This is a genomic window from Aquidulcibacter paucihalophilus, assembly GCF_002105465.1.
Taxonomy (GTDB): Bacteria; Pseudomonadota; Alphaproteobacteria; order Caulobacterales; family Aquidulcibacteraceae; genus Aquidulcibacter; species Aquidulcibacter paucihalophilus.
Map to the genome: position 1 here is coordinate 1 of NZ_NCSQ01000033.1, position 42,492 is coordinate 42,492.

Below are 42,492 nucleotides of genomic sequence, written 5' to 3' on the forward strand. Positions count from 1 at the left end.
TGACCATGCGTTGTCACGCCATGTGACTTACGGACGACTTGTGACTTGCCACCAACAACTTCCATAAAACATAGCACATACAGGCCCTTGAGCAAGTGAAAACTTGCTCTTTATCTTGCTGTATTCAAATATTCGTGCTTTACTGGATCATCAATACTAATGGATACAAGCTATGACAAAGCACTATACTACAATACAATCTGTGTGTAGAAGTTTCTGGCTGCAATTTCTACATGGCGACAACTCAGACTGGGATAAAAAACCTGTCTGGTTGCTCAAATCCGGCGCTGTGATGCTCGTCTGGCTTGAGTTCCTCACACTTTTTGCAGCTTGGCCGGGAAGAGTTCCGCATGAGGAATTAGGGCCTGTGTGGCTGAACCTTCTGGGCATAGAGTTTCGGGCACCTTGGGCGGGCATCGCCTATGTCTTTACACCGGATGGGCGTACCGGGGGTTGGCTCTGGTTGATGCGCCTATGTGGCGTGATCCTGACACTGGCGGGCATAGGGCTTGCCCTTCTCTACGCGGGGCTTCCGCCCAAGCGGCCTGCCAAGGGTGACCGCTTTGCATATGGCGGACATTTGCTCGATCAGGCTGGGTCCTCGGGGGTCATTGTGGGCCATGCTAAGGGCTTGCCTTGGCAGAAGGTGCCAGACCTTGTCAGGCTTCGTCCGTCTACGGATATACTAATCGTTGGCGCCGGCCCTGAGGCCACTGGCGCGTTCCAAGCAGCACTTAAAAGCTTTGATGGGGCAATTCTGCGCTTTGGTAAGGACCGTCTCTTTGGCGAGTTGATTGATGACCGGGAGATTTTGCGTGTGGCTGAAGGGGCTATCGCCAACTTCCCACTTGATCCCTTGCGGCAAGTCCGCACAGGGGTCCTTGCGTGGGGAGATGTGTGGGCGATGCTCTCGCCTTGTGGCTTCAATGAGCGTCAACGTGTCTTGGCCACAGCCCTTCTGGTTCACGGCCTTGAGACGCTTCGCCCTGCTGATCGAACCTTTGCCGGGGTGATGGAAAAGCTTCCCAGTCCTGATCAGCTTTATGCGCGTTTGCACGGTTGGCTTGAAGCGACGGAAATCTTGAAGCCAGAGGCCTATGATCAGGTGTCTGGCCTTCTCGACTATTGGGCACAAGCGCAGGAGCAAGTGGCTGAGGACTTGGCCATGATACCAGAGCGCTTGTGGGCGACCCAGAAAGGCTGGAGCTATTATCTGGGCTGGGCACCTCTGCCGACCTTGGCCAACATCTGTGAGTATGGCCCTCGCGTTCTCTCCATCGAGATGAGAGCTAAGAACGCGCGTGATGACTTTGATCCGGTGAGCCTGCCGCTCATGCATGCGATCACGCAGCTCCGCATCTTGTTCCGCGAGGCCCTCACTTCTGGCAATCGTCCCGTACTCGTCGCCCTTGAGCCTGACATGCCAGAAGAGCTCTCTCGGATGATCACGGCGGTACATGCCGACCTCAAGCGCAGCGGGGTCTCCTTTCTCGTGCATTCAAGATCAACCAGAGACATAAGAGCTGCCTTCAAGCTTGGTCTCCAAGAGCCCATGTGCTCGGTCTTCGACACAGTCATCATGACTGAGCCCGACTACATGAGTTTCATTGAAGTGGTCGATAATCGCGCAATCTCAAGCGAAGGGGTAAGGCATGTTCGTAGTGGAGAGATCCTCATTGCTGAGACTGGGCGTCTGCCGGTTCGCTTGCATCCGGCGGATCCCTCGATGGTTCGCATGGCAGCTTATATGCCGACCGACAAGATTCAGCGGCCAGAGCCTTGGAGTGAAGCTGCGGTCTCCTATCCAATAGGAGCAAGTCTGCCCAAGCAAGTGGTGGTGAAGATACCCAAGCAGAAGGTGACAAAGCGACAGGAGATAGTGCCTGTCGCTGTTAGCCGGGACGCGCCAACCAAAGCATCAAAGTCCAAGCCGCTGGTGACCAAGGATGATCTGGCCTCTGGGACGGCGCGTCTAAAGCGTGCGCTGGCCAAACGGACCGGCGGCACGTCACCCTCCCAACATCGTCTGATCTGAGGGCATACTTATGACCACGCGCAAGCAACTTACCCTCCATCTTGATGACACCACTGCCCGCGCACTTGATCACGAGGCCAAGCTGCGCGGTCTCACCCTCTCACGCGCCGCCAACGATGCGTTAAAACGCGTCCTCATCCAAGACCGTGCTGACGCAATCGCCGATACCATCAAGGCCCGCCTCGATCGGCTGGATCAGCGCGATCTGGCGAGGGGGCGGGACATGGCCATCCTACGCGAAACCCTCCTCGCGTTCGTACGCATCTGGTTCACCTACACAGGACCTCTTGAGCGTGAGGATGACGACGATCAGGCTGAGGCGCTGTTTGATGCGTTTCTTGATGAGGTGGCGCGTGGGGTGCGGGGGTGAGGCGGCAATTATCGGTGGCTGTTGGGTCTTCTTCACGCCAAGGGTTGCCGTTTAGGGTGGGTTGGCGGTTGCTTGAAAGCGGACATTCATGAACGGGAAAGCCTGCAGCAATTTGATCAGATCAAGCTTGCAAAGTAGTTCTGGCTTGATTTGTAAGGGCTGGATGACTGTTGACCTAGCAAAGGGTCAGATAACTGGAAAACTCTGGTTTACCTTGGACCGAAACCGAGGGGCACGCCACGGTCAAGATCCCACTCAAGAGTCTCGTTGAATAAATTCTAAGCCAAAATCAGTTTTGGTTGATAAATATTCATTATAGTGTCACGCGGTTGGCCTATCGTTCCCTGTAGGCTAGGGGGCGGGAAATGAAGTGGCTCTATCTGACGATCAGTTTGTTGGCCTTGGCTGCGTGTTCGCAGCAATCTGATGAACAAGCCGCGAAGGATGCCTCCACCCAAGCGTTACAAGTCATCCTCATTCCGGCGGATGGTGGCACAGAAGATGGCACTAAAGCGGACTTTAAGCCCGTCTTTGACGCGCTTAGCCAAACAAGTAAGCTCAAATTTGAATTGCGTGTGGGCCAGTCTTATAATGCTGTGGTTGAAGCCTTGTGCAGCGGATCTGCAGACATCGCTTTCGTGGGTCCTGCAGCCTATATTCAAGCTCACCAGCGCGGTTGCGCGGACTTGCTTGCGGTTGGGGTCGAAAATGGCAAGTCAGAATATTATGCCGGTTTGTTTGGACGAAGTAGCCAAGGTCTAAAATCCCTTGCTGATGTGAAGGGGAAGAATGTCGCGTTTGGCGACATTAATTCGGCATCTTCCTTTATCGTCCCAGTAGCCATGCTAATTCAGGCAAAGATTGATCCCGTCCAAGACCTTGCTGCCATTAAGCTCGTTGGAAGTCATGCGAATGCAATCGCAGCGCTTAACCAAGGCCAAGTTGATGTTGCGGCATTGTCACTCGTCTCATTCGATAAGGCAGTTAATCAAGGCGTTGTCGATCCGACAAAGGTCCATCTCATCGCCCGCAGCATGGCTTTGCCCAATCCACCGATCGTGATGCGGTCGTCGCTGGCCCCCGCGCTCAAGGCCAAGCTGAAGGCCGCTGTCGATGGCCTTGCTACCGCGCCGGGCGTGACGCCTGACATGCTGGTTGGATATGGCGGGAAGCGAGTTGACCGCTATGACACGGCGTTCAGCGCAGATCACTTCAAACCTCTGTCTGACATGATGGAACAAGTTACGCCAGAACTCAAAACCGCGGTCATGCACAAGGCGTCAAAGCCGTGAGGTCAGACGGGGGTGCTCGGGTAATTTTTGACAATCTGTCAAAAGCGTTCCCAGACGGCACACAGGCATTAAGTTCGGTCAGCTTGCACATAGAAGCTGGGACGTTTTGCGTGTTGTTGGGGCCTTCTGGTTCAGGCAAGTCCACCCTATTACGCTGTATCAACGGCCTCGAAACACCCAGTGATGGCCACATCTATATCAATGATGTGGAAGTTCTTCCAACTACCCTCAAGGACTTACGACGCGGAATTGGCACGGTCCATCAGCACTTTGGCCTAGTAAATCGCGATACTGTTGCCAACAATGTTCTAGCTGGTGCCCTGCCAGAAACATCTACTTGGCGCGCTATTCTGGGTTGGTTTCCACGGAAGCTCCAAGAGCGGGTCGCGTCCTTATTGCAAAGTGCTGGCTTGGAACCCAGCCAGTTGAATCGGCGTGTGTCTGAACTATCCGGCGGCCAACAACAGCGTGTCGGGATCGCGCGGGCGTTCATGTTATCGCCGCCTTTGATACTGGCCGATGAACCCATTGCCAGTTTGGACCCTAAGTTAAGCCACGAGATATTGTCATTGATCGCCCGGCAAGCTGCGACAGTAGGGGCCACGGTGTTGTGCAGTCTTCATCAAGTGGACCTCGCCAAGGCTTTCGCGGATCGCATCATCGCCCTCGATCAAGGCCGGGTTGTGTTTGATGGTGCGCCTCAGGATCTGACTGAGGAAAAAGTGGCGCAAATCTACGGCTCTAAGGCACTCGAACATGACAAGGCCATCCCATCATGATGCAGACTAATCCGGCCAAAGCCAGTTCTTGGGTGTTTCGGCCATTGTTGACTGGAAAGCTTCTAGTTTGGGCCTTGCTCGCCATATTGGTGCTTGCTTGGTCTGGCAAAGCAACACAGATGGATCGCGCATTGGCTTTAACCGGGCAAGCAATCGGGGTCGGCGTTACCGGCAAGGGCGACTCGCAAGTGGCCAATGGATTTGGGCAGATAGCCCGATCTCTATGGCCCCTACAGCTTGAGACGCGCACCCCAATTGCCCAGATCGAGCATTTTCGAGCCGATCGCTTGCCGCCTTTTAGTCGGGTTGAGCATCGAAAGAGTACTACCCAGTCGCATGATCCTTCCACCGGTAAGTATGTTAAGACCACCCAATCCGCTTCCGAGCTTGTAGTGCCTTATGGCTATGTTGTTACGGTTCTGGGAAAGTTGATCGAAACGCTTCAAATCGCCTTGTGGGGAACAATTCTGTCCTTGCTGATTTCTATCCCGCTCGGCTTCTTCGGCGCACGGAACCTCATGGGTGATGGGATCGTTGTCGCGGCTGCGCGTACTTTTGTCAGCTTCTTTCGCGCTGTACCCGAGTTGGTCAGCGCTTTGTTCCTGGTCGTTGCCTATGGTTTTGGGCCGATTGCGGGGGTGATCGCGTTAGGTCTCCATGGTGCTGGCTTTCTCGGCAAGTTTTTTGCCGACGATAGCGAGAATGCAGACCCAAAGCCGCAAGAGGCCTTGCGAGCACTGGGTGCCAATCGATTGAAGCTCGCGCGTTATGCTGTGCTGCCCCAAGTCATGCCTCAATTCACGGCCTATACGCTGTATATCTTAGATCGAAACATCCGCATGGCCACGGTTATTGGCCTCGTAGGGGCAGGTGGCATAGGTCAGGAACTAAAGGGAAGGTTTGATCTTTATGCTTATGGGCATGTGGCAACCATTTTAATTGCCATCTTTCTTATGGTGCTCCTTATCGACCAACTGTCAGTCAAATTACGCCGAAAACTATTGTGAGATTTATTCAATCATGGCACGACATGAGCTGACATTTGATAAATCGCGTCATTGTTTGAGGTGAATCATGACTGAAACGACCGAGACTGTCATGAAAGGGCGCGGGCGTAACCAAGATCAGGCTCTGGTCGAGAACATCATCGCGCGCATTCGCTTGAGCTATAAGACAATGGGCCCGATGTCCAAGACGATTGCCGACTTCATTTTGGCCCAACCCCAAAGGGTTATGGGAATGTCCGTTACGGAACTGTCCGAAACCACTGGCGCAAGCCAAGGAAGTGTTGTCAACTTTTGCCAGAACTTGGGCCTGTCGGGCTTCCAACAGCTTAAGTTATCGTTGGCCCAAGCGGTGGTGCAGCCCGTTCAATATATTCACGAAGACCTTGAACGCAGCGATGATATCGAGACCGTTTGCCGAAAGGTTTTCCATGGCGGCATCCAAGCCTTGCGCGATTCCATGTCTGCCTTGGAGCCAAAGTCGATCGCAGCTGCTGTCCAACTGATGCGCTCGGCCAAGCGAATTGAGATTTACGGGATTGGTTCTTCGGCACCCATCGCAGAGGACGCACATTATCGCATGCTCCGAATTGGTCTGGATGCGAAGGCGGTCACAGATAGCCATGTGCAAGCGATAAGTGCCTCGCGCACGACGCCCGACGTAGCTGTCTTGACCATCTCTCATACCGGCTCGACGCGCGAAACGGTGGTGGCAACTCAACTCGCCAAGGAGGCCGGAGCAAAAACTGTGGTTCTGACGAATTTCGGAAGGTCTCCGATACAGGCGTTCGCCGATGTGACGCTCTTTACAATGGCCCGCGAGACGCTCTTCCGGACTGAGGCCATGACAAGCCGGATCGCCCAACTCTGTGTGATCGACACATTGATCGCGGCGCTAGCGCTGGCGGATTATGAGCGCTCGACCCAAACCTTGCGCGAAACATTTGACGTCTTGTCACTAAAGCGATTCTAACACAAATCAGCCAATCTCAGACTGGAGCCTGGTCTAACCAGGATCGATGCCATATCGAGCTGCTTTGCGCCAATAATGTCAGTTTGCGGGTTGTCACCAATCATAACGGCTTGGCTTGTATCAATGCCTAAGGCCAAGCATGCCTGCTCGAACAGCTTAGCACTTGGCTTGCCAATTACTTCCATCTTGAAGGCCTGTGCAGGGACACAAGCTTGAAAAGCGGCTAGGAGCGCACCGGTTTCGGGTATAACTGAACCAGCATGGCCAGGATGGGTCAGATCCGGATTTGAAACAATCAAATGGGCGCCATTAAGCAAAGCATTTACGCCCAGATGAAGGCTCTCATAATTAAATCGTGTGTCGCGCAACAGAACAATTATTTCTGGGTCACACTTCACCTGGACCACACCCAGATCTCGTGCCAAGGCTTTCATGGGCAGACTTCCAAAGACAATAGTAGGTCGCTTTATTTCTGCGGCACGAACCAAGGCCTGATGACCGGCTAAGATGATACGGTCGATCGGAAAGGTGACGCCTGCTTGTGCGAGGATGCGATGGATATCGCGCGGTCTGATCGTCGAGCTATTGGACACAATGGCTATTCGCTCTTGAAACCGAGAGAGAAACTTTAGGCCGTCGGCGTGGGGAACATCGCCAATTGAAACACACCCGTCCCAGTCCAGCAAAATTCCGCTGCCACCCTCAAGGATTGTGCGTGCTTGATTGCGGTCGGCTATCCCGGCCGCTGTTACTATCAATTGGCTCAAACTCGCTCTCCATCACCATCAACGCTTTGTGGACTTATGTTCAAGCATGTTCTGTTTTGAAATGAAATATATTCATTAACCTTTCACAAACAATTCGTGCAAGCGTCACGCTTTCTGCATAGGTTATAGCTCTAAAGACTGAAAACGCTTGTCTTGGGGCTAAGATCGTTACGATCTCGGCCAACGCGAACTTGTGCATGAACTGAGAACATCTCAGTTATTAGAGGGGATCAAATGATGCATCAATCAGTTTTCAAGGCTCACGGACGCTTGTTGGCAGTTCTGCTGGCGTCGACTGCACTGCCGAGCATGGCTCTCGCGCAGGTGAATACAGCCTCTGATACGCCGAAGCCCGCAACCGAAACGGTTGTCGTCACCGCTGAACGCAACCGCGCCCCAGCAACCAATGTCGCCCAAGAGCTCGCGATTTATGGCACCGACGTGCAAGTTATCTCCGGCGCGACTATTGAGCAAAGTGGCGCAATCAATTTCGCCGAAGCCGTGCAATTTTTGGTGAAGGGCGTCAACGTAGGCTACTCACCCGATGAAGGCGAATACACCATTCGTCTCGACGGCGGCGGCGACCGCGATACTTTGGTCACGCTGGATGGTGTACCTCTATATGATCGCGGACCTGTTCTCGAAAACATTTGGGGCGCGACCACAATCGACAATCACATCGTTGAGAACATCGAAGTTTTCCGCGGCGGCAACAGTCTTTATTTCGGTTCCAATGGTGGGATTGGTGTCGTTAACGTCGTGACCAAAAAGCCTGATGGCACCGTTAAAGGTGACTTTGGTGTCTCCTATGGCGCTTTCAACACGCGTGAGCTCTGGGGCAATTATAGCTTCCCAATCGATGCTGAAGGCAATCATTCCTTGATGGTATATGGCTCCTTATTGGCGACAGATGGTCCGCGCATTTATGATCCGAACCTGTTCACGGATAACGTTGCTTTGTCTGGCGGTATTCAAGAATATCCGCTGAACAAGAACAACATCGGGGTCAAGTATCTTTGGAAAATCAATGAGAGCACGGAATTCCGCGCAAATGCGATCTATACCGAGAGCTGGTTTCAAGATGCGTTTCCATCTGGCGAGTCTTATTCGCCAAATACGCTGCGCTACCCAATCATCGACGCATCGCTGACCCATAAAGCAGGCGACAAGCTGTTGATTGAAGCTTCAGCCTATTACTCAAACCCCTTGCTTTGGAACGCAGAGCTTTACCCAGTTGTGTGCCGTATTGCCGCTGGCTGTCCGATCGCAAACCAAGCTACCGCAGCAGGGGTCGGAACACGTACTGTTCCCCGTGGTGCTTGGACTGGTGCTGTTGAGCCTGCGTTCGCGCATGGCTTTGGGACAACAAACCAATTCAAGAGCGGCTTTGTTGAGATTGGTGGAACGGTCCGCGCGACCTATAAGTTTAACGAGTACCTCGAGGTTGTCGGCGGCGTTCAATATGTCAGTTATAAAGATGACTCCGATGCCCGCTTTGCGGTCCCCAACAATGATACCGCCACAACCGGTGTCTTTGTTGACGTCCATCCTACGCTGCCATTTAGCCCAAAGACCGGCATTTCGTTGGCCGTCCGGACGGACTTCTCAGATGCGTTTGACAGCAAGACCATCTGGAAATTCGGGATCAAACATCCGTTCATGGACAATTTCTATGTTCGCGCAAATGGCGGGACGTCTTACAGCCTGCCGCAGACCAACGAATTGTTCATCAACAATCCGCGGCCACCGACGGCGGTCAATGACACTGGCTTTACCACAATTGGTAATCCCGATTTGTTGCCCGAAGAAACCGAGACTTTCAATACAGCCATTGGCTACACCCACGAATTTGGCCAGTCGGTCTTGTTTATGGAACTTGGTGGTTTCAAGACTGAAGTCACAAATCGAATTTCCACAACGTCTGGCCGCCCAATAATTGTGACGAACCCAATCACTGGGCTTCAAACCCCCGTTGATACCTTCTTCAACAACAACTTCGTGAATGAAATTCAAGGCTGGACCGCTGAAGTTGATCTAAAGATTGGCGAGCAATGGGCGTTTAATGTTGGCTATACAAACCAAGATTCAGCTCTTAGCTCTGGTTCGCGTCGCGGCCTACAGCTCAATGAGACCCCGGAGTGGTTTGCGACCGCATCCCTCAACTGGACTTCCGAGGACAAGCGCCTGAAGGTTCAGCTGTTGCCTCGTATTCAGGGCGATGAGTGGTCGACCGGCGGTCCAGCGATTGCTGGGACGACCAAGGCCGCTGGTCCGGACGGCAAGGGGGCGGATACGGGTGTACCACGTTACCGGACGAACTTTGGTAATTACACCGTGGTGAATGCATCGATCACCTATTTGGCCGGTGAAAACATGCAACATCGCTTCATGTTCCGTGTTGTGAACCTCTTGGACGAAGACTACGCAGAGCGCTGGGGTTTTGGAAACAACTTCTACGGTGCTGCTTTCAACCGTGGCGAATACACCAACACCGACGATCGCTACTTTTATGGCTATCCGTTCGAAGGCAAACCGCGCAGCTTCTACGTGACCTACGCGACCAAATTCTAAAGATCCAACATTGGCCAGAGGCAGAAGTGCTGCCTCTGGCCACTCGCTTGCCTATTCCAGCTTTGTCGAAATTCTGTTGGAGTGATTGATGCTTACTCGTCGAAACACGCTCGTGGCACTAGGTGCACTGCCATTGCTAAGTGCACAAAAGGTACTTGCTGCCACAACCGTCAACCCCTTCACTCTGGGAGTCGCTTCCGGCAATCCGAAACCAGATAGTGTTATCCTGTGGACACGTCTTGCTCCTGATCCACTCAAAGGTGGGGGCATGCCGGTCGGCCGCGCGCTAGTACGTTACAAGGTTTGCCTAGACGTGGAGATGACAAAAACCTTCCGCGAAGGGCAATTTGAAACCTCTGACTTGGATGCACACAGTGTTCACGTCTTGTTAGACGGCCTACAGCCAGGGCGCGAGTTTTTCTATCAATTCATGTTCGGGGATGCAACCAGCGCGATTGGGCGGACGCGCACAACCAGCCCGATGGACGCCAGTGCAAAGCTCGCCTTAGCAAGTTGTAACGCCTATGAGAGCGGTTACTTTGCAGCTTTTGCAGACATGGCCGCTTGGACGCCAGACTGTGTCATCCATGTTGGCGACTATATTTATGAGGGCGGTATTGGTCGGCTAGGCATGAATACGCGTTTGGTTGACGGCAAGGAATTGTCGTTCGAAACCGTCCGGCTTCACAATAGCCCAGAAACTAAATCTCTTTGGGATTACCGAAATCGCTACGCGCTTTATAAGACCGATCCCGACCTACAGGCAGCTCATGCTGCAGCGCCGTGGATTGTCGCCATGGACGATCACGAGATCGACAATAACTGGGCCGGAGACATACCGGAAGATCCAGACCAACAGACTTCACTAGAATTCAAAGTCCGAAAAATCGCGGCATTGAAGGCCTATTATGAACATATGCCGATCGAGAAGCCGCCCATGATCCAAGGGCTTGAGGCCAGCCTGCAAATGTTTGGCCTATACCGGTTTGGGCCGGCACAAGTCCATCTGCTCGACACGCGTCAGTTTCGGTCCGACCAACCATGTGGGCAGGGCTTCCCAGGTGACGCAGCCTGTGATGCGATGAATGACCCGAGCTTGACGATGACAGGCCAAGCCCAAGAAGCTTGGCTGTTTGATGCCCTGAAGCGGTCCAATGCGCCATTCAATGTGTTGGCCTCGCAAACTTGGTTTGCACCCTATCGCTATAACGCACCCCCGGAAGCTCCACGCGTGAATATGGACCAATGGGATGGTTACGGCGTGCAGCGTCAGCGGATCATTGATGCCCTTGCCAATGGCATCGCTAATCCCGTGGTCTTGAGTGGCGACTGGCATAGCGCGAGCGCAATGCGCATCCATGAGAGGCCCTATGATCCGCGCTCAAAGCGGATCGGGCATAATTTCTGCGGGACCTCGATTTCGTCCCATTGTCCTTGGGCCGGGGCTTTGGATGCCGCTAAGTCTTACAATCCCCACGTCGATTACGTCGACGGGTCCAAGCGCGGCTACATTCGATCCACAATTGACCGCAACAATTGGACGGCGACCTATCGAACAGTCGATCAGCCAAGCAATCCAAAATCAAAGTCTAGCACTGCAATTGAGATGCGAACACGCGATCTCTGATCGCCCATTGGAGGACACAGTCATGGCGAATAAACGAAAACTAGCTCGAGTTACGAGCCTTCTGGTAGCCACGTCTCTCGTGTCCTCTAATTTTCTGGCCTTGTCTCAAGCGCAGTCGCAATCGATCGACCGGCCAGTTCGTGCCGTTGAAGATCCCGGCGTCATAACCACTCGCCAGGGGATCACACCTGCGGGCGCGCAGACGGTATTCAAAGGCCGCGTCCAAGGTGCTGCGTTTGGAAAAGATGGGACCCTTTGGGCCTTGTCGCGCAGCCATTTGTATCAGCTCAACTGGCTTGAGAATAAGACCATTTCTCAACATGCCCTCAAAGGAGTAGGCGGCATTCGTGGTATTGCACTGGACAAGGATGGCGTTCCAATTGTCAGCTATATTGAAGCCAAGCAAGGTCAACCCGGATCTGTTGTGATTGCGCGGCCTAATGCGGGAGCAAGCCCCGGGGGCCTTGCCAAGATTGGCAGCCAGCTTGGCACTGAAAATGTTGGCTCCCCGATTGTGCATGACGGCAAGGCTTTGACGCCTTTGACCTTCAATAATGGACTGGCAATTACGGATCTAGCATCTGGGCAGAGCAAGACCGTCACCGTGGGTGTTGCACCTGTGGCCGTAGCTGCTGGCGGAAATCTTGCATATGTCGCCAATTGGGGTGGGCTAGCCGCAACTGCCGGGTTGCCCAGTGCACCAACAGGCCTAAAGCCAGGTGCCGATCTTGTTCGGATCGATGCACAGGGCATAGCGCTTCAAGGATCAATCAGCGTCGTCAACCTAACTTCGGGAACCGTCTCTGACAATATCCCCGTCGGACGACACCCGACCGGCCTTGCCTTGGATGGGGCCAAAGGCTTGCTCTATGTGGCCAATACCAATGATGATTCCATTTCCGTCGTTGATGTTCGAACGCGGGCGGTCACGCAAACCATTAAGTTGCAACCCTTTGCGCAAGCCGTGAAGGGTATTGCGCCTTCAGGAATGACGCTCGACCGAGCAGGCAAGTTATTGTTCATCGCCTGCGGGGGCATTAATGCCGTTCTGATTTATGACCTCGAAGCAAACCGCATTAGCGGCTTGGTGCCAACGGGATGGTATCCGGTTTCAGTCGCCCTCAATGGCGATGAGACCAAGATGGTGGTGGCAACACTTTTGGGCATTGGCTCGGGCCAAAATGAAGGGCCGACAAAGCGCTTCGTGCACGCCAACCGCGGCAGTGTTCATGTAATTCCCATGCCGGACGCGGCTCAGCTAGCCAGTTATTCGGCAGCCGTTTCAGAAAACAATCGCATGGCCTATCGGGACGCGGTGGTGCCCCAGCCCAACCCACACGCGCCGCCCCGCGCGATTCCAGTTCGCTCTGGCGAGCCTTCTTTGATTGAGCACGTGGTGTACATCATCAAGGAAAATCGCACTTATGATCAGATCTTTGGTGACCTAGAGCGTGGCAATGGCGAACCAAATTTTGTGATGTTCGGGGAGGATGTGACCCCCAACCAACGCCGCCTGGCGCGCGACTTTGTCGTATTGGATAATTTTTATACAACCGGCGGCAATAGCGCCAGCGGCCACCAATGGGTCACGCAAGGCAATGAAGTCAGCTACACCTTATGGCCGGGTTATTCAGGACGTTCCTACCCATTTGATGGTAGCGATCCTTTGGCCTACTCTGCAGGCGGCTTTATTTGGGACTCTGTGCTTGCAAAAGGGAAGTCCGTCGCAGTCTTTGGCGAGTATGCCCCAAGCGTTTTGGAAGATAAACTTGTCGCGCGTCAGGGCTTGTTCGCGCGCTGGCAAGCTGGCGACAACTTTGCAAATCTATGGAACACGCGGTCACCAATTCCGCCACTGGACAGGGCGTTGGTCCGCAATTTTCCGCCCTATGATTTGGACGTACCAGATGTGGTTCGTGCGCGGATTTTCCTAAACAAGCTCAAAGATTACGAAGCTACCAATGCAATGCCGCATCTGACCGTCATTTTGCTGCCAAGTGACCACACCAGTGGCACAAAGCCTGGGGCGAATACACCCAAAGCGATGGTTGCCGATAATGATCTTGCCTTAGGACAAGTTGTCGAGGGTCTCAGCAAATCCAAGTTCTGGCCCAAGATGGCGATCTTCGTTGTTGAAGACGATTCGCAAAATGGGGTGGATCATGTTGATGGCCACCGAACAGTTGCACTAGCAATCAGTCCGTATACGCGGCGCAACCACGTGGATTCGACGATGTATTCGCATCAAAGCATGCTGAAATCGATCGAGCTGATCCTTGGTTTGCCAAGCATGTCCTTGTTCAATTTGATCGCCAACGACATGCGAGCTAGCTTTACCGATACACCTGACCTACGAGCTCACACGGCAATTGTCCCTAATCAAGATTTGCTTGAACTCAATCCACCGGCCATGGCTCTGACAGGTCCGCGAAAGGCCGGGGCATTAGCATCCGCAAAGATGAATTTCTCCGTCCCCGACGCTGTGCCGACGGCAGAACTCAACCGGATCGTCTGGCATGAGATTAAAGGCTGGTCGACACCCTATCCAAAATCAAAGAACGCCACCTTTAGCCCATTCCAGCTTGAAGATGAAGATGACTGAAGCGAACAAAGTTTGCTTTAACCGGACCGCCTGCGCTCTAGTCTTTCCGCTTCTTCTTGTGTCGCCAGCGGCGGCGCAAGAAGTTGAGACCATCATTGTTTCTGGCAGCATTCTAAAAGACAAAGCAAATCTGCCAGGGTCGGTTTTTGAAGTATCGGCGGACGATTTGGCTCGGCTAAAGCCCATATCTGTCTCTGATTTGCTGCAGGGGGTTCCTGGAATTCAGGTTGTTAGCGAAGATCTATTTGGTCTCAAATTGAATATTTCCGTGCGTGGACTGACACCGCGCCGATCGGCCCGCACCCTGCTTATGGAAGATGGCATGCCGATACAGCCTGCGCCCTATTCAGAGCCTTCCGCACATTATGTCCCACCGTTCGAACGGATTGAGCGTATCGAAGTACTCAAGGGATCGGGCGAGATTATGTATGGCCCGCAAAGCTTGGGCGGTATGATCAATTTCATCACCAAACCTGTCGCCGACGGCTTTGAAGGTCAGATTGATGTTGCAGCCGGCACACGGAATTTCGGGTCTGGCCACCTCATGCTTGGCGCGGGGAATGAACAGGGTGGCGCCACGCTCAACATTTTACAGAAGCAAAGCGACGGCACCAGAGATGGTCATTCAACACAGCTTAAAGATGTCGCGCTTAAGGCGGTTGTTAAACTCGGCGATCGCCGCACCTTAACGGCGCGCTTTACCAATTTTGTTGAAGATACAGCACTAACCGAGGCGGGGCTCAACGCTGCGCGCTATGCACAAAACCCTTATGCGAACCCGTTTGCAGACGATCATTTCGATCTGACCCGCCGGGCAATGCAGCTCGTCTATGATGCCGGTTGGGGTGCTCATGTTAATTCGCACACACAGATCTATGCAGCCGAAACATTCCGCGCTTCGTATCGCCAGACGGACACGTCGACGGACACAATGACGGCCAACCCAACAACAGGCTGTGAGGGGAGTGCGCGAACCGACTATGAGAATTTTGCAGCACGATGCGGCAATAAAATGCGCCCTCGAAAGTTTTCCTTTTCAGGTCTTGAGACCACTTGGACGATGCAGTCTTCCCTCTGGGGTCAAGAGATCACCTCAATCGTCGGCGCGCGTTGGCATCACGAAGATGCGGATCGTCGTCGATATAATGGTCTAACCCCGACAGCACGTGAAACCTCACAAGGCACGTTGTTACGTGATTTGAATTTGATCCAAACAGATGCGACGGCGCTTTTTGCTCAGACAACTTGGAACCATAAAAGTCTCAGCGTTAGCGCAGGGATCCGTAACGAAGATATCCAGACGACCAATACGTCGGTTTATGCCAACTTCCTCGAGAGAAATCTTCGCGCCTCGTCGCATCAGAATATCACACTTCCGGGCTTTGGGTTAACTTGGGAACCACATGATTCCTTTGTTGTATTTGCCGGTGTTCATAAGGGCTTCGCGCCACCACGCCCGGACCGGGACGTTGATCCACTGGCTCCAGCAAATCAGGTCCGTCCCGAGCAAAGTACAAATTACGAGCTTGGTATGCGTCGCCGTAGTGGCGATGCAACACAAGTCGAGGCGACCGCATTCTTGCTGGATTTCAAGGAACTGATCGTCGCAGGGCCGTTGTTGGGGTTGGCCAGTGGGACGCTAATCAATGCTGGTGAGGCCACCCATGCCGGTGGTGAACTCTACTTAAAGCATGAATGGTCAGAAGGCTTGTCCCCAAATTGGAAGCCTTGGATCACCCTGTCTGGAACCTATTTGGCCAAGGCAGAATTCGACAGTAATGTGGGGGAGGGTGCAGCCAATGTGCGGGGCAACCGAATTCCTTATGCGCCTAAATGGCTTGGCGACTTGTCTGTCGGCCTTGCAGGGACAAATGGGCTTGGTGTCACGCTTGGCGTTCATTATGTCGGTGAACAATTTTCGGATGCGCGCAATACAATTGCCCAATCTGCCGACGGCACGCTCGGGTTGGTGCCTTCTTATAGTATCCTCAATCTGGGTCTGACGTTTCAGCCCGACAGGGCGAATTGGGACATCTATCTCAGTGCCCACAATGTGCTCGACCGTCGCTATCTAACGACCCGCACGGACGGCATGTTTGCAGGACCTCCGCGCCAAGTGTTGATCGGGTTTCGCAGGCGACTTTGATGGCGGAGGTCACGACAAACAATGACGACCTTCATCCTTTGGCCGTTTCGGCAATTTGCCGATGCTAGAGAATGAGACAACGATGGTCAATTGACCGATATGGTGTGAGACACCAAAACAGTCGTTGAAGCAAACTCCAAGACAAGCCGCTCGTGAGCGGGGTGCTCTGAAATAGATTCTGTATGTTCAAACCAGCCAGAACGCAATTTGCCAATGCCTCCTGGCTCAATCTCGGGCGAACTCATTTGGCAAACAGCGGTCGACCGCCGATCCGATCCGCAAGTTGATTGCAGGCAATAGACACTTTTGTGGAGTGAGCGGGCTCTCAGCGCGCTCCAGATAGACACAACTGCAAAAAATTCATCCAAAATACAGCTAAAAAAAGTGGTAGCTGGGTGGTAGCTGGCTCATTTTTCGGGCCAAAATGCCTTGCTTGGCTCGTCCAGCTACCAAGCCATTTTTCGTCTAAAATTTTGATTTTATTGAGAAAAAATGGAGCGGGCGATGAGATTCGAACTCACGACATCCACCTTGGCAAGGTGGCGCTCTACCCCTGAGCTACGCCCGCGTCCTTGGGTACCGAAGGCACAAGTCCTCCGTAAGGACGGCGCATATGCCTTAGAGCTGACTGAAGTGCAAGGGGGGTGAGCCGTGCTTGATGCAGCTAGGTGCGATAGGTTACAGCAGAGCCATGATGAACACGCCTTCAAAACCCGCCAGCCGCGCTGATCTCTTCAAGCTTTTCGACCACTTAGGCATCGCGCATCATACGTTGGATCATCGCCCTGTCTTCACGGTGGAAGAGGGGGCAGATATCAAGGCTGCCCTACCAGGCGGGCATACGAAAAACCTATTTCTCAAGGACAAAGATGGCGCATTTTTTCTTGTCTGTGCTTTGGGGCAGACTCAAGTCCGTCTCAATCAGCTGCATAAGACCCTTGGCTGCGCCCGCCTAAGCTTCGGAAGCGAAGAGCATCTGTTGGAGCTCTTGGGTGTCACACCGGGTTCTGTGACGCTTTTCGCTCTCATCAATGATCCGGGCCGAAGGGTCACTTTGGTGCTGGATGAGGCCCTTTTGGCTGCCGAGCCGATCAATTTCCACCCGCTGAAGAATGATGCCACGACCGCAATCTCGCAGGCGGATCTGGCGGTCTTTATCCGTAACTGGGGTGGTCGGGTGTATCGCTGTGACTTTTCAGGTGATTTACCGCAGGCCAAACCTTGGACATGAGCTTTACGAAACACAGGCAGCGGCTTGCAACCTGACAGGGGTAAGCCCATTTCTAAACGTGAGACGATTTTTCGCGAACGCAATGTGAGAGGAGCGTGCGGCCCCGCACGGACACATCCATGGCCCTTATTGGCTTAGGCAGTTCAAAACCCAAATCAGGCGCAACAGCTGATCCAACAGGCTTGATTAAGGATGGCAGTGACCAGACCTTTAAGGCTGACGTGATCGATGTTTCGATGGAAACACCGGTCCTGGTCGATTTCTGGGCCCCTTGGTGTGGCCCTTGCCGCACGCTGACGCCAACCTTGGAGAAAGTGGTTCGCGCAGCGAATGGCAAAATTCGTCTGGTCAAAATCAATATTGATGAGCATCCTGCCATCGCAGGTCAGTTACGCGTTCAGTCCATTCCAGCCGTCTTTGCCTTTGATAAGGGCCGCCCCGTTGACGGCTTTATGGGAGCCCAACCCGAGAGCCAAATCAAAGCTTTGGTTGATCGACTTGTCGGTGCACAACCTGCCGGTGTGGACGAGCTCTTGGCCGCGGCAAAGGAAAGTCTTGACCTCGGAGATCTGGGTGGTGCTGCCCAATCCTATGCGCAAGCAGCCAGCCTAGACCCAGAAAACCCAAAGGCCTTGGCGGGTCTCGCCCGCGTTTATGTCATGGGCGGGGAGTTAGAAAAGGCCCAAGAGATTTTGGCGACTATTCCCAAAGCTAAAGCCAAAGACAGTGATGTTATCAGCGTGCAAGCTCAGATCGATCTGATCCTGGATGTGGCGGAGGCAGGCGATGCCGCTGCCTTGGCAGAGACGTTAGCCGATGCGCCAGAAGATTTGGCCGCCAGATTTGAATTGGCCAAAGCCCACATTGCCGCAGGCGACTTTGAAGGTGCCGTCGAGCACTTGCTCTTTATTATCAAAACCGACCGCACCTGGCAGGAAGACGCGGCCCGCAAGCAATTGTTGAAAGTGTTTGATGCCGCAGGCCCTATGGCCGAGGTTACGCGACAAGGGCGGCGTAAACTGTCGGCCATTCTGTTTTCTTAATCCCGCAACGGCGCTTGAACGAGGGCAAAGTTATGGTGGCAGGCTATGTCTACCGCAAACCATCAGACCTTCCGGCAACCATTCCTGTGTTTCCGTTGACCGGCGCGCTTTTGTTCCCGCGCGGCCAATTGCCTCTGAATATTTTTGAGCCGCGTTACCTGAATATGATTGATGACGCTTTGGCTGGGAATCGGTTGATCGGGATGATCCAGCCGGATGGAACGGGAGACCCCGAAAAGCCTGGTCTGTCTCGGGTTGGGTGTGTTGGAAAGCTGACTTCCTTTTCAGAAACCGACGATGGCCGGTATTTGATAACCCTGACCGGGATCTGCCGATTTAAAGTGGCCCGTGAATACCAAGTCACCACGCCTTATCGTCAAGTGACGGCGGACTGGCAGAGCTTTGCTGATGATTTGAAGCCGCCCAGCTCGATGGTCGGTTTTGATCGAACCGGCCTTTTGAATGCATTACGCGCCTATCTCGAGCGCAACAATCTCAAGGCGGACTGGGGTTCAATCGATCAAGCCCAAGCCGAGCCTCTGGTGAATGCATTGTCGGCGCTGTGCCCCTTTGTGCCGATTGAGAAACAAGCCCTGTTGGAAGCACCAACTATCGAGGATCGACGCGACGCATTGATTGCCTTACTGGACATGGATCAGGGTGACCGTGACGACGATTCCGATGATGAGGAGAGACCGCTGCAATGACTGATGCCGCCAAAAGCACTGCCACGGAAGGACGTGAGATTGATCCCCGCTTGCTGGAAATCCTAGTCTGCCCCGTCACGCGTACCCGTTTGACCTATGATCGAGATCGCAGTGAATTGGTGTCCAAGGCGGCGCGCTTAGCCTATCCCATCCGCGATGGCGTGCCGATCATGTTGGCGGGCGAAGCGCGTGAGTTGAATGATGCCTGAGATGGCTGGTGGCAGTTCTGACCGGCCTTGGCCTGTGGAACTGGTCTTTCAGGCAGGCGCCAAGCGCCTCAAGGCCCGTTTTGACGACGGGGCGTGCTTCGATATCGCATACGAGCTTTTGCGGGTGGAGAGTCCTTCTGCCGAGGTCCAGGGCCATTCAGCCGCCGGTAAAAAATGGGTAATGGGCAAACAGGACGTCGGCATCGAGCGGGCAGAACAGGTCGGTCGCTATGCTCTCCGCCTTGTTTTTGATGATGGCCACGACAGCGGCATTTTTACATGGGATTGGCTCTATCGCCTCGGCCGCGACCAGGATGTGCTTATGGCCGACTATCGCCGGGCGATAGGGGCCTAAGCGACCACTGAGAGAATTTGGGCCGCTTCTTCGGCGTCACGTCCAATTTGCGCAACCAGTTCCGGCAAGCCAGCAAACTTCATTTCTGGCCGCAGGAAGGCGTGCAAGCCGACTTCAAGGCGGCTGCCATAAAGATCGCCCTCAAAGTCAAAGATATTGACTTCAAATAAGGGCTGCCGCAGGCCGGTTGTGGGTGTGCGGCCAAAATTGGCAACACCGCTATACCAAGCTTCATCGCCCACACGATTGACCCGCACAGCATAGACACCAAAGCGCGGGGCCAATTGGTCTTCCAAATGGAAATTTGCGGTTGGGAAGCCAATGGTACGACCGCGCTTTTCGCCGTGTTGAACAACACCTTCCACCCGCCAAGGCCGTCCGAGCAGAGCGGTGACCATGGCCAGATGTCCGGCTTTTAAAGCCTCGCGCACACGGGTTGAGGAATAGCGCACCCCGCTGTGGTCCAGCACGGGTTCGACAATGCGGACGCCAAAGCCCAGTTTCTCGCCCATGGCTTGCACCATAGACCCATCGCCGCGTCGGTCGCAGCCAAAGCGGAAATCATGACCGACTGTGACATGACGTGGCTTTAGCTTGGCAACCAGAATGTCGGTAATGAAATCCTCCGCTGCCATACTTGCTATACTGGCATCAAATGGGATTTCGAACATGATCTCGGCACCCACATCGGCGGCGCGCTCCGCCCGCAGCCTTGGCGTGTTGAGGCGGAAAGATGGGGTGTCGGGTCCGGCAAAGAAACATTTCGGAGGTGGTTCAAAGGCGGCTACGGCGAGTGGGCGTTCCGGGCACGCTTCTTGGGCTGCGCGCAGCACAGCGACATGGCCCAAATGCAACCCATCAAATGCCCCCAGCGCGACACTTGCGCCTTGAGCTTCGGTGGGAATGAGCGACCGGGTATTGAAACTCAGCATTAGCCCTCGCGCTTTGCGACCATCACAACAGCTTCACCACTCAGGACTGCTTTGCCAGCGATCAAGCAGGTTGTCGACAGGGTGACAAAGCCTTTCGCAGGGTCGAGTTGGGTGATCTCGACACGGCTCGTCACGGTGGCCCCGATTTTGACCGGTCGCTTAAATTGCAAAGTTTGGCTTACATAGACCGAGCCGGGGCCTGGTAGACGCATACCAATGAGGGCAGAGACATGGCTGGCCGTCAGCATGCCATGGGCGATCCGCTCCTCAAACCGGGTCGTTGCGGCAAATTCAGAGTCGAAATGAACCGGGTTCATATCGCCTGAGGCGGCCCCAAACATAAGAATGTCTGCTTCGGTTACTGTGCGCGAAGATTCGGCTGTCTGGCCTACACTCAATTCTTCGAAATAAAAGCCTGCTGCAGGATTTGGCATCTGATGTCCTTTTTGGAACGTGATTCACGCTTCTTTAGCGCTCAACTGGTAAAGGGTTGTCAACCGTGGGGTGAGAGTGGCCGAAGCCACCAAAGGAGAAGTCGTATGGCAGTGGATATGAACGCGCCAGTATTGGTCGTCGATGATTATCAGACAATGGTTCGCATCATTCGCAATCTTTTGAAGCAGCTTGGCTTTGAAAATGTCGATGAAGCCGCTGATGGGCGCGAAGCTCTCGAGAAAATGAAGAAGACCAAATATGGCCTCGTAATCTCGGACTGGAACATGGAGCCGATGACGGGCTATGAGCTTTTGCGTGAAGTTCGTGCCGATGAAATCCTGAAGCCAACCCCGTTCATCATGGTGACCGCAGAATCTAAAACGGAAAACGTGATTGCTGCGAAAAAGGCTGGTGTGAACAATTATATCGTCAAGCCGTTCAATGCCCAAACCCTGAAAGCTAAGATCGCTTCTGTTCTGGGCGATTTCTAAGCATTGCTTGTAAAAAGGGGGGCTGACGATGCCGTCACCAGAAGTTGCTACCAAGGTTCGTGACGCGATCACAGCGCTAAAGGGCGCAGACCTTAAAGACCCTCGCTTGGGCGAAGTGCTGACCTTGGCGTCGCAAATGAGCGAAGCCATGCAAATGTTTTTCAGCTCAATCGATCGCAGCCTGTTTGATGAGATGCGCTATATCTCATCCTATATTCAGCGCACGCGGCTTGAGATTTCTAATCTGCGTCCAAACGATCTCAGTGAAGATCGTATTCCTGGTGCCGGTGCAGAGCTTCACGCAGTTGTCCAACACACGGCCGAAGCCACCAATCTTATTATGGCTGTTGCAGAAGATGTGATGGCAGCAGACACCAGCGATCCCGCTGCTTATCAGGCCTTTGTGTCGGAAAAGATGATGGAGATCTTTGAGGCCTGCACATTCCAAGACATCACCGGTCAGCGGATCAAGAAGGTGGTCGACACCTTGGCCCATATCGAGCAGCGTCTTGAGCGCTTCGCCAGTGTGATGGGCGTTGAAGATGCCGAGCTTGAGGAGACGGCAGAGGACAAGCGCAAGCGCGAGAACCTGCTCAACGGTCCTGCGCTCAACGGTCCAGAGGTCGCCCAAGACGACATTGATGCCCTCTTCGGTACGGAAGGCACATCGATGGATCAAAGCGACTTGGACGCTTTGTTCGACTAAATCTGATCTATTCCTGCGGTAACCAAGCCTGCGTTTACAGAAGTCTGGAACGCATGGCTTGGCTGAGCATGTCGATCAACGTAACGGCCACCACGATGATGATCCCGATGGCTGCCGTCTGCTCGTACTGGAAGCTGTTCATGCTTTCCATCAACTTCATACCAATGCCGCCTGCACCGATCAGGCCCAAAACAGTGGCCGAACGGGAATTGGATTCAAAGCGGTAGAGCGCATAGGACGTCCATAGTGGCGCAACTTGCGGCAAGACGCCCCACATAATCTCATGCAGCTTTGCAGCCCCGGTGGCGCGCACGCCTTCAACAGGGCGACTGTCGATCGATTCCACGGCTTCAGAGACCAATTTGGCTAAAACCCCGGCCGTATGCAGCGCGATTGCCAAGACCCCGGCCAGTGGGCCAAGGCCAACGGCCACAATGAAGATCAGGCCAAGCACCAATTCATTCACCGAGCGCAAGAAGTCCATCAAGCGACGCATCGGCCATACAAGCCAAGACGGGGCGACATTCGAGGCGCACATAAAGCCAAATGGAATGGCCATGATCACGGCCAAGCAGGTGCCCCAGATGGCGACTTGCACCGTCAGCCACATTTCTCGGACATAAACACGCCATTCCGAGAAGTCGGGATTGATCAGCCGTGTCGTGAAGGTCTGCATATTCTCCGAATTGGTGAAGAGGCGGGTCACCTTGGAAATCTCTGCGGGGCCAAAACTGATCACCAACAACAGAAAAATCCCACCCCAAACCAAAAGGTCATAGAGCTTGTCGGCTGCGGTGCGGGTTGGCGGTGCAGGCACATGGCCCAGCGAAACGGCACCGCTGGCTTTCATTGGGGTCGAACTCATTTCTTGACCGCCTTTCCTTCAACGGCATAGCCTTCAGTTGGGGTTGTCGGAAGCATGGGTAGAGCACGGCTTTTGGCGGCTTCCGCTTCTGCTTGGATGGCATCAAAGGCTTCTTTGGCCTTGGCAATTCTGCCGACATCGCCCGATTGCTGGGCTTGCATCAGGTCTTCAGTTGCTTGCATCTGCCGGACAGGCAGCAAATGATCATTATTGGCAGGTTGGAACAAACCGAAGCTGAGCGAAGCGAGAATAGCCCGTTCGCGATCTTGTTGTGCCTTGTCGCCCTGCCTGCCGTAATTCAAGAAGAAGTCTTTGATTTTCTTCTTCTTAACTGGGTCCAAATCCTTGCGCCAAATGATGGGGTCTTCGGGCAGAGTTGGTGATGTCCAAATGACTTTGACCCCATTGATCAATTTTGGATCTTGTACGCCCAAGATTTGCAAAGAAGTGGAATTATTGGTTGCCGCATCCAAGAGGCCCGCCGCGACCGATCGCACATTGGCCTCATGATTGGCCGAACGCACGGCCTTAAAGCAATTGGACGGGTTGATGTTGCGGGGTGCAAACAAATAGGTCATCGGCGCTAAGGTGCCGGATGTCGAACTTGCATCCCCCATACCAAAGTCCTTGCTTCGATCACAGGTCAATAATTGATCAATGGTCAAAGTGGACTTCTTGTTGACGATCACCACCGAATTATAGCCGTCCACACCTGACGGGTCGGACGAGCGGAGGAACACTTCTGCAGCGCCGGTGCTGACAACCTCCCAACCGGGCTTGTTCGAGAACCAGCCCACTTGGGTTTGACCAAATTGCATCGCGGTGACCAAGGGGGCGTAACCCGTTTGGAAATAGGGCTTAATTGTTAGGCCTGTCTGTTTTTCCATATCCGCCAATAAGGGCTTCCAGCGGGCCCCGAGGTTCTGGCTATTCTCGGTGGCGAGAATGGAGAAAATGATATCGGCCTCAACCTTTGGCTTGGCTTGCTGCCACAAGGCATAGGAGCCGCCAATGACCATGGCCAAAGCCAAGCCCCATTGTACGGTTTTCTCAAGAAGGTTCCGATGACCCACTTTGACCACTTCGGGGACGGGCTCCTCCTTTGGTGCCGCGTCGCCGGTTTCTTCGTCAAACTCTGCGCCATAAATTTCAATCAGTCGGTCACGGGTGAGGCCGTCTTTGGGGCCGTCATAGACAATCTGTCCGGCCTTGAGCGCGACAATTCGGTCGCAGAATTTTGTCGCATAGTCGATTTGGTGCAGCGTGACGATCACGGTAACGCCATCGCGCTGATTGAGGTCGCGCAAGAGCTCCATCACTTTGCGTGCCGATACTGGGTCCAGTGACGCGACAGGCTCATCTAAGAAAATGGCTTCCGCCCCCTGCACCAAGGCCCGCGCAATTGCGCCACGTTGTTGCTGGCCACCCGACAAGGTGTTGGCGCGCTGGGCTGCATAATCGGCAACACCCACGCGGGCTAAAGCTTGCATGGCGCGTTCTTGATCGGCTTGCGGCCACTGGCCAAAGAAGCCTTGGACGAAGGGCAGACGCCCCAAAGAACCCAGCATGACGTTTTGGAACAGGCTGAGCCGGCCAACTAAGTTGAATTGCTGAAAGACAAAACCGACCCGCGCCCGGGCTTGGCGCACCGATTCTGACAATTTGCCGTTCTTCTGTACCGAAATGCCAAGCAAATTGACTTCGCCCGTGCCTTCGTCGGTGGTGATCAGGCCAGTTGCATTACGAAGCAAGGTCGACTTGCCAGACCCAGACGGCCCGATAAGGGCCACCATTTCCCCGGGATGGACCGTAATGGATACATTATTGAGTGCCTTACGGGCACCATAGGTTCGAAACAGGCCTTTGGCCTCAAGAACTGGAGCTGTCATACTTCCCCACAAGCGATCATGCCCAGCCTGTTTAGCGGGTTTGTCGTCAGAGTCACGAGGTCACTGTATGACGGTTCTGTGACAGCGACGGCGCGGCCAGCTTTTAGCGCTGCTGTTTCCGTGCTATGGGCCCGCGCATGACCGTAACCCTCGATCTTTCCCATCGGCCCAGCGCGGCGGCCGGCCCTGTTTCGACACCCATGTCGACGCGGACTTCGCTTGTCGGACTGACTTTGGCCGAAATGCGCGAAGCGGTGATTGCCTTGGGCGTGGAGCCCAAAAAGGCTAAGATGCGGGCGCAGCAAATCTGGCGTTGGGTCTATTTCTTTGGCGCGCGCGATTTTGACGTGATGACCGACATCGGCAAAGATTTGCGCGCCCTGCTGGAAGCCCATCACAGTCTTGATCGACCCGAAGTGATTGAGCGTCTGGTTTCTGCCGATGGCACCCGCAAATGGTTGATACGCTCTGCCCCCGGTGTGGAGTTTGAGACGGTTTTCATCCCAGACGTAGCGCGTTCTGGTGCCTTGTGTGTGTCGAGCCAAGTCGGCTGCACTTTGACCTGTACCTTTTGTCACACTGGTACGCAGAAACTGGTGCGTAATTTAACGGCAGCTGAAATCGTCGCCCAAGTCATGATCGCACGCGATGATTTGGACGAATGGCCTTCGACAACAGATGGTCGCGCTTTGACCAATATTGTCTTCATGGGCATGGGTGAGCCGCTTTATAATCTTGATGAAGTGGCCAAGGCGATTGATCTCATCAGCGATGGGGAAGGTATTTCAATTGGCCGTCGCCGCATCACGGTGTCGACTTCGGGTGTGGTGCCAAAGCTCGAAGAGTTGGGTACGAAGACAGGCGCGATGCTGGCGATCAGTCTTCATGCGACGAATGATGACTTGCGCGATGTTTTGGTTCCGCTCAACAAGAAATACCCCCTTGAAGAATTGATGGCGGGGATCCGGGCTTATCCAGGCTTGAACAATGCCAAGCGTGTGACGTTCGAATATGTGATGCTGAAAGGTGTCAATGATAGCCCGGCCGAAGCCCGGGCTCTGGTGAAATTACTCTCTGGCATCCCGGCTAAGGTGAATTTAATCCCATTCAATCCGTGGCCGGGAACAGCCTATGAGTGCTCGGACTGGAAAACCATTCATGCCTTCGCCGATATTGTGAACCGGGCGGGCTATTCCGCGCCCATTCGCACGCCGCGCGGGCGCGATATTTTGGCTGCCTGCGGACAATTGCGCAGCGAAAGCGTGAAAACCCGCGCTAGCGTGGCGTTGAAGGAACGGCTTGCGACTGCCGTCGAAGCGTCCTAGCCGCCTAATATAACGCGACAAATTGCGGAAGCGGCTTCAATGCCAGTAAAGTGGCGCATTAAGCCGTTCTCAAGCAGTCTTTTCATGTTGCGCGGACAGGGTGAGAAGTTCTCACCCTTGACCGCGACCAATCGCTGTTAGACCCCCGTCAATAATGACTGCTTCGCCGACCATATAGTCGCCAGCGCGGGAGGCGAGGTAGATTGCCGTGCCTGCCATATCTTCGGTCGTGCCGACCCGCTTGGCAGGGATGGCTGCAGCCACCATGTCACCATGGTCACGTGCGATCGTATTGAGGTCTGAAGCAAAGGCCCCGGGTGCTAGGGCCGAAACCACGATATTGTGCTTGATCAGGTCTGCTGCAAGCCGCTTGGTTAGATGGGCGAAGGCGGCTTTACTGGCCTGATAGGCAAAGGTGTCGACGGAATTGACCGTGATGCCATCGATCGACGTGATATTGATGACCTTGGCGGGTTGGCCAGGTTTCGCAGCGGCCTTCAAATGACCCAATAAGGCTTGGATCAAGAAGAAGGGGCTTTTGACGTTCAAGTCCATCACCTTGTCCCAGCCCTTTGCGGGATAGGAATCCAGTGGGGCCATCCAGATCGTGCCGGCATTATTGACCAGAATGTCGAGATGATCTTCCAGTTCCGCAATGGTGTCTGCCAGCGCCTTCACCCCTTCGAGGGTTGATAAATCGCCCGGAATAGCGGTGCAGCTCCGCCCACCTTTGGACATTTCTTCAGCGGCGGCTAAGCACTGGTCGGCTTTGCGCGCCGTGATATAGACTTTAGCGCCTTGGGCCAAAAAGCCCTCTGCGATCATGCGGCCAATGCCTTTCGATCCGCCCGTGACCAAGGCGACGCGCTCTTCCAGTGAAAACAATTTCTCAAACATGGCCGTTCTCCCGAGTTAATTTTTAGGTTTGGTATGTTCGCGTCGAAGCTTAAGGCTTGCGGGCCACCCCTTCACGGCGGGGATCAGCACCACCAACAAGGCCTTGTGGCGTCAGGCGAACCACATGCAGGCCAGAACCCTCGGCCCCGCCGCCATCGCGGAACGTTTGGCCCAAGGCTTCTAGGCCCTTAATCAATTCAGGGCTTGCCCGCGTGCGATCGAGTGCCACGGGGCTAGAGCGTGCGACAATATTGGGCAGCGCGACTGCATCTTGGGGCGACATGTTCCAATCTAACATGCCCACCATGGCTTTGGCCACATAAGCAATGATGGCATTGCCGCCAGGTGAGCCTACTGCCAGTTCAAAATGGCCGTCCTTATCGAAGACGATGGTGGGGGCCATGCTCGAGCGGGGCTTCTTGCCGCCTGCGGGCGCATTGGCAATTGGCTCGCCATTCGCATCGACATTGCGGAAGGAGAAGTCAGTCAATTGGTTATTCAGGAAGAAACCGCGAACCATGCGTTGCGAACCAAACAGGCTTTCAACCGTTGTGGTCATCGACACAACATTGCCACGCTGATCGACGATCACGAAATGGGTTGTGCCAAATACGTTACCGGTTGCATCCCGACCGCGCTTGACCGCGCCGGGGGGCTCGCCAGGTTCAACCGACTTCATGGTTGCGGAGTCGGAGATGAGGGCGGCGCGGCTCTTCAGATAGGTTGCATCGAGCAGGCCTGCGATAGGCACAGCCACATAGCGGTCATCTGCAACATAGGTGTCGCGATCAACATAGGCCAAGCGCTGGGCTTCAATGAAGCGATGCCAGCCAAGGGGATCATTTGGGCCGGTCGCGCCCATGTCGAAGTTTTCTAAGATACCCAGGGTGGCCATCACACCAATGCCGCCAGAAGAGGGTGGCCCCATCCCGCACACTTTGCGCGCTCGATAAGCGCGGCATATCGGCTCAAGCTTGTTGGGCTTATAGGCTTTTAAATCTTCCAGCGACAAGGTGCCGGGCATCGGTGCTTGTCCAGACCGCGCAACGATGTCGGCTGCAATCGGGCCCTCATAAAAGGCCTTTGGCCCTTGATTGGCAATTTGGGTTAGCGTGTCGGCATAGGCCGCATTTTTCAAAAGCGTGCCGGCGGGCAGGGGTGTACCTGTGCTATCCATCAGATAGGACATCACATCAGGACCGGGTTCGGTGATGCGCTTGAGTTGGGTGGCAACACCGTTCAAGCGCGGTGAAATCATAAATCCGTCGCTTGCCAGTTTAATCGCGGGTTGAAAGCTGCGGCTCCATGGCAGTTTGCCATGCTCTTCCCATGCCATATGTAGCATCGCGACTGCCCCTGGCACACCTTGCGAGCGACCAGACTTAACCGCAGTCCAAAAGGGTAAGGGGTTGCCCGCATCGTCTAGAAACAAGCGGTCAGTAGCTGCGGCTGGGGCCACTTCGCGACCATCATAGGCCACCACATCGCCCGTCTCAGCGTCATAATGCAGCATGAAAGAGCCGCCACCTATGCCGCTGGATTGAGGTTCAACCAAACCCAAGGCCGTTTGCACGGCAATTGCCGCATCAACCGCCGACCCACCCGCGCGCAGGATTTCAAGACCGGCTTCCACCGCCAGGGGGTTGGCTGCTGCGATCATGCCGCCATGCGTCCACACGCCTCCAGGCTTAGCCTCGGGCATCGTGGCTGCGGGCTTGAGAGCTATTGGGGGCGTGGCAGTTGGACTTGCCGCACAGGCAGCGAGGCAGAGCGCCAAACCGGAAACTAGAATTTGGCGCATATTATCCCCTCCACCCTACTAGCAAGCCTGCAGCTTAGTCCTTTGCGCGCTCAACGTAAGAGCCATCCTCAGTGAGAACGACAATGCGTGTGCCGGTTGCAATATAAGGAGGCACCATGGTGCGTACGCCGTTTGAAAGCATAGCAGGCTTGTAGGACGAAGAAGCGGTTTGACCCTTCATGGTGGGCTCGGTATCGACGATTTCCAAAGTCACGCGGGTTGGCAAAACAGCCGCCAGTGGGGTTTCGTTGAAGATTGTCAGATAAACTTCCATGTTTTCTTGCAGATAGGCCGCGTCGTCGCCCAAGACCGCATGAGGAACCAAAACCTGCTCATAATTGTCTGGGTTCATAAAGACGTGGGCGGTGCCATCGTCATAGAGATAGTTAAACTTGCTTTCTTCCACGAAGGCCTTTTCCACTTGGTCTGTGGTCTTAAAGCGCTCGGTCATTTTGATGCCGTCGGTGATGCGACGCATTTCGACCTGGGTCACCGGCGTGCCTTTGCCGGGATGGATGTTCTGGGTTGTCAAAATGACATAGAGTTTGCCGTCTGTATGTTCGACAACATTGCCTTTGCGAAGGCTGGAGGCGATGACCTTGACCATAATCTGTCTTTCAGTGCTGAGCTTTGATCCGACTTCGGCCCAAAGCATGGAAATCTTGTGATGTGGGCGCCTTCTAACCTTTCTCGCTCAATCCGCCAAATGGGTGACGCATGAGTCGATCAGATGTGCCGCAGAGCCCTTGGTGGGAGGCCAATCGCCATGCCGATCGCAGGCCCTTTCTACTGGCGCGCAACCGGATCAAAAAGGCGATGCGTGCCTGGTTCGAGGCTGAAGGCTTTTGTGAAATCGAGGCCGGACAATTGCAGGTTTCCCCCGGCAATGAGACCCATTTGCATGGTCTTGCAACAACAAGGCTTGCCCCAGACGGGGCGGCAACACCGCTCTATCTACACACAAGCCCCGAACTTGCCTGCAAGAAACTTTTGGCGGCGGGCGAGGAAAAAATCTTCGATTTTGCCCGAGTGTTTCGTAATCGCGAGGCGGGCCCCTTGCATGCCACCGAGTTCACCATGCTGGAATGGTATCGGGCTGGTGCTGACTGGCAGGTCGTGATTGAAGATTGCCTTGCCCTATTGCGGGTGGCGGCCATGGCTGTGCCAACCAGCCACTTCACGTGGCGCGGCCATCACGTGCCGCTTGCCGCCGAACCCATAAGTCTCAGCTTAGCAGAAGCCTTTGATCGCTACGCCCAAATCGACCTTCTGGCCAGTATCGACGTACATGGCCAAGAAGACGTAAGCCATTTGCGCACCCAAGCCATCCAAACCGGGGTCTCGACGGATGAGTCAGACACATGGTCTGATCTCTTTTCCAAAATCCTAGTGCAGAAGATCGAGCCCAATCTGGGTTTTGACGCCCCATGCGTCTTGCATTCCTATCCTATCAGTGAGGCCGCTTTGGCCCGTAAGAACCCGTCTGATCCGCGGGTGGCGGAACGTTTTGAACTCTATGTCTGTGGCGTAGAGCTTGCCAATGGCTTTGGCGAACTGACCGATGCGGTTGAGCAACGTGCCCGCTTTGAAGCTGATATGGAAGCGAAGCAAGCCATTTATGGCGAGCGCTATCCATTAGACGAGGATTTTCTGGCCGCCCTTACAAAAATGCCCAAGGCCAGCGGGGTGGCCTTGGGCTTTGATCGTTTGGCGGTCTTGGCAAGTGGCGCCCGCCGCCTCGATGACGTCCTTTGGACGGGGGTCGTTTAGGGCTTTTGGGCCTCTTTTGTAGCAGGCGTCGGCAATACCTTGATCAAGCGGGCTTTGGATGGGTCCAAATAGCGCTTAGCCAAAGCTTTCACGTCTTCCAATGTCGTTGAAGCATAGTGATCCTTCGCCTCACGAATACGCACAAGGCGCTGGCGGTCAAAGCTGGCTTGATCTAGAGCGCCCAGCCACCATGGATTATTGGCCGTTGTTTCATCGAAATCGGCGATCAAGGGCCGGCGTGCTCGTTGGAACAGGTCATCCTCGATCTTTCCGGCGGCCAAATCTGCAGCAATCGCTTCCATAGCGGCAATGACCTTATCGCTATCCTCCGGCTTGACTTCCGCGAGGGCGCCAATTCGGCCATAGCCCGGGTAGACACGAGACGGTGCCCAATCGACACCGGGCGAATACGTCTCGCCCAATTCTTCCCGTATCACCTCGGTCAGTCGGTTTTGAAGGATAGCCGTCAGAATGCGAACACCGCGTGCCTCGCGTCCGTCGCCATAATCGCGCATGGGCCAATAGACCATGGCGAGAGACTGGTCTGGCCGACCCTTGTGGTTCAGGATGGTCGTGCCTCGACCTGCGGGGAATTCAACTTTGCGCGCCTCTGCCAAGGCAGGTGGCGTGGCCAAGCGCGCCGGCAAAGCCCCGAACGTGGCCGCCACGGCGTCACGGGCTGCCTCCACCGTGGTGTCGCCGACGATCAAGATTTCAATCGCGGAATTTTTTCGCGCCGCATCCACAACGGACTTGGCCTTTTCCAAGGTCAATTGGTCAAATTGTTCTGCGGTTGGGAAGGCAAAGCGCGGGTTGTTGGCAAGCAGGACATATTCGCCTTGCGTGCCCCAGACGCTGCCCGGCGTCGTATCAATCTGGCGATAAATCGCGTCTTTTGAGGCCTTTAGGCGTGCAATACCATTGGGTCGCCATGCAGGGTCCGTCAAGAAAGCGGCAAATACCTGCATTTGCAGTCCCAAATCCGCATCGGTGGTTGAGCTGGCGAAACTGAAGCTTTCTTCGCCAATGAAGAAGCCCTGTCCAACGCTTCGCCCGGCCAATGCCCGCTCCAGCGCATCCGCATCTAACTTGCCAAGTCCGCCTGCGATAAAGGCTGCATCAATGGCGAAGGCCAGGCCCGGCTGGTCTGCGGGAAGTGCCAATTGTCCTTCGCCAAAATTGACTTGGACGCGGACGCGGCCTTCCTCAAACTTGGTTGGCTTGACAATGAGGCGCACCTGATTGGCAAAGCGCATTTGGGTGACGCCTAGGTCTGCCAAGAGGACTGCCTCGGTCACGGTCCCTTTCGGACCGAAGTTCACATAGTCCCATAGCGCTTTAGCTTCCGCTTTAGGCGCGCTGACGGGTTTGGCGCGCAGGGCTTGGTAGGTGGTTTGAACAGCGGCTTCACCGCCCTCTATGGCCTCGCCTGTTGAAACAAATAGCTCTGGCACATCTGTACCCCAGGCCTTTTTTAACTCCGCCAAAGCCGCTTGCGGGTTCAAAGTGCTGGCTACCTTTTCAAACCAAGCCAAATCATCCGCTGGCGTGGTAAGAACTGCGTCCTCACCAAAGCTCGAGAGGATTTCATCGACCAGATCAGCGGATCTGGCCGCCCCGGCTTGAGCAGCGGCCCGGCGATATCCCTCGCGCGTGTCGGCTAAAGCGACCGAAAACTCATCCGCCGTGAAGCCAAAGCTTAAGGCGCGGCGCAACTCGCCATCCGCAATATCGAGCGCTTCACGCCATTTGGCAGGTGTGGTTGCCGTGGCTTCGATTGACGCGATACGTGCCGCATCAAACCATGCGCCTGAGCTGATGGACGCACTTGTGATGGGTGAGCCCTCGCGCCGCGCAATCCGCTCTAGCCGTGTATTCACCATGCGATGCGCAAGGGCCAAGAGCAGGTCCTCGCGCCGATTGGCGCTGGTGTCTGGTTTGGCGACATAGGGCTTTACATTGAACAGGCTGACGGCGGTTGCGAGCTGGGGCTCCAAAAATATCTTCACCGAACCTGGTTCGCGCTTTGGGGTGCCCAAGTTAGGGTCCTTGCCTGCGTCTTTGGGTTGTTCCCAATTGGCGAATTGCGCCTTGATCAGGGCTTCAGCGGCCTTTGGGTCGACATCACCTACTACAACCAGAAACGCACGCTGAGGGGTGTAAAACCGCTTATAGAGATCGACAAAGCGCTCTCTTGGGGCTTCGCGCACCACTTTCATGTCGCCAATGGGAAAGCGGCTTGGGATACGGGTACCATCTAGGGCTTGCGCGGCAAAGGCGCGGAATTGGCGGAAGCCTGGGTTTTCACGCGCCCTCTCTTCAGATTGGATAATCCCTCTCTCGCGATCAATCGCTTCTGGATTGAGGGTCAGCCGTCCGGCTGTTTCGCGCATCATGGACAGACCCAGTTCCAGCCTTTCCGCCTTGGGCATGTCTAATTGATAAACCGTCTCGTCCCAGCTGGTATAGGCATTGGTATCTGGGCCAAAGGCCAAGCCTTCCCGGGCGAGAATTTTGTCAAACTCACTCTCAGGCACATTTTCAGAGCCATTAAACGCCATGTGCTCTAGAAAGTGGGCGAGGCCGGACTGATTGTCCTCTTCATTGAGCGAGCCTGCCGCAATGCGCAGACGAATGGCGACTTCGCCCTTTGGGGTTGGCCACTTCTTGATCGCATAGCGCATCCCGTTGGGCAGGATTCCATAGGTCACAGCTGGGTCGGGTTTAAAGTCCTTGTAGCGGTCTTGCGGAAAGCCAGGCAGGGGCGCGATCTGGGCCAAGGCTGGCTGCGCCGATAAAGCAATGAGGGAAACCAAGAGGGCTTTTGTCAATCGACGCATAAAATACTCCATTCAAAAGGACGCCAGAGCTAATCCTTTGGCGCATTGGAAACTGGCTTGTAGTCAAGAGATCACACGCGTTGCGGTCAAGTAACTTTTCAGCAAGGTTTCGCCCGCGGTTAGGTTCCAAACGGAACTTGTGCGGCAAAGGCTTCCGCAAGCGTATTGCGACCGGCCACGAAAACCTCGGGCTCATGGGCTTTGATATGGGCCATAATGCGATCCAGGGCACCAATGCGCCCCGGGCGTCCTACGATCCGCAAGTGCAGGCCGATATTGAGGACCCGCGCGTGCCCGCGACGGGCTTCGGCTAGCAGGGCGTCGAAACTCTGAATGGCATATTCTGCCCAATCCCAAGGCTGCATGGCCGGGGCGACCCACATTTTCATGTCATTGGTGTCGATTGCATAGGGGGTGATCAGCATGGGCTTCATCCCCTGCGGGGTCTCAACACTGTCCCAAAAGGGCATATCGCCGGAATAATCATCCATATGATAGGTAAAGCCCTCTTCGGCCAAAATCCGCCGCGTCTGGTCGGTCACAAGATAACGTGAGAGCCAACCCATGGGCCGTTGCCCCGTCGTCTTCTCAAGGGAATCGCGGGCCTTTGTGATAAAGGCGCGTTCTTTTTCTTCATCCATCCAGAATTGGTGGCTCCAGCGATAGCCATGGGCCGCAACTTCCCAGTTTCGCGCGACAATATCGGCTGCGACTTCCGGTGCGCGTTCCAGCGCCAAAGCGGCCGCTGTGATCGTGGGTGCAAATTGATAGGAGTCAAACAGGTCTCGAATCCTCGGCCAGCCTGCTTTGATGCCATAGTGATAATTGCTTTCATTCCCATAAACACGCATGGGACGGTTAGGGACCGCCCCTAATTCGTCCACGGGTTCAGGCCCTTTATCGCCATCGCGAATGTTTTGTTCGGCCCCTTCTTCCACATTGATTACGAGAGACACGGCAAGCTTGGTGCCATTGGGCCAACAAAAATGGGACGGGATGACAGTCATGAGCGCGGCCCTATGCTTTAGAATTGCAGGACGCAGACCTGCCGCCCGCCTGCGGCCTTGTCAAGCAGACCCCGCCGCCGCATGATGGACGTCTCTTCAAGGGCTTAAGCTCAAGGGATGGCTACTCCATCCGTTTATTCTATTTGTGGAATCCTATTTTGACTAATACCCGTCCCGAAACTTTCGACAGTTTGACTGGGCTCCGTTTTCTTTTGTCTATCTGGATTGCGGTCTTCCATTTAGGTGACATGTACGATCACGCAGGCTTTGGATCTTGGCCGATTATGAAGGCTGGCGTAGCGCGCGTGGATATATTCTTCGTTCTGTCTGGCTTTGTCTTGGCCCATATCTATTGGGCACGCAGTAAAGCGAAATTTCACTTTCCAACGTTTATGCGGGCCCGCTTTGCCCGGCTCTATCCATTACATCTTTTGGCGCTCGCCATTTTGGCAGGCTTGGTTTTGGCAGCCCATCTCGTCGGAAAAGGCGATGAAGCCCGCAATTTCACGACTCTCGGGCTCGTCGCTAACATCTTCTTGTTGCAGGCTTGGGGCGTCCCGGGTGCGGGGGTTTGGAATTTTCCGGGCTGGACCATTAGTGCTGAATTTTTTGGCTATTTGCTGTTTCCCGCCTTTCTTTGGATCGCTGCAAAGCTGCGGCACCGGCCTTGGTTGTTCCTTTTCCTCAGTGTGGCGCTGGTCTTGCTGATTGATTTGGGATTTCGCCTTCTTCTCGGCCGTACCATGACGCAATCCACCGCTGATCTGGGCATTTTGCGCGGGGCTTCTGTCATTTTGGTCGGCGTGGCAGCTCGGGTTGTTTTTGAGACGTGGCACTTATCCTCGCGCAACGCGCTTCGGGTCTTGTTATTTGGAGCCTTGATCGCTGTCAGTGGAGCCTTTTTTGGTTTGACGACAGCTATGGTCGCTCTGGGGGGTGCACTTCTGGTGATTGGTCTAGCCGCGCGCGATGTCACAAAGCCCACGTCAGGTGTCGGCACCGGCCTAGACGCACCCCTCATGGTCAGGCTGGGCGGGTGGTCTTATGCGATCTTTATCCTGCATGTGCCCGTCTTTATGGCGACGCAGAATCTTGCAGGCGTTCTTGGCACACCAATACCCATCAATCTTCTCACGATTGTTGTTATGGTGGGGCTATTAATGCTGGTATCTGCGCTTGCCCATTATGTGATTGAGGAGCCCGCACGACTGTGGTTGCGAGGGTCTAGTCGGCGGGCTCAATAAGGTCCCAACCATTGCCATAACAATCTTCAAACACCACGACTTTCCCATAGGCTTCATGCCGTGGCGCTTCCCGAAACACCACACCCGCCTCGACCATGGTGGCATAATCCTCGTCAAACCGGTCTGTCTGCAGGAAGAAACCGACCCGCCCGCCCATTTGTCGACCGATCAAGGCGGTCTGCTCTGATCCGGACGCTTTGGCCAGAATGATGCGTGTTTGGGCTTCACGGCTTGGGGCGACCACGACCCACCGTTTGCCCCCACCCATGGGGGTATCGACGATCAGCTCAAAGCCAAGCTTGGAACGGTACCAAGCAATGGCTTCATCATAGTCTGCAACCAGAATCGAAATCGCCGATAAAAACGCCATGGAACCTCCTAAGTCGATGATTAGTGAGGCTCTTCTCCGCCCGACACATTCATGCTTTCGCCGGTAATATACACAGCATCGGCACTGCACAGGAAGGCCACCGCGGCAGCCGTATCTTCAGGCAGCCCAGGCCGTCCCAAGGGAATGCGCGCCGCCATGGCTTTCAGATAATCTTCGACAGAGGCCGCCCCCACGACTTTCGAAAAATACTCATTTTGCCAAGCCCCAAGGCCTGTTGTCACATGGTTGGGGCAGACATTGTTCACGGTGATTTGGTGGGCACCCAATTCAACTGCGGCTGAGCGTGCCAATCCAACTAAGCCATGTTTGGAAGAGGTATAGGCTTGGGCATGTGGGAAGCCAGACTTTGCCGCTTGGCTGGCTATATTGATAATGCGCCCGCCTTTCCCGGCTGCAATCATCCGCTTGGCTGCGGCTTGAATGCCAAAGAAGCAGCCCTTCAGATTTACATCGATCACGGCGTCCCAGTCGCCCTCGGTCACATCCAGAAGTGGCTTCATAATATAGCCAATCCCAGCATTATTGACCCAGATGTCTAGGCTGCCGAAGGTGTCCACCGCATGCTGGGCCAAAGCATCGACCTCAGAAGGGACGCGTACGTCGCAGGCCTTGGTTGTAACGCCAACACCAAAGGCGGCGATCTCCTTTGCGATCTCGGCCATCTCGTCTTCCTGGCCTACATGTTGAGCCGCGGTAGCCGCATCGCGCGCCCGGCCTATATCGGAAAGGACGATGTTTGCGCCCTCAGCGGCCAGTCGACGCACAATAGCTTCACCTAAGCCTTTGCGTCGTCCAGACCCCGTGACAACCGCTGTTTTGCCTAAGAAACGCTTGTCTGCCATAGTGATCTCCGAAAAAATGTTGTGCGACAGGTTGCCACGCTCTTTTCATCTGGCAATAGGTATATCATTTAGAACGGAAATGGCCACAGCGTGTGGCTCGGGAGATGTGAGCATGTCCAGTCTTGTCAGCGATAAGCCCAAAGCACAGCCTGCGCGTCCCTATGACGGCCCACCAGATTACCGCGTTGTCGGCCAGCATGGCATGTATCCTCAGCTGAGCCATGATGAGATTTCGCGCTTCAATTTCTTGGCGCATGTGAATCGGCATTTGTCGACGCAGATTATGCCGGGCGTCAAAGAAGCCTTTGATGCACGCGTTGAGCCCAAGTTTATGGCGACCCAAGGGCGCGGCTTCAAAGATCGCCATGAAGTTCGCAAAGCGCTTCTCAAGGATCCCATGTTCCAATGGTGGAGTGCGCTTCGTCGAGCCACGATGGAAACCCGCCAACAGGCTGGTCGCTGGGTGACGTTGCGCCAAGCTGACCACTTGAACGCCAAAGCCAAGGCCCTGACCGAACATGATCAGCGCCTAAAGCTGAAACCAGACTTACCTTTGCCCCGCTATGTTGAGGCGATTGACCACCATTGTATGCCCGGCAGCTATCATACTGAGCTTGCTGAAGGCGATGTCACCGGGCCCTGTAATTATGATATTGGCATTTTTGCCACCACGGGCGGCATGTTGGGTCGCTATAATGATGGCGGTGGTCAAGCGATTGCGGCTTGGGTCAAAGAGGCCCTGCCTGATTTAAAGCCCCAGCGGATCCTCGATATTGGTGCAGGCCTTGGCCATAATGTAGTACCGATTGCACAGGCCTTTCCAGAGGCAGAGGTCGTCGCTGTTGATGTGGGTGCACCGATGCTGCGCTACGGTTTGGCGCGGGCTAAGACCATGGGCGTCGAGAATATCACCTTTGTGCAAGGCGATGTCAGCGACCTATCGGATTTAGCCGACGAGAGCTTTGACATGATCCATTCGTGCATGTTTCTGCATGAGACTTCCTATGCCTCCATGCCGAAGATTTTTGCGGAAACCCATCGCTTATTAAAGCCGGGCGGGATCGTCTTCCATGTGGAGCAGCCGCAATACACCCCGGAAATGCCTTTGTTTGAGCAGGCGATGCGCGACTGGGACGCTTTCTATAATAACGAGCCATTCTGGACCAAGATGCATGAGGTCGACCTCGATAGCTGGATGGTGGCAGCGGGTTTTGCCCCCGACAAATTGATCCATGGTGGCGTGGCTGCTGTGGTTGATCCAGACGTATTCCCGCAGGCGGCGCAAGACACAAAGCAGGAAGATTATGGCCGTAAAGCCGCTTGGCATGTCGTGGGAGCGGTAAAATGAGCAAGATTGATCCCCTTGTCCTCGCTGGCGCCAAGTCAAAGGGTAAGCGGCCGTACTTTTTGGATACCGATGTCGAGCGCCTGACCAATATCGTTTTGGTGCTGGCCCAAGAATTGGCCGTTGTGCGCGAGCGGACCGACACATTAGAACGATTGTTGGAGCAATCGGGTGTGCTTACGCGCCAAGAAATTGAAACCTTTACACCAACCAAGCAGCAGGCTGACGAGCGTGGGGCTTGGACACAGGAATATCTTGCCCGCGTCTTCCGAGTCCTGCAGCAGGAGCGGGAGGCTTTGCAGGCGCAAGAGGCGTCGAGCGAAGAAGTCGCAGACGAATTGGCGAAGGTTTAAGTATGGCTCAGAAGCGGAGTTGTACCACCAGCGTGGTCGCCCAAATCAGAGCGGCGATGTTTGGATAAAAGGTCGCAACAAAGCCAAAGGTCCGATAGATCGGATTGATCGAATAGCCGATCCAATAAATGATACGCGCCAGAATAAAGAGGGTCACCAGCACCGGTAGAATGGGCAGAAGGCTGGTAGGCAGCGTAGTTGCCAAGGCTAGATGCGCTGTCGCCAGCAGTAGGAATTGCTCCAGCGTATTGCGCTGGATGCGCACCTGTACGGCTAAGCGCTCAGCCTGATCATTCCCATCGATCACATCGCTGGCCAATGGACGAGCTCCGGCAATGAAGCCAATCATCGCCAATAAGGTCAAAATCGCAAAGAGCTGGTTTTGCAGCGCAAAGCCGATCCGGTTGGCCAAATCATCGGTGACTGGGCCCGCAAACAGCCCTGACTGGAAAGCAACATAGGTAAAGGCGATCTGGCAAGGCACTGAGATCAAGATTTGCAGGCCGATTAGGCCCTGTTGTTGCCTTAAGATCATGTTTTTGCTCCCCATTCATCTTCAAAGAGGCTGGTGACCGCCGCCGAAAGCCCAAGGCATAGAAGCTTTGGCCACCAGAATACCCCGTTTCAGCCTTGCTTGCCCTCTCGATGGCGGCTGTAAACATGCACCCAGACTGCTGAATTCACCCGAAGGCTTCCAGTGATTTTCGCGATCGCCTCTGTGATACGCACGATCTGGTTTTGTGCAGCCACACTCTGAAAGGGCGTATCGAGGTCAATCCGTAGGGTGAGAGGGAAGGGCGAGGTGACGGCGGCTTGGCCCTGTTCCAGTGGCAAACTGACCAGAACGCTTGCCACCAACCCTTGGGCGAGCAAGCCACGACGGCTGATCTCAGTGGGAGGGAGAGGATGGCCCATAATGGCTCCTTATTTCGGGGCCAAGGCCGCTTTCATCATATCGAGCGTCAGCGCACGACCGCCCATACCCCAACCGCCATCGGGCACCTCATTGATATGGACCCAAGTGAACTGGCGAGCGGCAGGAATGCCTTCAGCTGTCACACTGGCATCGGTGACCAGTTCAATCATTTTGGCTTTGGTCGCGGCGTCGAGCGAACCGGCGGGAACGGAAATTTGAATGAGGGGCATGTGTTGATCCCTAGAACTAAAACCTAGACAGAATGTCTATGGTGATCACCATAATATGGTGATCAGTATAATTTGTCAAATGGCTTAAGCTGAAGATCCATGTCTCTAAACACTTTACTGTTTTTATTGACTTTTTACTCTTTTTTGGTCTGCTCAGACAGAGTGACCCGACTGGTGACGGGCATCAACCATATTTGCAAAGAGGTCTGCGACTGCCTCAAAAGGGGCGGCCGAGCCTTGTACGCGGGCCAGCGTCCGTGCGCCCTCAAGGGCAGCAAGCAGTGCAGAGGCGAGCTTGTCTGCTTCTCTAACGGATAGGCCGCGGGCGCTAAGTTGGCTGGCTAGGGCTTCCTGCCATTGCGTAAAGCCCGCTTGCAAGCGCGCGGCCAGAGCAGGGTCTTCAAGGGCTTTATCCATGGCAATATTGGCCATGGCACAGCCAAGTTGGAACCCACTTTGGGCCATCTCTGCCCCAAGCCCGGCGCAAACCGCTCGGATATAATGGCCTGCATCGTTTGGCTGGTCTTTTCCGGCATGTTTGAGAAAGCTTGCGCCAGCCGCGCAATAGCGATCCAATACTTGCAGGGCGAGTTCGGCTTTGCCGTCTGGAAACAGATAATAGAACGAGCCTTTCGGCGAGCCACTTTCAGCGATGATCTGGGCAAGGCCAGTCGCAGAATAGCCTTGTTGACGGAATAAGCGTTCGGCGGTCGCGACGGCCAAATTGCGCGAATGTTCTGAATTTCCCATAAACTATCCGATTGCACATCCTGATTGACATCGCCAGTCTCTGAATTATGGTGATCGTCATAAAAGGAGTCAAGCATGCGTGCTCTCATTTTCCTCAAGCCTGGCCATCTGATGTGGCAAGAGCAACCCGAATTGACGCTGCAGGGTCCGCGAGATGCCATTGTGCGACCGATTGCGGCGACCACATGTGATCTTGACCGCCTGATTATTCGTGGAGAGGCACCGTTTCGCGGCCCATTCGCGATCGGGCATGAGTGTGTGGCCGAAGTGGTCTCGGTCGGTGATGCCGTGGCCAAGGTCAAGCGGGGCGACATTGTGATTGTCAATTGGCATATCTCGTGCGCCCATTGCGACCGCTGCCATGATGGGCGCCCCAATGCCTGTCGTACCCATCAAAAGGGGGCCATGTATGGGTTACCCGGGCTAGGCGATTGGGGCGGAACTTTTTCGGAATCCCTGCATGTGGTCGAGGCGGATTTTGCCTTGACCAAAGTGCCAGCTCATGTGTCGCCTGAGCTGGTTGCAAGTGGTGCCGACAACTTGCCCTTTGCGTTTGAATTCACCGTTCCGCACCTGCGCCAAACCCCGGGCGCAGACGTGCTGGTGATGGGCGGTTGCGGGTCGATTGCGCTCTATGCGGTTATGTTTGCTCGGGCCGCAGGGGCTGGACGCGTTGTTTATCGGGATGAGGACCCTCACCGTCTTGACGTCGCCGCCAGATTGGGTGCGGAAGTCATCGAAGGTCCTCCGCCGCGCCAAGCTGGCAGCTTTCCCATCGTCGTGGATGCCAGCGCCCATGCAGCTTCGCTTCTCTGTGCACTTCGGTCGGTTGAGCCAGAGGGGATTGTGTCGTCAGTTGGCGGCCATTTCGCTGATGTGTCCATGCCCTTGTTCGACATGTATCGCACAGGGGTCCGGTTCTACACCGGTCGTGGACGCGGCGGGCCCAATGTGGCCGAGACCCTCGATTGGGTGGCCCGTGGCCTCGTTGACCCCAGTCCTGTCACGTCTGAAATCGCCCCCTTCGAAGATGCGCCGACGGTCTTGGCAGAACCCAGTCTCAAACCGATTTTGACCCGACCTGCCCTTTATGGCGGGGGCAAACTAGATTAGTCAGCTAAAGCGTTAAGTGCGAGGCGATTTCCTTCGCTATCTTCAATCTCGGCAACATAGCCGCCAGCACCGATATGCTTCTTTGGGTAGAGGATTTTACTTCCCCGCGCGAGCGCACGTTCAAGCACGGGGTCAATGTCGGCGACATCAAAATAGACGATGGTTCCGGTCTTGGATGGGACATAGACGTCACCCTTTGCTAGGGCGCCACTCGCGCCGGGTCTACCATCGGCGCGGGGGAAGAAGGCCATTTCATAGCCATCGACAGTTTCCCGATTAAGTTTCAGTCCAAGAACGGCTTCATAAAAAGCAATGGCGCGGTCCATGTCGGTGACCGGGATTTCGAAATGATAGACCGGATTGGCCATGGCTTGGGGCTCCTGCAGTAAGGGTGAGGATCCCGCTGGGCTGGTTTGGCTTTGTTGACAGGCTGCAAGGGCCAGAAGGCAAAACCCTAACGGGCCCATCCAGGCTGCTCTTGCGAAGGGCGGCGGGATTTTGAACATGCCCCAGCTTTTACCCGAGGTAAGTTCGGCCGCAAGGTGGCTCACAGCCAGATGTAACCCAAGTGGGTCACAAGGCTGTGAGCCTTCTCGAGTTAATTCCGGGTGCCGCGGAGTGATTTGGAGACGGCTTTGT

The 42,492-nt window shown here is 54.7% G+C and carries 40 protein-coding genes, 1 tRNA gene and 1 pseudogene; 23 read left to right on the forward strand and 19 right to left on the reverse strand.

All coding sequences use genetic code 11. From position 1 onward, the window contains the following. The first annotated feature begins 172 nt into the window (after positions 1-172). The 6 genes from B7364_RS03005 to B7364_RS03030 all read left to right on the forward strand — a co-directional run bounded on the left by B7364_RS03005 (position 173) and on the right by B7364_RS03030 (position 6,453). On the forward strand, positions 173-2,035 hold the full coding sequence (locus tag B7364_RS03005) for a hypothetical protein (RefSeq protein ID WP_198534012.1): 1,863 nt from the start codon (positions 173-175) through the stop codon (positions 2,033-2,035). Between the two features lie 10 nt (positions 2,036-2,045). Then, a complete protein-coding gene (locus tag B7364_RS03010; RefSeq protein ID WP_085338470.1) occupies positions 2,046-2,405 on the forward strand; it encodes a hypothetical protein in 360 nt (119 codons plus the stop codon). A gap of 365 nt (positions 2,406-2,770) precedes the next feature. After that, the gene (locus tag B7364_RS03015; RefSeq protein WP_085338471.1) at positions 2,771-3,697 is read left to right on the forward strand and encodes a phosphate/phosphite/phosphonate ABC transporter substrate-binding protein; all 927 of its coding nucleotides are present in this window, start codon (positions 2,771-2,773) and stop codon (positions 3,695-3,697) included. After that, on the forward strand, positions 3,694-4,476 hold the full coding sequence (phnC, locus tag B7364_RS03020) for a phosphonate ABC transporter ATP-binding protein (RefSeq protein ID WP_085338472.1): 783 nt from the start codon (positions 3,694-3,696) through the stop codon (positions 4,474-4,476). Before B7364_RS03015 ends, phnC (B7364_RS03020) begins: the two co-directional genes overlap by 4 nt. After that, complete coding sequence (gene phnE / locus B7364_RS03025) at positions 4,473-5,483, forward strand: phosphonate ABC transporter, permease protein PhnE (protein WP_198534013.1); 1,011 nt, start codon at positions 4,473-4,475, stop codon at positions 5,481-5,483. The genes phnC (B7364_RS03020) and phnE (B7364_RS03025) overlap by 4 nt, the downstream gene beginning before the upstream one ends. Before the next feature lie 67 nt (positions 5,484-5,550). Next, the gene (locus tag B7364_RS03030; protein ID WP_085338474.1) at positions 5,551-6,453 is read left to right on the forward strand and encodes a MurR/RpiR family transcriptional regulator; all 903 of its coding nucleotides are present in this window, start codon (positions 5,551-5,553) and stop codon (positions 6,451-6,453) included. Here the strand turns inward: B7364_RS03030 and B7364_RS03035 are convergent. Continuing rightward, complete coding sequence (locus B7364_RS03035) at positions 6,450-7,220, reverse strand: HAD-IIA family hydrolase (RefSeq protein WP_085338475.1); 771 nt, start codon at positions 7,218-7,220, stop codon at positions 6,450-6,452. The genes B7364_RS03030 and B7364_RS03035 overlap by 4 nt on opposite strands. A 234-nt stretch (positions 7,221-7,454) precedes the next feature. Between B7364_RS03035 and B7364_RS03040 the strand changes: the two genes are divergently transcribed. From B7364_RS03040 to B7364_RS03055, 4 genes are all read left to right on the forward strand, one after another. After that, the gene (locus B7364_RS03040) at positions 7,455-9,791 is read left to right on the forward strand and encodes a TonB-dependent receptor plug domain-containing protein (protein WP_232780785.1); all 2,337 of its coding nucleotides are present in this window, start codon (positions 7,455-7,457) and stop codon (positions 9,789-9,791) included. Positions 9,792-9,879: 88 nt separating this feature from the next. Beyond that, a complete protein-coding gene (locus tag B7364_RS03045) occupies positions 9,880-11,418 on the forward strand; it encodes an alkaline phosphatase D family protein (RefSeq protein ID WP_085338476.1) in 1,539 nt (512 codons plus the stop codon). Between the two features lie 22 nt (positions 11,419-11,440). Then, positions 11,441-14,020 carry a bifunctional YncE family protein/alkaline phosphatase family protein gene (locus tag B7364_RS03050; protein WP_085338477.1) on the forward strand — a complete coding sequence of 860 codons (2,580 nt, stop codon included), beginning with the start codon at positions 11,441-11,443 and terminating at the stop codon, positions 14,018-14,020. Then, positions 14,013-16,166: a TonB-dependent receptor family protein gene (locus tag B7364_RS03055; protein WP_198534014.1), complete on the forward strand. Its 2,154-nt coding sequence runs from the start codon at positions 14,013-14,015 to the stop codon at positions 16,164-16,166. Before B7364_RS03050 ends, B7364_RS03055 begins: the two co-directional genes overlap by 8 nt. A gap of 493 nt (positions 16,167-16,659) precedes the next feature. Here B7364_RS03055 and B7364_RS03060 read toward each other — a convergent pair. Then, a tRNA-Gly gene (locus B7364_RS03060) sits at positions 16,660-16,734 on the reverse strand. A gap of 123 nt (positions 16,735-16,857) precedes the next feature. Here B7364_RS03060 and B7364_RS03065 point away from each other — a divergent pair. The 5 genes from B7364_RS03065 to B7364_RS03085 all read left to right on the forward strand — a co-directional run bounded on the left by B7364_RS03065 (position 16,858) and on the right by B7364_RS03085 (position 19,711). Next, the gene (locus tag B7364_RS03065; RefSeq protein WP_085338479.1) at positions 16,858-17,397 is read left to right on the forward strand and encodes a prolyl-tRNA synthetase associated domain-containing protein; all 540 of its coding nucleotides are present in this window, start codon (positions 16,858-16,860) and stop codon (positions 17,395-17,397) included. Positions 17,398-17,516: 119 nt separating this feature from the next. After that, positions 17,517-18,440 (forward strand): thioredoxin, encoded by a 924-nt coding sequence (trxA, locus tag B7364_RS03070; RefSeq protein ID WP_085338502.1) that lies wholly within the window; start codon positions 17,517-17,519, stop codon positions 18,438-18,440. 32 nt (positions 18,441-18,472) lie between these two features. After that, positions 18,473-19,147: an LON peptidase substrate-binding domain-containing protein gene (locus tag B7364_RS03075; RefSeq protein ID WP_085338480.1), complete on the forward strand. Its 675-nt coding sequence runs from the start codon at positions 18,473-18,475 to the stop codon at positions 19,145-19,147. Continuing rightward, positions 19,144-19,356, forward strand: a complete 213-nt coding sequence (locus B7364_RS03080; RefSeq protein WP_085338481.1) for a Trm112 family protein — start codon at positions 19,144-19,146, stop codon at positions 19,354-19,356. Before B7364_RS03075 ends, B7364_RS03080 begins: the two co-directional genes overlap by 4 nt. After that, on the forward strand, positions 19,346-19,711 hold the full coding sequence (locus B7364_RS03085) for a gamma-butyrobetaine hydroxylase-like domain-containing protein (RefSeq protein WP_232780786.1): 366 nt from the start codon (positions 19,346-19,348) through the stop codon (positions 19,709-19,711). Before B7364_RS03080 ends, B7364_RS03085 begins: the two co-directional genes overlap by 11 nt. Here the strand turns inward: B7364_RS03085 and ribF are convergent. Together ribF and B7364_RS03095 are read right to left on the reverse strand one after the other, a co-directional pair. Continuing rightward, complete coding sequence (ribF, locus tag B7364_RS03090; RefSeq protein WP_085338483.1) at positions 19,708-20,643, reverse strand: riboflavin biosynthesis protein RibF; 936 nt, start codon at positions 20,641-20,643, stop codon at positions 19,708-19,710. The two genes, B7364_RS03085 and ribF, sit on opposite strands and share 4 nt — an antisense overlap. Continuing rightward, on the reverse strand, positions 20,643-21,077 hold the full coding sequence (locus B7364_RS03095; RefSeq protein WP_085338484.1) for a MaoC family dehydratase: 435 nt from the start codon (positions 21,075-21,077) through the stop codon (positions 20,643-20,645). Before B7364_RS03095 ends, ribF begins: the two co-directional genes overlap by 1 nt. Positions 21,078-21,182: 105 nt before the next feature. Here B7364_RS03095 and B7364_RS03100 point away from each other — a divergent pair, with 105 nt between their 5' ends. Beyond that, complete coding sequence (locus B7364_RS03100; protein ID WP_085338485.1) at positions 21,183-21,569, forward strand: response regulator; 387 nt, start codon at positions 21,183-21,185, stop codon at positions 21,567-21,569. Positions 21,570-21,597: 28 nt separating this feature from the next. Beyond that, positions 21,598-22,275, forward strand: a complete 678-nt coding sequence (locus B7364_RS03105; protein ID WP_085338486.1) for a protein phosphatase CheZ — start codon at positions 21,598-21,600, stop codon at positions 22,273-22,275. Between the two features lie 34 nt (positions 22,276-22,309). Here the strand turns inward: B7364_RS03105 and phnE (B7364_RS03110) are convergent, their stop codons facing one another. From phnE (B7364_RS03110) to phnC (B7364_RS18085), 3 genes and pseudogenes are all read right to left on the reverse strand, one after another. Further along, complete coding sequence (phnE, locus tag B7364_RS03110) at positions 22,310-23,140, reverse strand: phosphonate ABC transporter, permease protein PhnE (protein WP_232780787.1); 831 nt, start codon at positions 23,138-23,140, stop codon at positions 22,310-22,312. Further along, entirely contained in the window at positions 23,137-24,159 is a 1,023-nt protein-coding gene (gene phnD, locus B7364_RS18080; protein ID WP_085338504.1) for a phosphate/phosphite/phosphonate ABC transporter substrate-binding protein, read from the reverse strand. Before phnD ends, phnE (B7364_RS03110) begins: the two co-directional genes overlap by 4 nt. 81 nt (positions 24,160-24,240) lie before the next feature. Further along, positions 24,241-25,029: pseudogene (gene phnC / locus B7364_RS18085) on the reverse strand (phosphonate ABC transporter ATP-binding protein); the annotation flags it as partial. A gap of 137 nt (positions 25,030-25,166) precedes the next feature. On the opposite strand from phnC (B7364_RS18085), the gene rlmN reads away from it, so the two are divergent. After that, positions 25,167-26,354, forward strand: coding sequence for a 23S rRNA (adenine(2503)-C(2))-methyltransferase RlmN (rlmN, locus tag B7364_RS03125; protein WP_085338505.1), 1,188 nt, complete (start codon positions 25,167-25,169; stop codon positions 26,352-26,354). Positions 26,355-26,465: 111 nt separating this feature from the next. Here the strand turns inward: rlmN and B7364_RS03130 are convergent, their stop codons facing one another. From B7364_RS03130 to efp, 3 genes are read right to left on the reverse strand one after another with little or no spacing between them, the layout of a single operon-like run. After that, entirely contained in the window at positions 26,466-27,251 is a 786-nt protein-coding gene (locus B7364_RS03130) for an SDR family NAD(P)-dependent oxidoreductase (protein ID WP_085338487.1), read from the reverse strand. 49 nt (positions 27,252-27,300) lie between these two features. Further along, positions 27,301-29,052, reverse strand: coding sequence for a gamma-glutamyltransferase (gene ggt / locus B7364_RS03135; RefSeq protein WP_085338488.1), 1,752 nt, complete (start codon positions 29,050-29,052; stop codon positions 27,301-27,303). A 34-nt stretch (positions 29,053-29,086) separates the two neighbouring features. After that, complete coding sequence (gene efp, locus B7364_RS03140; RefSeq protein WP_085338506.1) at positions 29,087-29,659, reverse strand: elongation factor P; 573 nt, start codon at positions 29,657-29,659, stop codon at positions 29,087-29,089. 110 nt (positions 29,660-29,769) lie between these two features. On the opposite strand from efp, the gene epmA reads away from it, so the two are divergent. Beyond that, complete coding sequence (gene epmA / locus B7364_RS03145) at positions 29,770-30,822, forward strand: EF-P lysine aminoacylase EpmA (RefSeq protein WP_085338489.1); 1,053 nt, start codon at positions 29,770-29,772, stop codon at positions 30,820-30,822. On the opposite strand, the gene B7364_RS03150 is transcribed toward epmA, so the two are convergent. Next, positions 30,819-33,662 carry a M16 family metallopeptidase gene (locus tag B7364_RS03150; RefSeq protein ID WP_198534015.1) on the reverse strand — a complete coding sequence of 948 codons (2,844 nt, stop codon included), beginning with the start codon at positions 33,660-33,662 and terminating at the stop codon, positions 30,819-30,821. The two genes, epmA and B7364_RS03150, sit on opposite strands and share 4 nt — an antisense overlap. Positions 33,663-33,781: 119 nt before the next feature. Next, a complete protein-coding gene (locus B7364_RS03155) occupies positions 33,782-34,669 on the reverse strand; it encodes a polysaccharide deacetylase family protein (protein ID WP_085338491.1) in 888 nt (295 codons plus the stop codon). Positions 34,670-34,860: 191 nt separating this feature from the next. Between B7364_RS03155 and B7364_RS03160 the strand changes: the two genes are divergently transcribed. After that, positions 34,861-35,913, forward strand: coding sequence for an acyltransferase family protein (locus tag B7364_RS03160; protein ID WP_269798754.1), 1,053 nt, complete (start codon positions 34,861-34,863; stop codon positions 35,911-35,913). Here B7364_RS03160 and B7364_RS03165 read toward each other — a convergent pair. Together B7364_RS03165 and B7364_RS03170 are read right to left on the reverse strand one after the other, a co-directional pair. After that, entirely contained in the window at positions 35,894-36,283 is a 390-nt protein-coding gene (locus B7364_RS03165) for a VOC family protein (RefSeq protein ID WP_085338493.1), read from the reverse strand. The genes B7364_RS03160 and B7364_RS03165 overlap by 20 nt on opposite strands. 20 nt (positions 36,284-36,303) lie before the next feature. Then, positions 36,304-37,146, reverse strand: a complete 843-nt coding sequence (locus B7364_RS03170; RefSeq protein ID WP_085338494.1) for an SDR family NAD(P)-dependent oxidoreductase — start codon at positions 37,144-37,146, stop codon at positions 36,304-36,306. A gap of 112 nt (positions 37,147-37,258) precedes the next feature. Here B7364_RS03170 and B7364_RS03175 point away from each other — a divergent pair, with 112 nt between their 5' ends. Continuing rightward, on the forward strand, positions 37,259-38,494 hold the full coding sequence (locus B7364_RS03175; RefSeq protein WP_085338507.1) for a class I SAM-dependent methyltransferase: 1,236 nt from the start codon (positions 37,259-37,261) through the stop codon (positions 38,492-38,494). Continuing rightward, positions 38,491-38,844 (forward strand): hypothetical protein, encoded by a 354-nt coding sequence (locus B7364_RS03180; protein WP_085338495.1) that lies wholly within the window; start codon positions 38,491-38,493, stop codon positions 38,842-38,844. Before B7364_RS03175 ends, B7364_RS03180 begins: the two co-directional genes overlap by 4 nt. 7 nt (positions 38,845-38,851) lie before the next feature. Here the strand turns inward: B7364_RS03180 and B7364_RS03185 are convergent, their stop codons facing one another. The 4 genes from B7364_RS03185 to B7364_RS03200 all read right to left on the reverse strand — a co-directional run bounded on the left by B7364_RS03185 (position 38,852) and on the right by B7364_RS03200 (position 40,740). Continuing rightward, positions 38,852-39,379, reverse strand: coding sequence for an MAPEG family protein (locus tag B7364_RS03185; protein ID WP_157893455.1), 528 nt, complete (start codon positions 39,377-39,379; stop codon positions 38,852-38,854). Between the two features lie 89 nt (positions 39,380-39,468). Continuing rightward, entirely contained in the window at positions 39,469-39,759 is a 291-nt protein-coding gene (locus tag B7364_RS03190) for a hypothetical protein (protein ID WP_085338497.1), read from the reverse strand. A gap of 9 nt (positions 39,760-39,768) precedes the next feature. Then, positions 39,769-39,990 (reverse strand): tautomerase family protein, encoded by a 222-nt coding sequence (locus tag B7364_RS03195; protein ID WP_085338498.1) that lies wholly within the window; start codon positions 39,988-39,990, stop codon positions 39,769-39,771. 153 nt (positions 39,991-40,143) lie between these two features. Continuing rightward, positions 40,144-40,740, reverse strand: coding sequence for a TetR/AcrR family transcriptional regulator (locus B7364_RS03200; RefSeq protein ID WP_085338499.1), 597 nt, complete (start codon positions 40,738-40,740; stop codon positions 40,144-40,146). Between the two features lie 75 nt (positions 40,741-40,815). Here B7364_RS03200 and B7364_RS03205 point away from each other — a divergent pair, with 75 nt between their 5' ends. Beyond that, positions 40,816-41,853, forward strand: coding sequence for a zinc-dependent alcohol dehydrogenase (locus B7364_RS03205; protein ID WP_085338500.1), 1,038 nt, complete (start codon positions 40,816-40,818; stop codon positions 41,851-41,853). Here B7364_RS03205 and B7364_RS18090 read toward each other — a convergent pair. Next, the coding region (locus B7364_RS18090) for a VOC family protein (RefSeq protein WP_232780788.1) at positions 41,850-42,492 on the reverse strand (643 nt) is incomplete at its 5' end. The two genes, B7364_RS03205 and B7364_RS18090, sit on opposite strands and share 4 nt — an antisense overlap.

Bases quoted from the DNA above. Each gene is read 5' to 3' on its own strand.
- B7364_RS03005 (WP_198534012.1), top strand. From the start codon at position 173: ATGACAAAGCACTATACTACAATACAATCTGTGTGTAGAAGTTTCTGG.
- B7364_RS03010 (WP_085338470.1), top strand. From the start codon at position 2,046: ATGACCACGCGCAAGCAACTTACCCTCCATCTTGATGACACCACTGCC.
- B7364_RS03015 (WP_085338471.1), top strand. From the start codon at position 2,771: ATGAAGTGGCTCTATCTGACGATCAGTTTGTTGGCCTTGGCTGCGTGT.
- phnE (WP_198534013.1), top strand. From the start codon at position 4,473: ATGATGCAGACTAATCCGGCCAAAGCCAGTTCTTGGGTGTTTCGGCCA.
- B7364_RS03030 (WP_085338474.1), top strand. From the start codon at position 5,551: ATGACTGAAACGACCGAGACTGTCATGAAAGGGCGCGGGCGTAACCAA.
- B7364_RS03040 (WP_232780785.1), top strand. From the start codon at position 7,455: ATGATGCATCAATCAGTTTTCAAGGCTCACGGACGCTTGTTGGCAGTT.
- B7364_RS03045 (WP_085338476.1), top strand. From the start codon at position 9,880: ATGCTTACTCGTCGAAACACGCTCGTGGCACTAGGTGCACTGCCATTG.
- B7364_RS03050 (WP_085338477.1), top strand. From the start codon at position 11,441: ATGGCGAATAAACGAAAACTAGCTCGAGTTACGAGCCTTCTGGTAGCC.
- B7364_RS03055 (WP_198534014.1), top strand. From the start codon at position 14,013: ATGACTGAAGCGAACAAAGTTTGCTTTAACCGGACCGCCTGCGCTCTA.
- B7364_RS03065 (WP_085338479.1), top strand. From the start codon at position 16,858: ATGATGAACACGCCTTCAAAACCCGCCAGCCGCGCTGATCTCTTCAAG.
- trxA (WP_085338502.1), top strand. From the start codon at position 17,517: ATGGCCCTTATTGGCTTAGGCAGTTCAAAACCCAAATCAGGCGCAACA.
- B7364_RS03075 (WP_085338480.1), top strand. From the start codon at position 18,473: ATGGTGGCAGGCTATGTCTACCGCAAACCATCAGACCTTCCGGCAACC.
- B7364_RS03080 (WP_085338481.1), top strand. From the start codon at position 19,144: ATGACTGATGCCGCCAAAAGCACTGCCACGGAAGGACGTGAGATTGAT.
- B7364_RS03085 (WP_232780786.1), top strand. From the start codon at position 19,346: ATGATGCCTGAGATGGCTGGTGGCAGTTCTGACCGGCCTTGGCCTGTG.
- ribF (WP_085338483.1), bottom strand. From the start codon at position 20,643: ATGCTGAGTTTCAATACCCGGTCGCTCATTCCCACCGAAGCTCAAGGC.
- B7364_RS03095 (WP_085338484.1), bottom strand. From the start codon at position 21,077: ATGCCAAATCCTGCAGCAGGCTTTTATTTCGAAGAATTGAGTGTAGGC.
- B7364_RS03100 (WP_085338485.1), top strand. From the start codon at position 21,183: ATGGCAGTGGATATGAACGCGCCAGTATTGGTCGTCGATGATTATCAG.
- B7364_RS03105 (WP_085338486.1), top strand. From the start codon at position 21,598: ATGCCGTCACCAGAAGTTGCTACCAAGGTTCGTGACGCGATCACAGCG.
- phnE (WP_232780787.1), bottom strand. From the start codon at position 23,140: ATGAGTTCGACCCCAATGAAAGCCAGCGGTGCCGTTTCGCTGGGCCAT.
- phnD (WP_085338504.1), bottom strand. From the start codon at position 24,159: ATGGTCATTGGCGGCTCCTATGCCTTGTGGCAGCAAGCCAAGCCAAAG.
- rlmN (WP_085338505.1), top strand. From the start codon at position 25,167: ATGACCGTAACCCTCGATCTTTCCCATCGGCCCAGCGCGGCGGCCGGC.
- B7364_RS03130 (WP_085338487.1), bottom strand. From the start codon at position 27,251: ATGTTTGAGAAATTGTTTTCACTGGAAGAGCGCGTCGCCTTGGTCACG.
- ggt (WP_085338488.1), bottom strand. From the start codon at position 29,052: ATGCGCCAAATTCTAGTTTCCGGTTTGGCGCTCTGCCTCGCTGCCTGT.
- efp (WP_085338506.1), bottom strand. From the start codon at position 29,659: ATGGTCAAGGTCATCGCCTCCAGCCTTCGCAAAGGCAATGTTGTCGAA.
- epmA (WP_085338489.1), top strand. From the start codon at position 29,770: ATGAGTCGATCAGATGTGCCGCAGAGCCCTTGGTGGGAGGCCAATCGC.
- B7364_RS03150 (WP_198534015.1), bottom strand. From the start codon at position 33,662: ATGCGTCGATTGACAAAAGCCCTCTTGGTTTCCCTCATTGCTTTATCG.
- B7364_RS03155 (WP_085338491.1), bottom strand. From the start codon at position 34,669: ATGACTGTCATCCCGTCCCATTTTTGTTGGCCCAATGGCACCAAGCTT.
- B7364_RS03165 (WP_085338493.1), bottom strand. From the start codon at position 36,283: ATGGCGTTTTTATCGGCGATTTCGATTCTGGTTGCAGACTATGATGAA.
- B7364_RS03170 (WP_085338494.1), bottom strand. From the start codon at position 37,146: ATGGCAGACAAGCGTTTCTTAGGCAAAACAGCGGTTGTCACGGGGTCT.
- B7364_RS03175 (WP_085338507.1), top strand. From the start codon at position 37,259: ATGTCCAGTCTTGTCAGCGATAAGCCCAAAGCACAGCCTGCGCGTCCC.
- B7364_RS03180 (WP_085338495.1), top strand. From the start codon at position 38,491: ATGAGCAAGATTGATCCCCTTGTCCTCGCTGGCGCCAAGTCAAAGGGT.
- B7364_RS03185 (WP_157893455.1), bottom strand. From the start codon at position 39,379: ATGATCTTAAGGCAACAACAGGGCCTAATCGGCCTGCAAATCTTGATC.
- B7364_RS03190 (WP_085338497.1), bottom strand. From the start codon at position 39,759: ATGGGCCATCCTCTCCCTCCCACTGAGATCAGCCGTCGTGGCTTGCTC.
- B7364_RS03195 (WP_085338498.1), bottom strand. From the start codon at position 39,990: ATGCCCCTCATTCAAATTTCCGTTCCCGCCGGTTCGCTCGACGCCGCG.
- B7364_RS03200 (WP_085338499.1), bottom strand. From the start codon at position 40,740: ATGGGAAATTCAGAACATTCGCGCAATTTGGCCGTCGCGACCGCCGAA.
- B7364_RS03205 (WP_085338500.1), top strand. From the start codon at position 40,816: ATGCGTGCTCTCATTTTCCTCAAGCCTGGCCATCTGATGTGGCAAGAG.